This is a genomic window from Methylocapsa palsarum, from assembly GCF_900114285.1.
GTDB classification, from domain to species: Bacteria; Pseudomonadota; Alphaproteobacteria; order Rhizobiales; family Beijerinckiaceae; genus Methylocapsa; species Methylocapsa palsarum.
The window spans coordinates 112,361-169,206 of record NZ_FOSN01000007.1; the positions used below are offsets into that span (position 1 = coordinate 112,361).

Annotated in this window: 53 protein-coding genes, 1 other RNA gene and 1 pseudogene (1 of these 55 cut by a window edge); 25 read left to right on the forward strand and 30 right to left on the reverse strand. The window is 63.7% G+C overall.

The window, feature by feature from the left end; translation table 11 throughout:
• The 10 genes from tsaB to trmB all read left to right on the forward strand — a co-directional run.
• Positions 1-627 carry the 3' portion of a tRNA (adenosine(37)-N6)-threonylcarbamoyltransferase complex dimerization subunit type 1 TsaB gene (tsaB, locus tag BM177_RS09675; RefSeq protein WP_091681587.1) on the forward strand. It extends 378 nt beyond the left edge of the window, so only the last 627 of its 1,005 coding nucleotides appear in the window; the start codon falls outside the window, past its left edge; it ends in the stop codon at positions 625-627.
• A gap of 7 nt (positions 628-634) precedes the next feature.
• Entirely contained in the window at positions 635-1,117 is a 483-nt protein-coding gene (gene rimI / locus BM177_RS09680) for a ribosomal protein S18-alanine N-acetyltransferase (RefSeq protein WP_091681590.1), read from the forward strand.
• A 154-nt stretch (positions 1,118-1,271) separates the two neighbouring features.
• The gene (miaB, locus tag BM177_RS09685; protein WP_091681593.1) at positions 1,272-2,777 is read left to right on the forward strand and encodes a tRNA (N6-isopentenyl adenosine(37)-C2)-methylthiotransferase MiaB; all 1,506 of its coding nucleotides are present in this window, start codon (positions 1,272-1,274) and stop codon (positions 2,775-2,777) included.
• A complete protein-coding gene (locus BM177_RS09690; protein WP_091681595.1) occupies positions 2,774-3,826 on the forward strand; it encodes a PhoH family protein in 1,053 nt (350 codons plus the stop codon). The genes miaB and BM177_RS09690 overlap by 4 nt, the downstream gene beginning before the upstream one ends.
• Positions 3,823-4,380 carry an rRNA maturation RNase YbeY gene (gene ybeY / locus BM177_RS09695; protein WP_091681597.1) on the forward strand — a complete coding sequence of 186 codons (558 nt, stop codon included), beginning with the start codon at positions 3,823-3,825 and terminating at the stop codon, positions 4,378-4,380. Before BM177_RS09690 ends, ybeY begins: the two co-directional genes overlap by 4 nt.
• A gap of 6 nt (positions 4,381-4,386) precedes the next feature.
• The gene (locus BM177_RS09700) at positions 4,387-5,481 is read left to right on the forward strand and encodes a hemolysin family protein (protein ID WP_091681599.1); all 1,095 of its coding nucleotides are present in this window, start codon (positions 4,387-4,389) and stop codon (positions 5,479-5,481) included.
• Positions 5,482-5,766: 285 nt separating this feature from the next.
• The gene (lnt, locus tag BM177_RS09705; RefSeq protein WP_244532240.1) at positions 5,767-7,614 is read left to right on the forward strand and encodes an apolipoprotein N-acyltransferase; all 1,848 of its coding nucleotides are present in this window, start codon (positions 5,767-5,769) and stop codon (positions 7,612-7,614) included.
• 117 nt (positions 7,615-7,731) lie between these two features.
• Positions 7,732-8,223, forward strand: a complete 492-nt coding sequence (locus BM177_RS09710; protein WP_091681601.1) for a helix-turn-helix domain-containing protein — start codon at positions 7,732-7,734, stop codon at positions 8,221-8,223.
• A gap of 149 nt (positions 8,224-8,372) precedes the next feature.
• Positions 8,373-9,569, forward strand: a complete 1,197-nt coding sequence (metK, locus tag BM177_RS09715; RefSeq protein ID WP_091681603.1) for a methionine adenosyltransferase — start codon at positions 8,373-8,375, stop codon at positions 9,567-9,569.
• A 35-nt stretch (positions 9,570-9,604) separates the two neighbouring features.
• Positions 9,605-10,384 (forward strand): tRNA (guanine(46)-N(7))-methyltransferase TrmB, encoded by a 780-nt coding sequence (gene trmB, locus BM177_RS09720; protein WP_091681604.1) that lies wholly within the window; start codon positions 9,605-9,607, stop codon positions 10,382-10,384.
• A gap of 45 nt (positions 10,385-10,429) precedes the next feature.
• Here the strand turns inward: trmB and BM177_RS09725 are convergent, their stop codons facing one another.
• The 7 genes from BM177_RS09725 to dapF all read right to left on the reverse strand — a co-directional run bounded on the left by BM177_RS09725 (position 10,430) and on the right by dapF (position 15,677).
• On the reverse strand, positions 10,430-10,732 hold the full coding sequence (locus BM177_RS09725; protein ID WP_091681606.1) for a hypothetical protein: 303 nt from the start codon (positions 10,730-10,732) through the stop codon (positions 10,430-10,432).
• 115 nt (positions 10,733-10,847) lie between these two features.
• The gene (locus BM177_RS09730; RefSeq protein WP_091681609.1) at positions 10,848-11,789 is read right to left on the reverse strand and encodes a site-specific tyrosine recombinase XerD; all 942 of its coding nucleotides are present in this window, start codon (positions 11,787-11,789) and stop codon (positions 10,848-10,850) included.
• A 5-nt stretch (positions 11,790-11,794) separates the two neighbouring features.
• Positions 11,795-11,938, reverse strand: coding sequence for a histidine kinase (locus BM177_RS09735; protein ID WP_091681810.1), 144 nt, complete (start codon positions 11,936-11,938; stop codon positions 11,795-11,797).
• Positions 11,939-12,208: 270 nt separating this feature from the next.
• On the reverse strand, positions 12,209-12,919 hold the full coding sequence (locus BM177_RS09740; protein ID WP_091681813.1) for a L,D-transpeptidase family protein: 711 nt from the start codon (positions 12,917-12,919) through the stop codon (positions 12,209-12,211).
• A 171-nt stretch (positions 12,920-13,090) separates the two neighbouring features.
• Positions 13,091-13,303, reverse strand: coding sequence for a hypothetical protein (locus tag BM177_RS09745; RefSeq protein WP_091681611.1), 213 nt, complete (start codon positions 13,301-13,303; stop codon positions 13,091-13,093).
• 227 nt (positions 13,304-13,530) lie between these two features.
• A complete protein-coding gene (gene mtaB / locus BM177_RS09750; protein WP_244532241.1) occupies positions 13,531-14,808 on the reverse strand; it encodes a tRNA (N(6)-L-threonylcarbamoyladenosine(37)-C(2))-methylthiotransferase MtaB in 1,278 nt (425 codons plus the stop codon).
• Positions 14,805-15,677, reverse strand: coding sequence for a diaminopimelate epimerase (dapF, locus tag BM177_RS09755; protein ID WP_091681815.1), 873 nt, complete (start codon positions 15,675-15,677; stop codon positions 14,805-14,807). The genes mtaB and dapF overlap by 4 nt, the downstream gene beginning before the upstream one ends.
• A 186-nt stretch (positions 15,678-15,863) precedes the next feature.
• Here dapF and BM177_RS09760 point away from each other — a divergent pair, with 186 nt between their 5' ends.
• Positions 15,864-16,559: a GyrI-like domain-containing protein gene (locus tag BM177_RS09760; protein WP_091681614.1), complete on the forward strand. Its 696-nt coding sequence runs from the start codon at positions 15,864-15,866 to the stop codon at positions 16,557-16,559.
• A 46-nt stretch (positions 16,560-16,605) separates the two neighbouring features.
• On the opposite strand, the gene BM177_RS09765 is transcribed toward BM177_RS09760, so the two are convergent.
• A complete protein-coding gene (locus BM177_RS09765) occupies positions 16,606-17,550 on the reverse strand; it encodes a metallophosphoesterase family protein (RefSeq protein WP_175492556.1) in 945 nt (314 codons plus the stop codon).
• A gap of 157 nt (positions 17,551-17,707) precedes the next feature.
• Here BM177_RS09765 and BM177_RS09770 point away from each other — a divergent pair, with 157 nt between their 5' ends.
• Positions 17,708-18,229: a GNAT family N-acetyltransferase gene (locus tag BM177_RS09770; RefSeq protein ID WP_091681619.1), complete on the forward strand. Its 522-nt coding sequence runs from the start codon at positions 17,708-17,710 to the stop codon at positions 18,227-18,229.
• Between the two features lie 187 nt (positions 18,230-18,416).
• Positions 18,417-19,583 (forward strand): hypothetical protein, encoded by a 1,167-nt coding sequence (locus BM177_RS09775; protein WP_091681622.1) that lies wholly within the window; start codon positions 18,417-18,419, stop codon positions 19,581-19,583.
• 44 nt (positions 19,584-19,627) lie between these two features.
• Here the strand turns inward: BM177_RS09775 and BM177_RS09780 are convergent, their stop codons facing one another.
• The 5 genes from BM177_RS09780 to ssrS form a co-directional block, all read right to left on the reverse strand.
• Complete coding sequence (locus tag BM177_RS09780) at positions 19,628-21,712, reverse strand: hypothetical protein (RefSeq protein WP_091681625.1); 2,085 nt, start codon at positions 21,710-21,712, stop codon at positions 19,628-19,630.
• A 197-nt stretch (positions 21,713-21,909) separates the two neighbouring features.
• The gene (locus tag BM177_RS09785) at positions 21,910-22,722 is read right to left on the reverse strand and encodes a hypothetical protein (RefSeq protein WP_139223580.1); all 813 of its coding nucleotides are present in this window, start codon (positions 22,720-22,722) and stop codon (positions 21,910-21,912) included.
• Between the two features lie 11 nt (positions 22,723-22,733).
• The gene (locus tag BM177_RS09790) at positions 22,734-23,576 is read right to left on the reverse strand and encodes a TIGR00282 family metallophosphoesterase (protein ID WP_091681630.1); all 843 of its coding nucleotides are present in this window, start codon (positions 23,574-23,576) and stop codon (positions 22,734-22,736) included.
• 109 nt (positions 23,577-23,685) lie between these two features.
• Entirely contained in the window at positions 23,686-24,291 is a 606-nt protein-coding gene (locus BM177_RS09795; protein ID WP_091681632.1) for a 5-formyltetrahydrofolate cyclo-ligase, read from the reverse strand.
• Between the two features lie 52 nt (positions 24,292-24,343).
• Positions 24,344-24,498: non-coding RNA, 6S RNA (gene ssrS, locus BM177_RS09800), on the reverse strand.
• A gap of 154 nt (positions 24,499-24,652) precedes the next feature.
• Here ssrS and BM177_RS09805 point away from each other — a divergent pair.
• Both BM177_RS09805 and BM177_RS09810 read left to right on the forward strand, forming a co-directional pair.
• Positions 24,653-26,140 carry an FAD-linked oxidase C-terminal domain-containing protein gene (locus BM177_RS09805; protein WP_091681817.1) on the forward strand — a complete coding sequence of 496 codons (1,488 nt, stop codon included), beginning with the start codon at positions 24,653-24,655 and terminating at the stop codon, positions 26,138-26,140.
• A gap of 85 nt (positions 26,141-26,225) precedes the next feature.
• A complete protein-coding gene (locus BM177_RS09810) occupies positions 26,226-26,450 on the forward strand; it encodes an alkylphosphonate utilization protein (protein ID WP_091681820.1) in 225 nt (74 codons plus the stop codon).
• Positions 26,451-26,643: 193 nt separating this feature from the next.
• On the opposite strand, the gene BM177_RS09815 is transcribed toward BM177_RS09810, so the two are convergent.
• From BM177_RS09815 to dnaE, 7 genes are all read right to left on the reverse strand, one after another.
• The gene (locus tag BM177_RS09815) at positions 26,644-26,868 is read right to left on the reverse strand and encodes a choice-of-anchor tandem repeat GloVer-containing protein (RefSeq protein WP_091681634.1); all 225 of its coding nucleotides are present in this window, start codon (positions 26,866-26,868) and stop codon (positions 26,644-26,646) included.
• Positions 26,869-27,027: 159 nt separating this feature from the next.
• Entirely contained in the window at positions 27,028-27,396 is a 369-nt protein-coding gene (locus BM177_RS09820; protein ID WP_091681637.1) for a hypothetical protein, read from the reverse strand.
• Between the two features lie 198 nt (positions 27,397-27,594).
• The gene (locus BM177_RS09825; protein ID WP_091681639.1) at positions 27,595-27,957 is read right to left on the reverse strand and encodes a phasin family protein; all 363 of its coding nucleotides are present in this window, start codon (positions 27,955-27,957) and stop codon (positions 27,595-27,597) included.
• 385 nt (positions 27,958-28,342) lie between these two features.
• The gene (locus BM177_RS09830) at positions 28,343-29,224 is read right to left on the reverse strand and encodes a polyphosphate kinase 2 family protein (RefSeq protein WP_091681641.1); all 882 of its coding nucleotides are present in this window, start codon (positions 29,222-29,224) and stop codon (positions 28,343-28,345) included.
• A gap of 50 nt (positions 29,225-29,274) precedes the next feature.
• Positions 29,275-29,586, reverse strand: a complete 312-nt coding sequence (locus BM177_RS09835; RefSeq protein WP_139223581.1) for a hypothetical protein — start codon at positions 29,584-29,586, stop codon at positions 29,275-29,277.
• Between the two features lie 193 nt (positions 29,587-29,779).
• Complete coding sequence (locus tag BM177_RS09840; protein ID WP_091681645.1) at positions 29,780-30,382, reverse strand: glutathione S-transferase family protein; 603 nt, start codon at positions 30,380-30,382, stop codon at positions 29,780-29,782.
• Between the two features lie 24 nt (positions 30,383-30,406).
• Positions 30,407-33,886 (reverse strand): DNA polymerase III subunit alpha, encoded by a 3,480-nt coding sequence (dnaE, locus tag BM177_RS09845; protein ID WP_091681647.1) that lies wholly within the window; start codon positions 33,884-33,886, stop codon positions 30,407-30,409.
• Positions 33,887-34,282: 396 nt separating this feature from the next.
• Here dnaE and BM177_RS09850 point away from each other — a divergent pair, with 396 nt between their 5' ends.
• The 6 genes from BM177_RS09850 (at position 34,283) to BM177_RS09875 (ending at position 39,876) form a co-directional block, all read left to right on the forward strand.
• On the forward strand, positions 34,283-34,750 hold the full coding sequence (locus BM177_RS09850) for a TIGR01244 family sulfur transferase (protein WP_091681649.1): 468 nt from the start codon (positions 34,283-34,285) through the stop codon (positions 34,748-34,750).
• Between the two features lie 336 nt (positions 34,751-35,086).
• Positions 35,087-36,460: an ABC1 kinase family protein gene (locus BM177_RS09855; protein WP_091681652.1), complete on the forward strand. Its 1,374-nt coding sequence runs from the start codon at positions 35,087-35,089 to the stop codon at positions 36,458-36,460.
• A gap of 140 nt (positions 36,461-36,600) precedes the next feature.
• Positions 36,601-36,750, forward strand: a complete 150-nt coding sequence (locus BM177_RS09860) for an aa3-type cytochrome c oxidase subunit IV (RefSeq protein WP_139223582.1) — start codon at positions 36,601-36,603, stop codon at positions 36,748-36,750.
• Between the two features lie 105 nt (positions 36,751-36,855).
• Entirely contained in the window at positions 36,856-37,995 is a 1,140-nt protein-coding gene (locus BM177_RS09865) for a Re/Si-specific NAD(P)(+) transhydrogenase subunit alpha (RefSeq protein WP_091681656.1), read from the forward strand.
• Positions 37,996-38,021: 26 nt separating this feature from the next.
• Positions 38,022-38,456 (forward strand): NAD(P) transhydrogenase subunit alpha part 2, encoded by a 435-nt coding sequence (locus BM177_RS09870; RefSeq protein WP_091681658.1) that lies wholly within the window; start codon positions 38,022-38,024, stop codon positions 38,454-38,456.
• A 4-nt stretch (positions 38,457-38,460) separates the two neighbouring features.
• Complete coding sequence (locus BM177_RS09875; protein ID WP_091681660.1) at positions 38,461-39,876, forward strand: NAD(P)(+) transhydrogenase (Re/Si-specific) subunit beta; 1,416 nt, start codon at positions 38,461-38,463, stop codon at positions 39,874-39,876.
• Between the two features lie 104 nt (positions 39,877-39,980).
• On the opposite strand, the gene hisN is transcribed toward BM177_RS09875, so the two are convergent.
• Positions 39,981-40,781, reverse strand: a complete 801-nt coding sequence (gene hisN, locus BM177_RS09880; RefSeq protein WP_091681662.1) for a histidinol-phosphatase — start codon at positions 40,779-40,781, stop codon at positions 39,981-39,983.
• 808 nt (positions 40,782-41,589) lie between these two features.
• Between hisN and BM177_RS09885 the strand changes: the two genes are divergently transcribed.
• Entirely contained in the window at positions 41,590-41,799 is a 210-nt protein-coding gene (locus BM177_RS09885; RefSeq protein ID WP_012590813.1) for a cold-shock protein, read from the forward strand.
• 127 nt (positions 41,800-41,926) lie between these two features.
• Here BM177_RS09885 and deoA read toward each other — a convergent pair whose 3' ends face one another.
• The 7 genes from deoA to tkt all read right to left on the reverse strand — a co-directional run bounded on the left by deoA (position 41,927) and on the right by tkt (position 48,768).
• Positions 41,927-43,252, reverse strand: coding sequence for a thymidine phosphorylase (gene deoA, locus BM177_RS09890; protein WP_210185899.1), 1,326 nt, complete (start codon positions 43,250-43,252; stop codon positions 41,927-41,929).
• A 67-nt stretch (positions 43,253-43,319) separates the two neighbouring features.
• The gene (cdd, locus tag BM177_RS09895; protein WP_091681825.1) at positions 43,320-43,727 is read right to left on the reverse strand and encodes a cytidine deaminase; all 408 of its coding nucleotides are present in this window, start codon (positions 43,725-43,727) and stop codon (positions 43,320-43,322) included.
• Between the two features lie 221 nt (positions 43,728-43,948).
• Positions 43,949-44,242 (reverse strand): con-10 family general stress protein, encoded by a 294-nt coding sequence (locus tag BM177_RS09900; RefSeq protein ID WP_091681828.1) that lies wholly within the window; start codon positions 44,240-44,242, stop codon positions 43,949-43,951.
• A 144-nt stretch (positions 44,243-44,386) separates the two neighbouring features.
• Positions 44,387-44,668, reverse strand: a complete 282-nt coding sequence (locus BM177_RS09905) for a hypothetical protein (RefSeq protein ID WP_091681664.1) — start codon at positions 44,666-44,668, stop codon at positions 44,387-44,389.
• A gap of 239 nt (positions 44,669-44,907) precedes the next feature.
• Positions 44,908-45,633, reverse strand: a complete 726-nt coding sequence (pgl, locus tag BM177_RS09910) for a 6-phosphogluconolactonase (protein ID WP_091681667.1) — start codon at positions 45,631-45,633, stop codon at positions 44,908-44,910.
• Positions 45,634-45,663: 30 nt separating this feature from the next.
• A complete protein-coding gene (gene gnd, locus BM177_RS09915; protein ID WP_091681669.1) occupies positions 45,664-46,647 on the reverse strand; it encodes a phosphogluconate dehydrogenase (NAD(+)-dependent, decarboxylating) in 984 nt (327 codons plus the stop codon).
• 36 nt (positions 46,648-46,683) lie between these two features.
• Positions 46,684-48,768, reverse strand: a complete 2,085-nt coding sequence (gene tkt, locus BM177_RS09920) for a transketolase (RefSeq protein WP_091681672.1) — start codon at positions 48,766-48,768, stop codon at positions 46,684-46,686.
• Positions 48,769-49,209: 441 nt separating this feature from the next.
• Here tkt and BM177_RS09930 point away from each other — a divergent pair.
• From BM177_RS09930 to trmD, 3 genes and pseudogenes are all read left to right on the forward strand, one after another.
• Positions 49,210-50,640 (forward strand): annotated as a pseudogene (locus BM177_RS09930) (sodium:proton antiporter); the annotation flags it as partial.
• Positions 50,641-51,354 (forward strand): OmpA family protein, encoded by a 714-nt coding sequence (locus BM177_RS21130; RefSeq protein ID WP_244532247.1) that lies wholly within the window; start codon positions 50,641-50,643, stop codon positions 51,352-51,354.
• Positions 51,355-51,531: 177 nt separating this feature from the next.
• Positions 51,532-52,227, forward strand: coding sequence for a tRNA (guanosine(37)-N1)-methyltransferase TrmD (trmD, locus tag BM177_RS09935; protein WP_091681830.1), 696 nt, complete (start codon positions 51,532-51,534; stop codon positions 52,225-52,227).
• 9 nt (positions 52,228-52,236) lie between these two features.
• Here the strand turns inward: trmD and pyc are convergent, their stop codons facing one another.
• Positions 52,237-55,680: a pyruvate carboxylase gene (gene pyc / locus BM177_RS09940; protein WP_091681676.1), complete on the reverse strand. Its 3,444-nt coding sequence runs from the start codon at positions 55,678-55,680 to the stop codon at positions 52,237-52,239.
• Positions 55,681-56,224: 544 nt separating this feature from the next.
• Positions 56,225-56,761, reverse strand: coding sequence for a hypothetical protein (locus BM177_RS09945; protein ID WP_139223583.1), 537 nt, complete (start codon positions 56,759-56,761; stop codon positions 56,225-56,227).
• Positions 56,762-56,846 lie beyond the last annotated feature (85 nt).

The following is a 56,846-nucleotide window of genomic DNA, read 5'->3' on the forward strand; positions in this document are numbered from 1 at the left end:
TTCACCGCTTTTGGCCCGGACGGGCGCGCCATTCTTTCGCCCCGGATCGCGCCGGCGCGCGAAGCAGCCCGCTCCCTCGGCGCGGGGCCGGTACGGATCGTTGGCTCTGGCGCGCCGATGCTCGCGGCGGAAGCCGCGGCCGTTGGCACCGACGCGGAAATCGTCGACGGGATCGCCGTCCCGGACATCGTCTTCGTCGCGAAGGTCGGGCTGCTCGCCGATCCCCTTCTCTCGCCGCCGAGGCCCTTGTACCTCAAGGCGCCCGACGCCAAGCCCCAGGAGACGAAAGTCCACGACGTCAAGCCGCCAGTCCCTGCGGGTGAAGACCATGGGCTCGAAGTTCAAGCGGCGGAATCCCTAGCGACCCCGGCGATTGAGGATCAAGCGACCAGGGACTTGCCGACCAGGGACTTGCCAGCCGAGAACTTGCCGGCTGAGAACTTTCCTGCTGAGAACTTGGCGATCGAGGACTTGACCGAGATCTTGGCGATCGAGGACTCGCCGCCGGTGGAAGACTCGCCGGTGGAGGACGTAACGAATGAGAACTTGGCGAATGAGCAAGATTTGGCGTCGAAAGACCGCGTGAACCCACAAGATCCGTCCCCACTGCCTCTGACCGCGCCGTGACGGCCAGATGTTCAGTCCGTTCGCCAAGGCGCCCGCCCCTTTCATTCGCAACATCGGAGTGGAGAGAAGCGCCGAGTGTGCGAAAATTCACGCCGCCAGCTTCGCATATCCGTGGCGGGAAACGGACATCGAACAGCTTCTGTTCGCGCCGGAGGTTTTCGCCAGCGGCGCGATCGACGCGAGGGATCTCGGCCTCGCCGGCTTCATCATGTCCCGGGCGGCGCAGGACGAGGCTGAAATTCTCACCATCGCCGTCGCCAGCGACCGGCGCCGCAGCGGAATCGGCAGGAGCTTGCTCTCGGCTCATCTGGCGACCCTGTCCGCGATCGGGATCAAGAAACTCTTTCTCGAAGTCGACGCGGACAATGCCGCCGCGCTGGCGCTCTATGACACATTCGGCTTTCACGCCGTCGCCGAACGCAAGGCCTATTACCGGACCGCTGACGCCGGAAGAGCGAAGGCGCTCGTCATGCGCCTCGATATGCCATAAAAGGTCTCCGGCGCGACGGACAGGCGGCGTTTACGCCTTTGCGCAAGCGCGGCCGGATAATAAGGTCAGGCGCCGGATTGGCAGACGTCGTATTGTCAGGCGTCGGAGTGTAGGGTCAGGCGAAAGAGGCTGAGCCTCTGAAATCGCGGGGACGATGTCAGGTTTCGATCACAAAGGCGCGGCGGCCAGGGACGCGGTCGGATCCGGGGACGAGCCGGAAGGCCGCAGGCTTTTTGTGCAATCCTTCGGCTGTCAGATGAACGTCTATGACGCGCAGCGGATGGCCGACATCCTCGGGCCCGAGGGCTTTGTCGAAACGTCCCGGGCCGAGGACGCCGATCTCGTAATCCTGAACACTTGCCATATCCGCGAACGCGCCTCCGAAAAGGTGTTTTCCGAACTCGGCAAGCTGCGTGAACAAAAGGCGGAGCGCGCCGCCGCCGGCCGCGAGATGAAAATCGTCGTCGCGGGGTGCGTGGCGCAGGCCGAAGGCGGCGAAATCATCCGCCGGCAGAAGGCGGTCGATATCGTCGTCGGCCCCCAGAGCTATCATCGCCTCCCCGAACTTCTGCGCCGCGCCGGGACGGAACGCGCCCTGATCGAGACTGAGTTTCCGGCCGAGTCCAAATTCGACTTTCTGCCGCCTGCTTCCTCGCAGCAGGTTCGTCTGCGCGGAGTCAGCGCTTTCGTGACGGTGCAGGAAGGCTGCGACAAATTCTGCACCTTCTGCGTTGTTCCTTACACCCGCGGCGCCGAAAGCTCCCGCCCTGTCGCGGACATCGTCCGGGAGGTGACGGCGCTGGCCGAAGCAGGCGTCCGCGAAGTCACCTTGCTGGGGCAGAACGTCAACGCTTACCATGGCGCTACAGGAACGGGCGCTACAGGAACGGGCGCGACCGCGTCGCTGGCGGGGCTCTGCGCGACGATCGCGAAAATCCCGGGAATCGCCCGGGTTCGCTACACCACGAGCCATCCGGCGGACATGTCGGACGATCTCATCGCGGCTCATCGCGACGAGCCCGGTCTGATGCCCTTCCTGCATTTGCCGGTTCAATCGGGCTCGGACCGTATTCTTGCGGCCATGAACCGCAAACATACGGGCGCGGATTATCTTCGCCTCGTCGCCAAAATCAAGGACGCGCGCCCGGACATCGCGCTGTCCTCCGATTTCATCGTCGGCTTTCCCGGCGAAACTGAAGCGGATTTCGCCGCCACCCTGAACCTTATCGAGGCGGTCGGCTTCGCCAGTTCGTTCTCGTTCAAATATTCGCCTCGTCCTGGAACGCCGGGCGCGGAACTCGAGGATCAGGTCGACGATGAGACCAAGTCGAACCGCCTCCGCCTTTTGCAGGACGCCCTTGAGCGGCAAAGGCAGGAGTTCAATCGCAAGATGATCGGGCGCTTCGTCGAGGTCCTGTTCGAAAAACCCGGCCGTCACGCGGGACAGATCGCCGGGAAAACCCCCTGGCTCCAGGCCGTTCAGGTCGAGGGGGACGTCGGCCGGATCGGGAAAGTCCTGCCGGTCGAGATCGTCAGCGCAGGCCCCAACTCACTGTTCGGGCGCCTTGCGCCAGGCGAGGCTCCCCATCCTGCGTCAAACGACGCCGGCAGGACTCATCTTGCTCCCGAGACTCATCTTGCTCCCGAGGGCGCGCTTTGAAACCAACTGATCGTTCCGCTCCCTTCGCGCGATCCGGCCTCAAGCCGCCAGGGGAGGACGTCAAGTCCACGGAGATCAATCTGGCTTTCGACGACAATCGCGACGCTTCGCTGGTTTTTGGCCAATATGATCAAAATCTTGCGAAGCTGGAGCGCAGACTTGGCGTCATCGCCAACGCCAACGGCAATCTGGTGACGATCAAAGGCCCGCCGGAAGCGTGTGAACACGCCCGTCACGTGCTGGAAAATCTCCACGCCCGCGTCAAGCTCGGCCAGAGCATCGGACTTGGCGACGTCGACGGCGCCATCCAGGAAGGGGCGATGCAGGGATCGCTTTTTCCCAAGGAGGCCGAGGCCGGGCGCATCGTCTTCGAGCAGATCGGGACGCGCAGGCGCGGGCCGGTCCGGGCCCGCAACGCGGCGCAGGATCTCTACCTGCGCACATTGAAGCGCCACGAGCTTGTCTTCGCCGAAGGACCGGCCGGGACAGGCAAGACCTGGCTCGCGGTCGGCTACGCGGTGCTCCTTCTGGAACAGGGCGCCGTCGAACGGCTGGTCCTGTCGCGTCCCGCCGTCGAGGCGGGCGAACGGCTCGGATTTCTGCCCGGCGACATGCGCGAGAAGGTCGATCCCTACCTGCGTCCGATCTTCGACGCGCTTGCGGACTTCATGGACCCCCGCATGCTCGAACGCGGGATGCAAACCGGAATGATCGAGGTCGCTCCCCTCGCCTTCATGCGCGGGCGCACCCTCAGCAACGCCTGCGTCCTTCTCGACGAAGCGCAGAACGCGACGACGATGCAGATGAAGATGTTTCTGACCCGGCTCGGCGAAGGCTCGCGCATGATCGTGACGGGCGATCCGTCCCAGACCGATCTTCCGCCCGGGCAGAAATCGGGTCTGAGCGAAGCCATATCGCTGCTGTCCGGGCTCGAGGGCATCGGCCACGTCGTGTTCAAGGAAGGCGACGTCGTCCGCCACGACCTCGTGCGGCGGATCGTCGGCGCCTATGAGGCGGCGCATCGGGAAACGCTGGACAAGCGTAAATGACCGGTTCGCCCCTCGCCCTTTCCGCGCCCGCCGTCGAATGTTCGATCGAAGCCCCCGGCTGGGAGGCCCTCGAGGATCCGCAGGCTCTCGCGGAGACCATTATCGCCGAGGCTGTCGGATTGAGCGGCGCTGAACTTTCCCCCGAAGCCGAGGTCAGCATCGTTTTTTCGGACGACGCGTTCGTCCACGGCCTCAATCGCAAATGGCTCGGCAACGACAAGCCGACCAATGTCCTTTCTTTTCCCGCGGGCGGCGATCTGCGCACGGCGACGATGCTTGGCGACATCGTCATTGCGTTCGAGACCTCTGCCCGCGAAGCGGCCGAGGCGGGCCGGCCCTTGCGCGATCATGCCGCCCATCTTCTGGCGCACGGCTTTTTGCATCTGATCGGATATGATCATGTCGAGAATTCCGACGCCGAGGAGATGGAGACGCTGGAGCGTCGCATTCTTGCAAGGCTCGGGATCGGCGATCCTTACGAAGACGATATCCGCAAGGACGATATCTTCGAAGGCGATATCTGCGAAGGCGCCCCTGATCCGGCCGCCAACTGAGGACCCATGAGCGAACGCGACGTGCTCGCCCCCGGCGAGAGCGCAACCGACAGACCTGCGGCAGGCGCAAGACCTGGACTGTTCGACCGCTTGCGGGCGTTGTTTGGTCTCGCCGGCGCCTCGATCCGCGACGACATCCAGGATGCGCTCGCCGACACCTCGACCGACGTCGACGTGTCGCCGCAGGAACGCGCCATGCTGCGGAACGTGCTCGGGCTGCACGAGGTGCAGGTCGAGGACGTGATGGTGCCGCGCGCGGACATTATCGCGGTGTCGCTCGACTCGAGCATGGCGGAAGTGCTCGAAACCTTCCGGCTCGCCGGCCATTCGCGCCTGCCGGTCCACGGCGATACGCTCGACGACCCGCGCGGCATGGTCCACATCCGGGATTTCCTTGCGTTCCTGACGAATGTCGCGACTTCGCTCTCCGAGACTGCGCCCCCCGAGACTTCGGAGTCCGAATCGAGCCCTGACGGAGATGAAATCCGTTCCGAGGCCGCTCGCGTCGATCCCGCGCGATTCGTCAATCTCGCGCGGCTCGACATGTCCCTCGCCAAGGCTGGAATCATCCGGCCGGTCCTCTTCGTTCCGCCCTCCATGCCGGCGCTCGATCTGCTGGTGAAGATGCAGGCGACGCGCACCCATATGGCCCTCGTCATCGACGAATATGGAGGAACCGACGGCCTCGCCTCGATCGAGGACATCGTCGAGGTCATCGTCGGGGACATCGAGGACGAACATGATCTCGACGAAAGCCCGCGGATCGACTCCGTGTCCGACGGATCCTTCATCGTCGACGCCAGGGCCGGACTCGAGTACGTCTCCTCCGCGACCGGCTGCGGCCTGACCGAGATCAGCGACGCGGAGGAGGTCGATACGCTCGGCGGGCTGATCACGACGCTCGCCGGCCGCGTGCCGGTGCGTGGAGAAATCATCACCGAAGACGGGATCGAGTTCGAGGTGCTCGACGCCGACCCGCGCCGGGTCAAGCGAATCAGGATCCGGGTCAGCGAGGACAGTCCCTTCGCGACGACAAAGGCTGATCCGCCGGAGCGCGCCCGCGAGGCGAAAACGGAGAGTTCGCCGGACAGTCAGGACTGAGAGGTTGCGAACCGGATCGAAACGGCCTCACGCCTCTGGCTTCTCACGCGGTAAATATTTTTCTCCCCAGCATTCCCCGCCCCCATATTCCCCGCGAGACCTGAGCTCCCGTGGCGTCCCGGCTCTTTGGCCGTCCGCGCCTTGCCCGTTGCGGCGCGCCGCGCGAGAAGGGCGTCAGAATCGAGGGCCGGGCGACAGCAGCGAGAACGCTTTGCGAAACCATCTTTTCCACGCCATTTTGTTGCGCGCCTTTTTGCCTGGTCCGTGGGTTGAGGGCGCGAACTGATGCGCTTGCTTTACGCTGCGCTTGTCTCGGCCCGGGGCTGGCGACGCCGCCTGATCGCCTTCGCCGCCGGCGCCGTGGGCGCGCTTGCGATGGCGCCATTCGATTTCATGCCCGCGATGATCGTTTCGATGACCGCCGCCGTCTGGCTCATCGACGCCTGCGTCGAGGCGGCGCCCGCGAAGCAAGAGCATATTCCGATCGGATTGAATCCATCCAATCTACAAGACTATGCTCAAGCTTTTGACTCTGGAGCGATTTCTGATCGATCGCATGACTTCATGCGATCGGAAAGCGCTCTAGCCGCGCGCTTGCGCCTTCCAGCCGGCGCGTGGAGCGCCTTCGGGGCCGGATGGTGGTGGGGTTTTGGCTATTTCGTCGCCGGCCTCTGGTGGCTTGGCGCCGCTTTTCTCGTCGACGCCGATGAATTTCTGTGGGCTCTGCCGCTGGGCGTCGCCGGCCTTCCGGCCTATCTCGCGATTTTTCCCGGGTTTGGCTTCATGCTCGCGCGGCTTCTCTGGTCGCCGGGATCCGGGCGCCTTTTTGCGCTCGCGGCGGGGCTCGGACTGACGGAATGGCTGCGGGGACACGTCCTGACCGGATTTCCCTGGAACAATTTCGGCATGGCGCTGGGCGGAAATCTCGTGACGGCGCAACTCGCCTCCATTGTCGGACTTTACGGATTGACCGTCATTTCCGTGGCGATGTTCTCCGCCCCGGCGGCCGTCTGCAGCCCCCGCGCGAAGCTGACGCCGCGCTCGGCCGCCTCTCCCGTTCTCGCCGCGCTCGCCGCGCTCGCCGCCATCATCGGATTTGGCGAGCTTCGCCTCGGGGAGCCAGATCCCGGCGTCACGCCCGGAATAGCGATCCGCATCATGCAGCCCAATCTCGCGCTCGATGCGAAGTTCCGGCCGGAAAACAAGGTCGCGATCCTTTCACACTACCTGAATTTAGCCGGCCGCCCCGCTGAGGATGCGGCGTTTGAACATGCGACCGCGACCCTTCATGTCTGGCCGGAATCAGCGTTCCCGTTCGTCCTCTCGCGCGACGCCTGGGCGCTGGACAAAATCGGCGCGTTCTTGCCCCCTGATTCTTTTTTGTTCACCGGCGCGGCAAGAGCTCAGGAAGCCGCGCAGGAGGCTGCGGATGAGGCCGCTGAGCAGGCGGCGAGACGGGATGAAGCGGACAATGGCGCGGACGACGAGGATCCGCTGGCGTCGTCGGCGCCGTCCGTGAAATTCTATAACGCCATTCAGGTCGTCTCGGCGGGAGGCCTCATACTCGACAATTACGACAAGGTCCACCTTGTCCCGTTCGGCGAATATCTGCCCCTTGAATCGCTTCTGAGGCGATTGGGCCTTCGTCAATTCATCCATGTGCCGGGGGGATTTTCGCCCGGCTCCGCCAGAGCGAGCCTTTCCGCACCCGGCCTTCCGAAGGCGGCGCCGCTGGTCTGCTACGAGGCGATTTTCCCGGGCGAGGTCGTTCCCGACGACCCCTTAAGCGAGCGGCCGGGCTACCTCCTGAACGTCACCAATGACGGATGGTTCGGACAGACCGCCGGACCCCATCAGCATTTCGCCCAGGTCAGGCTGCGCGCGATCGAGGAGGGATTGCCCGTCGTCCGCGCCGCGAACAGCGGCGTTTCCGCCATCATCGACGCCTACGGGCGTGTTCTCCGCGAACTTCCGCTCGGCGCAACCGGCGTCCTCGACGGTCCTTTGCCGCTGCGAATCGCGCCTCCCCTGTTCGCCCGGTTTCCGCGAGGGGCGACGATTCTGGTCTGGTTCGCCGCGTTGGCCATCGCTTTCGTAAGTCACCACAGAACGTTGACAAAAATGAATAAATGATTTTTATCCATACTGTTCCGTCCTGCATGCAAATCGGTACTTGGACTGCCTAGCTGGTTCTCCGCCGGTTGCGGCTTGAGCCATAAGCTTTTAATTTTCTGCGAAGGGACGGCGCTGATGAGCGAACAAAGTCTGGTGATGGATAAGCCGAAGAAGGTACCTAATCCGATCGACAGGCACGTCGGCAGCCGGGTCCGGATGCGCCGCGTGATTCTCGGCATGAGCCAGGAAAAACTAGGCGAGGCTCTGGGGCTGACCTTCCAGCAAATCCAGAAATACGAGAAGGGCGCCAACAGGATCGGCGCCAGCCGGCTGCAGCAGATCTCGCGGACTCTTGACGTGCCTCCTGCGTTTTTCTTCGAGGGCGCCCCCTCCTTCGAAACCGTTGGCGTCGTGAACAATCTCGCCTTTGCGGAAGAGCCGAACACAAGCTATGTCGCGGACTTCCTGTCGACGTCCGAAGGCTTGCACCTCAATATGGCGTTCGCTCGCATCCACGACCCCAAGATCCGCAAACGCATCGTCGATCTGGTCCTCGCGCTGGCGGGAGACGATTCGCCGTCAGAAACGGCCTCCCACGAAACGAACGGCAGCGGGCGGGCGGATTAGCCAAACCGTTCGATCTAACGAACACAACGGCTCGGATGGCTTGACAAAACGAACGCAATCCGGAATTTAGCCCGGACGTTCCGGTTCGGCTGCACAACCTGCGGTCGGCGCCCTTTATCGCAACCTTTTTTCCCCAATGGAGACGAGCCTTGCCGCGCGCCAATTATCTCTTCACGAGCGAATCAGTGGCCGAGGGCCATCCTGACAAGGTGTGCGACAGGATTTCCGACGAGATCGTGGACCTTTTCTTCCGCGAGGGAGAAAAGGCCGGGATCGACCCTTATCAGATCCGGGTCGCCTGCGAGACGCTGGCGACGACCAATCGCGTCGTGATCGCCGGCGAAGTGCGCGGTCCGACCATCGCTCCCGAAGCGATCGAGGCGGCCGCCCGGGCGGCGATCAAGGACATCGGCTACGAACAGGCCGGTTTTCACTGGAAAACCGCGAAGGTCGAAGTGCTTTTGCACGCGCAGTCCGCGGACATCGCCCAGGGCGTCGACGCGTCCGGCAACAAGGATGAAGGCGCGGGCGACCAGGGCATCATGTTCGGCTACGCCTGCCGCGAAACGCCCGAACTCATGCCTGCGCCGCTTTATTACGCCCACAAGATTCTCGAGGTTCTCGCGAGGGAGCGCAAATCGGGCGTGGGCGAGGCGGCGAAGCTCGGCCCCGACGCCAAGAGCCAGGTGACGGTGCGGTACGAAAACGGAAAGCCGGTGGGCGTGACGCAAATCGTGCTGTCGACGCAGCATCTCGACGAGAACCTGAGTTCTCTTGACGTCCAGAACATCGTCGAACCCTATATCCGCGCGACGCTCCCCGCGAACTGGATCGATAAGGACACCGTCTGGCACGTCAATCCGACTGGAAAGTTCGTCGTCGGCGGCCCTGACGGCGATACCGGCCTGACCGGGCGCAAGATCATCGTCGACACCTATGGCGGCGCGGCGCCCCACGGCGGCGGAGCCTTTTCGGGCAAGGACCCGACCAAGGTCGACCGTTCGGCGGCCTATGCCGCGCGCTATCTGGCGAAAAACGTGGTCGCCGCCGGCCTCGCCGACCGCTGTACGATCCAGCTCGCTTATGCGATCGGAGTCGCAGAACCGCTCTCGATCTATGTCGACACCCATGGCACGGGACAGGTCGCCGAGGACAAGCTTGAAAAGGCGCTCGGCCAGAGCATGCGCCTCTCGCCGCGCGGCATCAGGGAGCACCTGAGGCTCAACCGGCCGATCTATGCGCGAACCTCGGCCTACGGACATTTCGGCCGCAAGCCCGACGCCGAAGGCGGCTTCTCCTGGGAAGGAGTCGATCTCGGAGACAAGATCAAGGCTCATCTGAGCTAGTTTCGCTCCGCTGACGGCGGCCTCAGGCGCGCGCGATGGATCCGAAAGGGCTAATTCCCGAGGATCGCCGGTCCGGCGAAAACGAGCCGTCGGCGGGCGGGCGCTCGCCTGATCCGACGGATGGCGAGGGCAGCGGCGCTCCCGCCCAGCGCCGACTTTATGGCCGACGGCGCGGCAAAAAATTGAGGATGCGCGGATCGGCGCTGATCGGGGCTCATTTGCCGGGCCTTTCGCTCGACGTCTCGCAGCCGATTCTCGATCCGGCCTCCCTCTTCGCCGAACCCTATTCGGCGCTTTGGCTCGAAATCGGCTTTGGCGGCGGCGAACATCTCGCAGCCGAGGCCGCCCGCCATTGCGAACGGGCCTATATCGGCTGCGAACCTTTTCTGAACGGCGTCGCCAAAGCGCTCGGGCTCATCGAAGACATGGCCCTGACGAATGTCCGGCTTTACGAGGGCGACGCGGGCGACGTCATCGGCGCCCTGCCGGCCGGATCGCTCGGGGGCGTCTATCTGCTTTTCCCCGATCCCTGGCCGAAGCGGCGCCACCGCAAGCGCCGGTTCTTGTCCGATGAAGCGCTGCAGCGGCTCGCGCGCGCGATGCGCCCGGGCGCAGAATTGCGTTTTGCGACGGATATCGACGACAATGCCGGCTGGACCCTGGCGAGAGTGCTCCGCTCAGGCGCGTTCGCATGGCCGGCGGAGAGCGCGGCCGACTGGAGAAGCCCCTGGCCGGACTGGAAGGGAACCCGATACGAGGCGAAGGCCCTCGCGGAGGGACGCACCCCCGCCTTTTTCACATTCCGCCGAACGTGACGCGGCGCAGCGCGCCTCAGCCCTTCCCGTTAAGAGATTCCGGGCTCAAATTTTCCGCCGCGGCCGCAGGCCCGCCAACCCGGCAGTGCGACGCGGCGCGAAGGCCCCCTTGAACATTGCTTTTGGAAAATAGACGTGAAGAGCGGCGCCGGAGAGATATCCGATCTGAAGCATCGCGACCAAAGCCGTCGATTGAAGGAAAAGCCCTCGCCACGACCAGCCTGCATCATAGGGATTCAGCAGGATCAGGAGAACCGCCAGCACCGCAACAGGAAAAAGGCTGTAAAATTTGAAAAAATGCGCCAGCAGCGCGCCGATAACAAAACTTCCTGCCGCGAACACCAGCATGAATTCCTCCCGGCATCTATTATTAAGATTCACTTAACATATTTTTAATAAATACATTACAAAAAAAATAGTTCCCTGCCTCCCCGCGTTTTTCGGGCTTTTTCCGAGACGGCGCTCACTCGTCGAGGAGCGGGTGCAGGTCGCGCACCATGGCTTTCATGCGCTCATCGAGAACGTGGGTATAAATCTGCGTGGTCGAAATGTCGGCGTGGCCGAGAAGTTCCTGAACCACCCGCAGATCCGCTCCGTTCTGGAGGAGGTGGCTGGCGAAGGCGTGGCGCAGCACATGCGGACTGATTCGCGATGATGCGATTCCGGCGGCCGCGGCGCAGACCTTGAGTTCTCTCGCGAATGTCTGCCGGGTCAGGTGCCCGCTGTCGCTGTCGGCGGGAAACAGCCACGGCGACGCCGCGGCGCCGGGGCGCTTTTCTTCCAGAAAAGAGCGATAGAGTTTGATCGCCTCGCGCGCCGGCGGCGGCAATGGCGCAAGACGCTCCCGGCCGCCCTTGCCGCGCACCGTCATGAAGGCCTCGCGGACCCGCGCCGCACGGGCGGGGAGCGCGACGAGCTCGGAGACCCGCAGCCCCGTCGCGTAGATCAGCTCCAGCAGGCAGGCGATGCGCAGAGCGCGCAGCCGCTCGCCATCGGGACGCGTCGCGTCGCCCAGCCCCTCCTTCGAGACCGCCAGCAGATGATCGACTTCGGCGACGGAGAGGACCTTGGGCAGCCCCCGGCCTCGCCGGGGGCCTTCGAGGATCGCGGCGGGATCGTCGGCGCGGCGGCCTTCCGCGGCCAGAAACCGATGGAACTGCCGGATCGATGAGAGCTTGCGCCCGCTCGAGGACGGCTTCAGGCCGCGCGCCTCGAGCCGCGACAGATAGGCTCCGATCTCGCCCGAATCCGCGTCGAGCGGAGTCCGGCCCGCCTTTGACAGAGCTTCGAGATAGTCGGTCAGATCGCGACGGTAGGCCTCGATGGTGTTTTTCGCCGCGCCGCGCTCGGCGGCGATCATGTCGAGAAAGGATTCGAGCGTTTGGCGCGCGATCGGGGGCGGCATGAACGCTACTTGTTCAGCCGCGCGGCGGGGATGGCCTGAGTGATCTCGCGCGGCTGCGGCTCGACGAATGCGACGAGCGCGATCATCCCGGCGTAGACGAGGCCGCCAAGGATCGCCAGTCCCAGCAAAAATCGGATGAGCGTCGGCACGCAAATCTCCTGTTGGCCGCCCGGCGGAGGGAGCGTCGGCATTGGCCGATCGACCCGGTTCGGCCAGTCATGACCCTAACCGATCATGCCGCAAAAGTGTGAACGAACCTTGGACGGCGGCGGCGTTTGAAGATCCGCCTGCTCTGACCGACGTCGGGATCGCGCCAGCGCGGGCGGACGGGGGAGACAGGCACCGTCGCCTGGAGCGCTTTCCAGCCGAATGTGTTCATTCGGTCGATCAGAATTGATTCAATCCGATCGGAAAATGCTTTAGGCCGGCAGAAGGATCACCTTGGTCTTGATCGGCGTGCGCTCGTAGAGGTCGAGCATGTCCTGCGTCAGAAGGCCGGTGCAGCCGCTGGTGACGCCCCTGCCGATCGACTCGGGGTCGCTGGTCGAATAGATCGTGCAGACCGTGTATTTGCCATTCTGATAAAGATAGAGCGTGCGGGCGCCGAGCGGATTGTCGAGGCCTCCCGGCATGCCGGCGGCGTATTTGGCCGCCTCGGGCTGACGCACGATCATCTCCTTGGGCGGGGTCCAGGTCGCCCATTCCGCCTTGCGCCCGACGTATGCGTCGCCGTTCCACAGGAAGCCCTTGCGGGGGACATTGGCGCCATAGCGGGTGGCGTTCCCGTCGCCTTCGACGCGGTAAACATAGTAATTGGCAGCATCGATGATGATCGTGCCGGGCGCTTCACGAGTGTCGTAGCGCACGGTCCGACGATAATATTTCGGATCGATCTTGCTGACGTCGACCGCCGGTATCGGAAATTTCTTTTCGGGTACGGGCCCGTAGAGCTTCGCCGCCTCCCTGTGGACGAGGTCGTCGGTTGTCGCGCAACCGGCGAGCCCGAGCGCGCCGAGACTGGCGGCGGAGCCGAACAGAAACGACCGGCGGTTGAGACGTTCCGACCGCAGCCCGAGCAAAGCCGCTTCGTCCATCTCGCCTGCGCCGGCAATCTCACCGTCCCTGATCATGATTTTGGAGTTTCCCATATCCTGTCGACGATCATCCTTGTTGATCTGAGATTGCCGTCACATCGCTCGAGAGGCAAGACCAAGCGTCGCTGGGCGGGGCTCGCCATGTGCAAGAACTCGTCCATGTGGTTTCGCAGTCACACATCGCGCAGACGTCCGCTTCGAATCCGTTCAGTCGATCCTGAAGGTCTCGCGCAACCAGCTCACGAGGCGCGCCTGATCGCTGAGGATATCCATTTCGGGTTCCCTGACACGGCGGAACCCATGTTTTTCAAGCAGATCCGCTATTCGCAATCCGCGGTTAGCCGGGTTGACGACGGCGATGGTCTTCGTGGCGATTTCGACGGCGAGGGTGCGAGACATCGGCTTGGGGGGCTGCGGCATTTGCGAAGGGCCTAATGGTTGAACGCCTCTCACGGCGATCCGATGCTGCGAATTTCACCGGATCAAACTAGCACACGCGAAGGCGTGGGGGCGACGCCAACCGACGTGCCGCGGAGGAAGTTCTATAGCATTGGCCTTTCCGGCCATGACTTCCCGAGGCGATAGGGCGGACTTTTCTGTCCGCTTTTGGGAAACGGCCCAAAGCAGAAACTCATCCCGCCACATGCCTAACCGGCCATCCCCGCGCGCGCCCCGACCAGCGCGCCGCCTTCGGCGCCGGTGATCCTCATCTCGATCATCCGCGAGGGCGGCGCGTCGCCGGTGCGCACGCGGGTGAAATCCTCTGCCTTGCCGATTCCGCCGCGCTCGGTCAGCACCCGCAGCGCCTTGCCGGTCTGGGCCGCGAGGTGGGCGCCGAGCGCCTTCGCCCCCAAAGCGCGAAGCCGCGCCGCGCGCTCCTTCACGGCCTGCGGCGCGACCTGCGGCATCCGGGCCGCCGGCGTTCCAGGGCGCGGCGAAAACGGAAAAACATGCAGGTGCGTCAGCCCGCAGTCCTCGACCAAAGCGAGGCTGTTCTCGAACATCGCCTCCGTCTCGGTCGGGAATCCGGCGATGAGATCGGCCCCGAAAACGATGTCCGGCCGCAGCCGCCGCAGCCTGGCGCAAACCTCGATGGCCTGGGCGCGGCCATGGCGCCGCTTCATGCGCTTCAGGATGAGATCATCGCCCGCCTGCAACGACAGATGCAGATGCGGCATCAGCCGGGGTTCGCTGGCGAAGGCCTCGAACAGGTCTTCGTCCGCCTCGATGCAATCGATCGAGGAGAGCCGCAGCCGGGCGAGTCCGGGCGCGGCGCGCAAAATCGCCTTCGCCAGCGCGCCAAGCCTCGGGGCTCCCGCGAGGTCATGGCCGTAGGAGGTCAGATCGACGCCGGTGAGGACGATTTCCTTGAAGCCCTGAGCGGCGAGGCGGCGCGCGGCCACTTCGATTTCGGCCAGCGGGGCGGAACGCGAGGGGCCGCGCCCGAAGGGTATGACGCAAAAGCTGCAGCGGTGGTCGCAGCCGGTCTGCACCGCAAGGAACGCGCGGGTGTGGTCCTCGACGCCCTCGGCGAGGACACGGGGGGCGCGGCCCGGCGCCATGATGTCAGAGATTGCGTCGCGATCTGGCGCGGCTCCGGACCAGACCGCGGGATCGGCCTTGTCCGAATTGCCGATCACGCGGGACACTTCCGGCATGGCGGCGAAGGCGGCCGGACTGATCTGCGCGGCGCATCCGGTGACGACGATCTCGGCCCCCGGCCGCTCGCGCCTGATGCGGCGGATCGCCTGACGCGCCTGGCGCTCGGCTTCCGCCGTCACCGCGCAGGTGTTGACGATGACGAGGTCATCGCGTCCCCCGCCCCGTGCCGCCCGGCGAATGGCTTCGGAATCGACGAGGTTGAGGCGGCAGCCGAAGGTCAGCACCTCCACCCCGGCGGCGGGCGTGTTTTCAGGCCCGCTCAAGCGGCGCGTTCCTCGAACAGCGCGGGATCGAGGCGGGTCTCGAACTCGAACTCCACCGGGCCGGTCATGACGACCATATCGTCGCCGCCGCGCCATTCGATCTCGAGATCGCCGCCCGGCAGGCTGACGATGGCGCGCCGGTCGCAGCGGCCGTCGCGGACGGCGGCGACGAGCGCGGCGCAGGCGGCCGACCCGCAGGCCCTCGTCAGGCCAGCGCCCCGCTCCCAGACATCGAGCCGTATATGCGTCCGGGACAGGATTTCGGCGCGGGAAATGTTTGCCCGTTCGGGAAACATCGGATGGCGCTCCAGAATGGGGCCGAGCCGAGCCAGATCGAAATCATCCGGGCCGCGGGGAAAGAAGATCGCATGCGGATTGCCCATGCTGACGGCGGAGGCCCGCAGCGTCCGGGAGGCGCCGTCGAGTTCGAAGCAGACCTCGACGTTCCTCGTGTCGGCGACAGGTTCGGCGAGGGGAATTTCGCGCCAGGCGAGGCGCGGGCGCCCCATTTCGACCGCGAAGGCCGATTCGCCGGTCCGTCTGCACCTGAGCTGGCCAGCGATCGTCTCGACGACCAGTTCCTCGTCCGGGGCGCCGCGCATCAAGGTCCAGGCGACGCAGCGGGTGCCGTTGCCGCAGGCGCCGGCTTCCGACCCGTCATTGTTGAAAATCGTGACGAAGGCCGCGGTCCCCGGCGAGCGCGGCTCCTGCAGCGCCATCAGCTGATCGAAGGCGAGCCCCTCGCCCCGCCAGATCGCGCGCGCCTGAGACCCGCTGACGGCCAACCCGCTACCGCGCAGATCGAGAACGACGATCTCATTGCCGAGACCGTTCATCTTGGTTACTAGCCTACCGGCAAGAGAATTCATCGGGGCGCGTTCATTGTTTTGCAGACGCAATCCTATAGAAGAGGCAAGGCGGACAGCCGCTTTCGCCCCGGAAGCGAGTATCGCCAAGCAAACGCTGGGTTTGGCTGGCAAGATCCGGGGCGCGCGGCCGCATTGCGCGGATTCAAGTTTATTCAGCCAGAATAGCTGAGATTTGGGAGCTGGCATATGGGAAACGGCGAAATGAAGCGTTCGGCGAAGATTGCGCTGGCTTGTTGCATGGCTCTCGTCGTGTTGGGGTTTTCTCCGCTCCGCGTTTCCGCGCAGACGCCGCCCGCCGCCCCTGCCGCAGCGCAAAACGCCGCCCCCGCCAAAGCCGCGGGCGATTCGGCGGCGCCGGCCCCGGCGCCCGCCCCTGATTCGGACCAGTCTCAGCCGCCGCCCGGCGTGCCGAGCGACGCCTCCGCCCAGACCCTCGACGTTCCGGCCCGGCCGGTCGCCTATCTCACCGGCGAGGGCGAATGGAGCAAGGGATTCAAGACCATCATGGGCGCCATCGAAAAGGTGAACGCCGCCATGAAGACCGCCGGATTGACGGCGGCCGGCCACCCGTTCACCGTCTTCCTCTCAACCGACGATAACAATTTTCACTTCGAGGCGATGGTGCCGCTGGCGGAGAAGCCCGCCGGCAAGACCGAATTGACCGATTCGGTGAAAATCAAGGACTCGCCCTCCGGGAAGGCGCTGAAGTTCCTGCATCGCGGCGCGTACGACGACATCGACTCGACCTACGATCTCATCACGGCGTTCATGGATGAGAAGGGGCTCGATTCCAAGAACATGTTCATCGAGGAATATCTCACCGACACCAAGGAACCCGAGGATTCCGGCTTCGAAGCCGACATTTACGTGTTCCTCAAGTAGGAGCGGGAGAAAGGGGGAGCGTCCAGGCGCGCCCCCGCTTCCGCGTTCAAAGCCGGATCGGGCCAAGATCTCCAATGGTCGAAGACCCCGGCAAAAGCCCGCGAGCGCGGGCTTCGATCTTGAAATTGCTGGCATTTCCGGTCACCTCATAGAGCAGGTAGCCGGCGCGGTGACGCGGCGCGCCCCGGATCGCAGAGGCGGAGGGCGCGCTGACGACCGGCACCAGCCCGTCCGGTCCTCTCATATGGGCGACGGATCGTCTGTGGCTGTGGCCGTGAATGATCAGCTCGGCGCCGGCGCGGCGGATCAGCGCCTCGAACGCCCGCGCGTCCCTCAGCCCGCGCGCAGCGCCGGCGGCGGCGCTCTGGGGCGGGTGATGGATCATCACGATGCGAACGAGGCCGCGCTGTCGCGCATCGATCAGCAGCGCTTCGCAGGCCTCTATTTGGGGCCGTCCCAAAAGTCCCGAGGCGATGAAGAAAGGGGTCGGCACGCCGGATGACAGGCCGATCAGGGCGACGTTTCCGCGCACTTTCATGTAGGGATAGCCTTCAACAGGCTGCCCGTCGTCCGCTTTAAGCCCCGGCTTCGCCGCCTCCCCTTCGAGGTCAAGCCTCGCCGGCTCTCCCCTTGTCCAGGGCGCGAAGGCGCGGGCGAGGTGGCGCATCGAACCGCGGACATAGGCGTCGTGATTGCCCGGCACGAAGCTGACGTTCTCGCAGGGCCCGAGCGTCTCGAGCCAGCTCCCGGCGAGCTGGAATTCCGCGGGCAGGCCGATGTTCGAAATATCGCCGGTGACCGCGATATGATGGGGGTGATGCGCCTTGACGTCGGCGACGACCTGGCGGAGCGCGTCCATGTCATGAACAAGGCGCCGCCCGCTGGTCCAGTTCAGATAACCGGTGACGCGCTTGCCGATCAGGTCGCGCCGACGCGGCTTCGGCAGCGGCCCGATATGGGGGTCGGTCAGATGGGCGAGGATGAAACTCACTTCTGCAATGTGCGCGGCCGCGAACGCGCGTCAAGACGGTTTGTGCGCCGCGGTCAAGAATAAGAGCGTCATCGCACGGCGATTTGCGGCGCCCCGGCCGCGATGATACGAGGCGAGGCGGTTCTTCGTCCCCTTCCCTGCCTCGCGTTTAATCCAGATGACTGATCTTTCCCTCGTCCTCAGCCCGCTGACGCAAGCCGATCTCGGCGCGATCGAACGTCTCGACGAACGCGCGTTCGGACCTGGACGATTCGCCCGCTCGGCCTATCGTCTGCGCGAAGGCGTCGAACCCGATTATCATCTCTCCTTCGCCGCCCGCGTCGGCACCCTGCTCGTCGGAGCCAACCGGATGACGCCGATCCTCTGCGGCGACAGTCCGGCGCTGCTGCTTGGCCCGCTGACCGTCGATCCGGCGTTCCGCTCGAGCGGCATCGGCGAGGCCCTCGTCGGCAAATCGCTCGAGGCCGCGCGGACGGCGGGCCATGCGCTCGTGCTCCTCGTCGGCGATTTGTCCTACTACAGCAGGATGGGGTTCGTCCCGGCGCCGCCGGACAGGCTCGCCTTTATCGGCCCGGTCGATCCGGACCGCCTGCTGTACCACGAACTGGTTGAGGGCGCTTTTGCGCAGGCGAGGGGCAAGGTGCGCCGGGCCGGGGCTAGGGGCTCTCCGATCGCATGAAGTCATGCGATCGATCAGAAATCTCTCCAGAATCAAAGACTTGGGCATATTCTTCTCGATTGGATTGATTCACTCCGATCGGAATATGCTCAATAGGCTAATCCGGCCAGTTGGCGGCGCCGCAAGTTTGAGTTGAAAGTCGGCGTCGAGGGTGTAGCCTTCCATTGGGCAAACGGGGGAGACCGGCATGAGCGACGGCGATCATCAAGCGCGCGCGTCAGCGGGCGGGAACGCTCCAAAACAGCAAAACGAACGTGAGCGCCTGATCGGCCTCATGGGGAACGAAAAGCATCAGCCGGACCGCGCGGTCTTCACCCGGACGGTTGACGGAACTTTGCTTTCCTATCAGCTCGGCATCGTCGAATTCGACGATCAGGGCGTGTGTCAGGCCCGCTCCCAAATGGACGCCATCGCGGATCAGCTCGCGCGGTTCGGCGACGACGACGCGATCATCATCGTCTTCGTCCACGGCTGGAAACACGACGCGCGCGACGACGACGGCAATCTCGTCGACTTCTCAAAGGTGCTCGAAAAGGCCGTCATACGGGAAGCCGAAGTGGCGCAGAAAAATGCAAGGCTGGCGCGGCCGGTGTTCGGCCTTTTCGTCGGCTGGCGGGGCCTGACGCTCTACAGCCGGCATCTGGTTCTGGAGGAGATCAACCTTTCGCAAGTGACGTTCTGGGACCGGCAGGCGGCGGGGCTTCGAGTCGCCGTCGGCTCGATCCGCGAATTGCTCGGCCGCCTTCGCCAGTACCGCAACCAGAAGCCGCCCGGAAAGCGCCTCCTCGTCATTGTCGGGCACAGCTTCGGCGGCATGATCATCTATTCCGCCGTCGCGCAATCCCTGATCGAGGCGGCCGCGACGCCTCCCGGCGCGATATCCACGAGCTTCGCCGATCTCGTTCTGCTGGTGAATCCCGCGATCGAGGCGGCGCGCTATCTGCCGGTGCACGAATTGGTCAAGCTGCGGGATTTGGCGGCGCGGGCCGAGGACGCGCAGCACCCGGTCTTCATCTGCGTCACCTCCAGCAACGACTGGGCGACCGGCTTCGCTTTCCCTGCCGGAAATCTCTACAGGCTGGCGACGGAGAGATGGAAGAACGTCAAGGAGCGGCAGGCGATGATAAACACGATCGGGCATATTTCATGGATGAAAACCCATGATCTGATCGCCGTTGGAGAGGCCGGCACCGAGCGGCCGGCGCTGACCCCCAGCGCCGATACCCAAGGCGTCGGTCCGTTCTGGGTCGTTCGCGCCTCGCCTGACGTCATCAATGGACACAGCGATATTTTCCGTCCCGTGTTCCTTGAGTTCCTCGCCGAGCGGATCGGCCTGCATGTCGAGAGGGCGTAAGCCGAAGTATTCACTTGGGCTCAGTCTTGGGCTCAGTCTTGGGCTCATCCTTGTTTTCGCCCCTCATAGATCCACGCGGCGGCGACGCCGCCGAGCAGCGCCAGCAGGCCGAGAAACCCGATGGCCAGCGGAAGCACGCCGACGCCCTTGACCTCGCTGGAGCCGGTCCGCTTGATGGCGGCGTAATCCTCGCCGCCATAGGCCGGACTTTCCCGCATGGCGATCAGGCGCGGCAGGGCGACGCCGCCGCCCGCGCCGCTGGCGATCCGTCGCGCCGTGCCGCCCGTCGCCTCGGCCAGCGGCCGGAGTTTTTCCGTGGTCGAGACGACGTCCTGGAATTCGCGCGGATTTTCGGGGCCAACATTCGCCAGCACGGACAGGAGTCCATCGCTCAGCCGGTAGAGCCCGAGTTCCGAGGCCTCGAGCGTCGCCCGCGAAAGGCCCGGCTCGGCGGCGCTCAGCGTGACGCTCGTCGTTTCGCCGGACGGAGCCGTCACATTCACCGGCGGGGTCTCGGGCAAGAGGCTCTGGCGTTCGATCTCGATGGCGCGGCCGCGCACATTGGCGCGCAGCGCCTCCTCTTCGAGTTCAGGCTCCTTCATCAGCCAGTGGGCGAGGCGGCGCAACAGGTCTAGATGGGGGCCGCCTCCCTCGAATCCGCGCGCCCAGAGCCACATCTGATCGGTGAGCAGCAGCGCGACGCGGCCCTTGCCCTCGCGCGAGAGGACGAGCAGCGGCTTCTGGTCCGCGCCGGACAACACGCTCGTGCCGCGCGCCACCTCCGCGTTGACCTGGCGGAACCACTCGCTCCAGGCGGGCGGCGTCTCGCTTCCGCCGGACAGGCCGCGCGTCACCGGATGTTTGGCGCCGTCCTTCGAGATCGCGGCGCGAAACGCGTGCTCGGTCACGCTGCCGTCGGGACGCGCCGGCGCGATCCGGCCGAGCGGCGAATAATAGAGGCCCTCGGGCCGGGCGAAGTCGGGACCGGCGGCGAGCAGCAGGGCGCCGCCTTCGCGGACGTAGCGCACGATATTGTCGAAATAGACCAGCGGCAGCACGCTCTGGTTGGAATAGCGGTCGAACACGATGAGATCGAATTCGCTGATCTTGCGCCCGAACAGATCCGCCGTCGGAAAGGCGATCAGCGACAATTCGTTGATCGGCGTGCCGTCCTGCTTTTCCGGAGGACGCAGAATCGTGAAATGCACGAGATCGACATTGGCGTCGGACTTCAGAAGATTGCGCCACATCCGCTCGCCGGCGTGAGGTTCGCCCGAGACGAGAAGGACCTTAAGCTTGTCGCGGACGCCCTCGATGGTCAGAACGGCCTTGTTGTTGATCGGCGTCAATTCATCGGGCAAAGCGTCGATTTCGAGTTCGACGACATTGGGTCCGCCATGTTCGATCCGCACAGGCACGCGGATGGTCTCGGACGGGGCCGCAAACATCGTGGCGACAGGATTGCCGTCGCGGCGCACCTTGAGCACGGCAGGCTCGCTCCCGCCCCCCGTGTCGAGAACCTTGAGTTCGATGGTCTGGTCCTTGCCCACGATGCCGAACCGGGGCGCCTCGACAAGTTCGATGCGGCGGTCGCGTTCGCCCTCGTGGCCGGTGACGAAAACATGCAAAGGCGCTTTGAAAGAAAGCTGGTCGGCGCTGGCCGGAACGTCGTGCACGAGACCGTCGGTCAGCATGAACACGGCGCCGATCCGGTCCGAGGGAATGTCGCTGAGACCCGCGTTCAACGCTGAAAACAGCCGCGTGCCGTCGGCTTCGCCCTCGGCGCCGTTGCTCTCGATCACCCGGACATCGACATTGCCAAGCGCGGCGAGGCCTTTTTCAAGTTCGGCGCGCGCCTCGAGCGTCTGCTCCTTGCGCTCGCCGATGCTCTGGCTGCCGCTTTGATCGACGACCAGGGCGACGACCTCCCTGAGGCCGGTCCGATTTTCCCGCACAAGGGCCGGATCGCAGAGCGCAAGCAGCAACAATCCAAGGCCGAGCCCCCGCAGCAGCGTCCCGCGGCCCCGCATGTAGAGCCCGAGCGCAACGATCGCGAGGGCGAGCAATCCCAGCCCGGCGATGGCAGGCCAGGGCAAGAGCGGCGTGAACGAAATATTGTACTGATCCATCTCTGCTTCGTGCCTTAGAGCATATTCCGATCGGATTGAATCAATCCGACAAGACTATGCTCAAGCTTTTGACCCTGGAGCGATTTCTGATCGATCGCATGACTTCATGCGATCGGAAAGCGCTCTAACAGCCCCGCGCGTCGAGAAAATGGCCGCCGCCGGTCTTCTGCGCCGCGGCGCAGCTCATTCTCGCCAGATCATCGCGGCGGGGTCGCGCCCGCCATCCACTTCAAAGCCGACCAGAGCGGCCATTTCATCTGGTTCAATTGCGCGATCGTGGTCATCCGCAATTCGCCATCGGAAACGAAAGCCCGCTCCCAGCTGCGTTTCGCCCGCGCAACGGCGTTCGGGCCATAATGAACGACCGCCCATGCGCCGGCTTTCCGATCCGGCTGCAACTCGCTCAATTTTTCCAGCAGGCTTTTGCAGTCGGCGATGATGTTCTCCGTTTCGGAAATGAAATAATCTTCGTCGACGGCGTCGAGGCAAAAATCCGCCTTGGCCCTGTCGAGCAGGGCGTCGGCCCGTTCCGCGATCGTGTCGTGCAGAGCCCTCACGTCGAAAAGTTCGGTTTCGGAATGGGCCGACATGGCGCCGAACGCCAGTTTACGGACGGCGAGCCGCGCCGCATCGAGCTTGTCGAGCTCATCGCGGACGCGGGCGGTCAATGGATCCTTCCTGAACATGAGCGCAAACCGGGAGCCGTAGAGCCACCCTCCGCCAAGGAGCAGTCCAAGACCAAGAAGAATTCCGGGAACCAGATGGCTGCCGCCGAGCTGACGGTCTTCCGTCATTTCGGCCTCGTTGACGATGATCTTCGCCTGCAATGGCAGGGGTCCCGCAAATCTGACAGCGACCGGAACGGCCTCCCCGCCCACGAACGAGGGCGTCGCCGCGGCTTCGATGGCGGACGCGCGGCGCGAATCCGCCGCAAATAGCGCAAGGAACGCGAGAGCGGAAAACACCGGGAGCAAACGGACGGCGATCTTGTTCAGTGCGATCCTTCTCATGATGATCCCTCTCATGACAATTCAGCGACTTTGGCCTTTTCCCAGAAATGCGGGCGCGCCTGCGACAGCCGCCCGCCGATGCGGACCGGCGCAATGTCGATTGCGAGCCCCCTCGCGTCGAGTTCGACGGCGACGCCGCAAAGCGTCGCGGCTCCGCCGGCGGGCTCAAACCTCGCCGCCGGCAGCTTGGTCGTGAACCGGCGCACGGGCTCGTCCTTTTCCATCCCGATCACGGAATTGTAGTCGCCGGTCATGCCGGCGTCGGTCATATAGCCCGTCCCCTGCGGCAGGATCTGATGATCCGCCGTCGGGACATGCGTATGCGTCCCGACGACGAGCGACGCGCGGCCGTCGACGAAATGGGCGAGCGCCTGTTTTTCGCTCGACGCCTCCGCGTGAAAATCGACGAACACTGCGTCGCAGCCCGCGCCCAGCGGACAGGCGCCGAGTTCGCGCTCGACGGCGGCGAACGGATCGTCCATCGCGTCCATGAAGACGCGGCCCATCACGTTGATGACGAGAACGCGGGCGCCGGCGGCGGTCTCGATCAGATTGGCGCCATGGCCGGGCGTCCCGCGCGGGTAATTCAGCGGCCGGATCAGGCGCGGCTCGCGGGCGATGAAAACCAGCGCCTCACGCTGGTCGAACGCGTGATTGCCCAAAGTCACGCAATCCGCCCCCGCATTCAAAAACTCGGCGCAGATCGCCTCGGTGATGCCGAAGCCGCCGGCGGCGTTCTCGCCGTTGACGATCACGAGGTCGAGGCTCCAATCCTCCCTCAGCCGGGGCAATTGGCTCGTCAGCGCGGCGCGTCCCGCCCGGCCAACGACATCGCCAACGAAGAGAAGCCGCATCTTGTTGTCCAGACCAAGCCTGAGTGCACAAAGAGAAATGGAGGCTCGCCTGCTCGGAGGCAATGCTCAGGCCACATGATCCGCGCGATTTTCGCCGGAAAGCCCCTCACTACGCCGGAAAACTCCGGCAGTCGATCAATTCGCGCTCCGTCAGTACGTAATCGAGCGGTTGATCATGCGCCTCGTGCGGAGCCTTGGGAATCTCCTGGCTGGCGAAGGCGACGCCGATCGCGCAGACAGGTTTCATGGCGCGCAATTTTTCGAGGCTGCGATCGTAATAGCCCGCGCCGTAGCCGATCCTCTGGCCGCTGCGGTCGAAGGCGGCGAGCGGGACGAACAGAAAATCGGGATCAACCTCCGGCGCGCTCGCCAGGGGCTCCAGAATTCCCATTTTTCCCGCGACCGTCGGATCGCCATAGCGCCATTTCCGGAACACGAGCGGCGTTCCGCGCGGCCCGGTCACCGGCAGGGCGGTCGCGATCCCGGCCGACGCCAGCGCTTGCATAAGCTGCAGCGGCGAGGCTTCCTCCGCGAGCGCGGAAAAAGCCGAAACCATTGCCGGGCTCCTGTCCTGGACCAGCCGCAGCCCGGCTCCCGCGAGATGCGCGGCGAGGGCGGCGGCGTTGTCCTCGCTCTCGGCGCGGCGGCGCGCCAGGGCCTCGGCGCGAAGAGCGGCCTTGAGGGAGGACGAGGCCTTGAGGGAGGAAGAGGACATCTTGAGGGAGGTTCGGGTTGTGGACGATTTCGAGGGCGGGACGGGACGTAAGCGCGGGGCCGCGATGGCCGTGGGACATCGATCCCGGGAACCTACAACGTAGGTGGGCGCCATGTGGCCGAGCCCACGGGCAAGGCCAGGGACAGCTCCCTTTGAGATCGATAAGGCCCCGGGAATACTGATCCAGCACGAACCCCGCAGCTCCGCCGGGCGAATGTAAGGGGCGCCGCAGCGGAACGCCAGCGTGATTTCGCTTGTTCTTGGCGCAACCCCTTGCGGGCCTGCGGCGGACGGCGCCATTGTGTCCTTCAGCGCGTTTCGTCCCTTGCAGCAATCCCGCGCGCCAAAAAGGCCGCATGCGATGCAAGCCATCGAGATCGATCACGACGTCCTCTCCCGCCGCGCGACGATCGTCGCCGCCCTCAAAAAGATTGTGCCCGGCGAGGGCGTGATCGACGCGGCGATCGGACGGCGCGCCTATGAGTCCGACGCTTTCACAGCGCGCCGCGCGCTTCCCATGGTCGTCGTCCTGCCCGAGACCGTCGACCAGGTCCGCGCCGTTTTGGCCTATTGCCACGAGAACAACGTCAAGGTCGCCCCGCGCGGGGCCGGAACCTCGCTGTCCGGCGGCGCTCTGCCGCTCGAGGACGGGGTACTTCTCTCCATGATGAAGTTCAACCGCATCAAGGAAATCGATTTCGACGACAGGATCGCCGTGGTCGAGCCGGGCGTCACCAATCTCGCCATCACCCGCGCGGTCGAGCATCGCGGCTTCTATTACGCGCCGGACCCTTCCTCGCAGATCGCCTGTTCGATCGGCGGCAATGTCGCGGAAAATTCGGGCGGCGTTCATTGCCTCAAATACGGCCTCACCACCAACAATGTGCTCGGCGTCGAACTCGTGCTCATGACCGGCGAGATCGTGCGGCTTGGCGGACGCTGGCTCGACCAGGACGGCTACGACCTCCTCGGCCTCGTCGTCGGCTCGGAAGGAATGCTGGGCGTCGTCACCGAGGTCATTGTCCGCATCCTGCGCGCGCCGGAGACCGCGCGGGCCTTGATGATCGCCTTCGACTCCAGCGAGGCGGCGGGCGCCTGCGTGGCCGACGTCATCGCCGCCGGAATCATCCCCGGCGGCATGGAGATGATGGACCGGCCGGCCATCGCGGCGGTGGAGGATTTCGTTCACGCCGGCTATCCGCGCGAGGCCGAGGCGCTGCTCATCGTCGAACTCGACGGACCGCCGGTCGAGGTCGACCACCTCGTCGGGCTTGTCGAGGCCATCGCCCTGAAGCGCGGCGCGACGCAATGCCGGATTTCAACCTCAAACGAAGAGCGTCTTCTGTTCTGGGCCGGGCGCAAGGCGGCCTTCCCCGCCGTCGGGCGGCTCTCGCCCGATTATCTCTGCATGGACGGCACCATCCCGCGCAAGCAATTGCCGCGCGTTCTCGCCGGGATGCGCGACCTGTCCGAAAAGCACGGGCTGCGGGTCGCCAACGTGTTTCACGCCGGCGACGGGAACCTGCATCCGCTGATCCTCTACGACGCCAACAAGCCGGGCGAATTGCAGGCCGCCGAGGATTTCGGCGCCGATATCCTGCGTCTCTGCGTCGAGGTCGGCGGGGTGCTGACCGGCGAACACGGCGTCGGCGTCGAGAAGCGCGACCTGATGCCGGTGATGTTCAACGAGGTCGATCTAGATCATCAGATTCGGGTCAAATGCGCCTTTGACGCCAAGCACCTGCTCAACCCCGGCAAGGTGTTTCCGCAGCTGCGCCGCTGCGCCGAGCTTGGAAAGCTGCATGTGCATGCGGGAAACCTGCCCTTTCCGGACCTGCCGAGGTTTTGAGGGCGGGTCCGGATGGATCAATCGCCGCGAATTGCGTAAGCAAATGTCCCAAGGCTCTTACTGCGGCGAATCAGGCGGGTGCAGCGTGACAGACGACATCATTGTGAAAGACAGCAACGGCGCGAAGCTGGCGGACGGCGATTCCGTCACCCTCATCAAGGATCTGAAGGTCAAGGGCACGTCGGAGACGATCAAGCGCGGAACGCTGATCAAGAATATTCAACTGAACGGCAACCCGGGCGAGATCGAGGCCAACACGAAACAGGTCAAGGGCCTCGTGCTGAAGACCGAGTTCGTGAAGAAGGCGTGAGGGGTCTGAGGGCGACCCCGAGTCGGGAAGCGCCTGCTCAATCTGGGCAAGGCGTTTCTTCGGCTGCGCCGAGCTGGGCCTGCGCACCACGCGGGAAGCTCGCCGCTTCCGGACCTTGAGATCCCGGGCCTGGAGATCCCGGACCTCCCGCGGTTTTGAGTCGCGGCGGCCTCCCTCCGATTAAAGGAGGTGACTAAGGCCATTGAATCTTGAAGACCGTGCCGCAGTTGCAAGGGCCGCCGCTGTACGTCGTACCGTAGAGCGCGCCGTTGTAGGAGGTGAGGCTGGCCATCGGGTTCGACCCGTTGGCGCCGTTGAAGCTGTAGGAGGCCTCGGTCCATTGCGTCTTCCCGGCGGCGGGCGGCGTCAGTTTGAAAAACGTCCCATTGTATCCGGCAGGAGAGTCAATACGGATCATTGCTTCCGGAGCTTAGGCTGGCAAGCGCGATTTTCCATCTCTACAAGACGGCATGGAGCATAAGCCGAACGTGCGCCGGCCAATGTAGATTCAGCGCATGCTTCGCCTCTCGATCAACGCCAGGTCATTCGGACGCGACTTTTCGCCAAACCCTCCCCCTCACGTGAAATACTGGACGATATGCGGGAAGGTGAAGGTCCATGTGCCAAGGCTGGTCTCGACCTCGAGCACCGGGTCGGCGCAATTCGCCTGCGCCTGCAACACATCCCCGGCTTTCAGCGTGTAGGGAAGACTGACGGCGGCGGCCGTCAGGACGCAGGTTCCGTGATTTGCCGCAAGGCTCGTGATCGTGACCACGTCGGCGACGCCCTTCACCAGGAGGTTGGTCTGGACGGCCCCCGTGGCGGCTTCGGCCTGCGGCGACATTGTGCGGTCGACGCTCACCGGCATGTCCGGCGTGCAGGCGCCGAGGGCGAGGGACGAGGTGAGCGCGGCGGCCGCCGCGCACAACAATCTAAGATTCTTCATTGCCGATGTTTTCCCTGAAATTGGTTGAATGCAGCGCGTGCAAAGATCCGGCCACCCCGCCGTGTCGCCTGGGCGCGTCTCTTTCACGTCGCGGTCGCGGGTGGATTCTGTCGCGGATTGAAAGCCACGGGCCGGCTGTCGCTCGCGCCAACGTTTGCGCGGGTTCCGCGCGCCGGGCCCGTGCGGTGAACAATGAGGCTAGGTCTTGCCGCTCCCGGCCTTCGCGAGGATCGTTTCGAACGGCTTGCGCGCCTCTTCGCCAAGCCTCGCGTAAAGTTCGGCGACCCTTGCCGCCTGCGTCACGAACGCCTCGCAGGACGCCCGGGCGTAATCCGCCTGCAATTGAAGCGCGCTTTCGAAGGATTTGGCCTGACCGAGCTTTTCGAAATAAGCTGCGCCGTCCTCGAAAGCTGTCTTGGCGTAACTCGCCGTTTCCAACGCGATTGTGTGGATATTCTGAACAAAGGAAGAAGCTGATTGAACAAAGGAAGAAGCTGACGCCGTCGCTCTCTCGAGTTCTTCTCGATCGGAGATTTTGAAATCGTCTCTATTATTCGCCATCCAGGCTTGTCTCTCCAGAATGCAGAGATTAGCGGCTCAGTTCAAGCCGAATGGATTATTTTCTTACAGTTCAACGCCCTCATAATCAAGTCTATAATCATAAAAATGTGATGATTTTAAGCGACGCCCAAGCTTACTAGAGCATATTCCGGTCGGATTGAACCAATCCAATCGACAAAAATATGCTCAAGCTTTTGACTCTGGAGCGATTTCTGATCGATCGCATGACTACATGCGATCTGGAAGCGCTTGAGAGCCAGAATTCTAGCTTAGCTGTAGTATAATATTATTGGCGGCAGTATTATATGTTTTGTATTGAACTCTCTTCCACAGGCGTCGGGCGTTTCGGTCGAGACGAGCGCCCAAGGTGAGAGCGGCTCCTCCGTCATTTCTTCGCAGATTCCGGCGCCGCGACCGCCTTGGGTTTCTTCGTCCCGTTCGCCACCCGCTCCATATCGGCGTCAGACAGGCCCAGCGCACGCCTGGCTTCCTCGAGCAAAGCAGGGTCGATCGGGCGCGGCTCCAGCGGCACATCCTCGCCGAGGACGTCGGCAAGAACTTTAAGCGCCGCCACCCGGCCAAACGGCTTGTTGTTCGCCGGAATAAGGCTCCAGGGCGCATGATCGGTCGAGGTCTCCTCCATCATGTCCTCGATCGCGGCCTCGTAATCCTTCCAGCGGGCGCGGTTGCGGAAATCCTCGTAGGAGAGTTTCCAGCGTTTCGAGGGATTGAGCAGACGGTCGCGAAAACGCCGCATCTGCTCGTCCGCGGTGATGTGAAGGAAAATTTTCACGAGGTGCACGCCGGAATCAACCAGCATGCGTTCGAATTCGCCGATCTCGCGATAGGCGCGCTTCCAGTCCTTCTTCGCGGCGAACCCCTCGACCCGCTCGACGAGGACCCGGCCGTACCACGACCGGTCGAAAACGACGATCTGCCCTTTTGCCGGCAGACGGAGCCAGAATCGCTCGAGATAAAGCTGGCCGCGCTCGATCTCGTTTGGCGCGGCGATCGGATGGACCTTGAAACTGCGCGGATCGAGCGCCCAACCGAGACGGCGAACGAGGCCGCCCTTGCCTGCTGTGTCCCAGCCTTCGAGCACGATGACCGCACGCCGGGGCGTTCCAAGATAGGCCTGCTGGGTCAGTTGAAGCACGCCCTGCAACGTCGCGAGCCGCCGCTCGTAATCGGCGAAATCGAGCTTTGGATGATCGCCGGACTCGGGAAGTTCGGGGCGGCCCTTGACGATGAAGTTCTTCGCTTTCATCGTCAATGAATATACCAGCCGGCGAAAATCTCCAGCCTGGCCGGGCGAATTTACTCCCCGACCAGCCGGTTGGTGGGATTTGAGAGCCGGATGCTCAGCGATTGCGGCGCCGGCTCGATCAACTTGACGTCGAGGCGGGGTTTTTCTCCCTCGAACGCGATGACGAACAGCGGCGCGCCGATTTCTCGCCCCGTCGCCGGATCGCGCGCATGGACCAGCGAGGCGGCGGCGACCATGAAGCGCTCGGTTTCGCCATGACACGACACAGAGAGTTCGAAGAACCGGGCGTTGTGCTTCGAGGGCTGCAGGCGCCAATCGGCGGCAATAGCGCAACGGTCGCAATAACAGGCCATCTTTCGCATCGTTTGATCCTTCCACGCCGAAAGCGAAACGTCGCCACGCCGAAATCAGCGGAACGCCGCCGGGCAGACGCCGTTCCAGCGCCTTCGGCGCGCATTCGCGTCTGACACATGCGGCGAGTTGACATGCGGCGAGCCCTCGCGCCGGATCGCTACGCAGGCGAGCGGCGCGCTCTGGGCCGCGTCCAACGAGGCCTCACCCCTCCGCCGCCTCGATGGCTCTTACGCGGCGCAGGGCCGGGCGGGCGAGGCATCTGTCGACATAGGCCCGCAGGGCCGGGCGTTCGGGAACGAGCTTGAACACATCGATCCCGAAATAGAGATCGAGGCCGATCATGACGTCGGCCGCCGTGAACTGTTCACCGAGTAGCCAGGGGCCAGGCTCTACCGCCGCTTCGAGGACATCGAACACCCGGTCGAAATCGCCAAAGCTCGCCGTCTCGGGCCGCACCGAAACATTGGCCGATTTGGCGAGAAAGGCGGGTTCGACGCAGCCCGGCGAAAAGAACAGCCATTGCAGGTAGCGCCCGCGCGCGGGATCGCCGACCGGCGGCGCGAGGCCGGCGTCCGGGAAGGCTTCCGCGACATAGGCGCAGATCGCTCCGGACTCGGCGATATTCAGCGCCCCGTCCGCGAGCGCCGGAACCTTGGCCATCGGGTTGATCGCCCGGAAGTGCGGAGTCTTTTGCTCGCCGGCGAAGAGATCGAGGCGCACGCGCACGTAAGGCGCGCCGGATTCTTCCAGCACCCACAGAGCGCGCAGCGACCGCGTGCGCGGCGCCCAGTAAAGCGTAGTCATAGAGATCCCCCGGTTCGCTGAAACTCAGACGTGTTCGACCGCCACGATTCCCGGAATGACCTTGAGCGCGCCGGCGACCTGCGGCGTCACGAGATACTTTCCGGGAAGCTTTATTTCGACTTCGCCGCTCGCGGTCTCGAGAACCAGCGCGACCTCGCCGTCGCCGCGCGCGCTCAAGTTTTTTGCGAGCGCCGCCAGGGGATATTCGTCGCGCAGGACGATCCGCAGCCCTTTTTGCACGCGTCCCGCCGCCTTGTCCAAAGGCTCGGCGGACACGATCCGCGCGCGCACGTCCTCACCCTCGACGTTGGCCTGCAGCCCGAGCAGAAGACAAGCGCCTTTCTCGAGAAGATCCCGGTATTCGTTGAGGCCTTCCTGAAACAGGATCGCTTCATATTGTCCGGATTGATCGGAGAGTTGCACGACCCCCATTTTCGATCCCGACTTGGTCCGCCGCTCGGCGCGGTCGAGAACTGTCGCGGCGACGCGCCCCGCGGAGGCGCCGGCTTTGACAGCGCGGGAAAAGTCAGCCCAGCGCTGCACGCGCAAGCGCGCCAGGACGGCGCCGTAAGCGTCAAGCGGATGGCCGGAGAGGAAGAAGCCGACGGCGTCGAACTCCCGCCGCAGCCGCTCGGTCAGCGGCCATGGCTCGGTCTTGGGGAGTGGCAGGCGATCCGTCGAATCTCCGCCAAACAGCGCCGCCTGCCCGGCGCGGCGCTCCTCGTCGCGCCGGCTGGCGGCGGCGAGGATTGATTCCACCGCGCCGAAAATACGGGCGCGGCTTTGCTCCAGTTCGTCGAACGCGCCCGCGCAGGCGAGGCTTTCGAGCATCTTCTTGCCGATCTCGCGCGGGTTCAATCTTGCGGCGAAATCGGCAAGATCCCTGAACGGCGCCTTGTCCCTCGCGGCGCAGAGCGCCAGGGCCTGCCCCTGTCCGACCCCCTTGATGGCGGAGAGCGCGTAACGGATCGCGGGTCCGGAATCATTTCCGGCTGGCTCGAAATCGGCGCTCGAACTTTGCGCCGAGGGCGGCAGAACCGCGATGTTCATCCGCCGCGCCTCGTTGCAGAATTCGGCGAGCTTGTCGGTGTTGGATTTGTCGAGCGTCATCGACGCGGCGAGGAACTCGACCGGATAATTCGCCTTGAACCAGGCGGTCTGGTAGGCGATGAGGGCGTAGGCGGCGGCGTGGCTCTTGTTGAACCCGTAGTCGGCGAACTTGGCGAGCAGATCGAAGATCTCGTCGGCCTTGGCCCTCGTCAGGCCATTGTCCACCGCGCCGGTGACGAACCGGTTGCGCTGCGCGTCCATCTCGGCCTTGATCTTCTTGCCCATCGCGCGGCGCAGGAGGTCCGCCTCGCCCAGCGAATAGCCGGAGAGGATCTGCGCGATCTGCATCACCTGTTCCTGGTAGATGATGACGCCGAAGGTTTCCTTCAGGACGGACTCGATTTTGGGATGGATGTAGTTCGGCTCCTCCTCGCCGAGCTTGACCGCGCAATAGGTCGGGATATTCGCCATCGGCCCGGGCCGATAGAGCGCGACGAGGGCGATGATGTCCTCGATCCGGTCGGCCCGCATCTCGACGAGCGCCTTGCGCATGCCAGCGCTTTCGAGCTGGAACACGCCGACCGTCTCGCCGCGTTTCAGCATGTCGTAGGTTTTCTGGTCGTCGAGCGGCAGCTTGTCGAGTTCGACCGCGACGCCGCGACGGGCGAGCAGCCTCACGCAGACGGCGAGCGTCGTCAGCGTCTTGAGGCCGAGAAAATCGAATTTGACGAGACCCGCGGGCTCCACCCATTTCATGTTGAACTGGGTCGCCGGCATGTCGGACTTCGGGTCGCGGTAGAGCGGCACGAGTTCCTCGAGCGGCCGGTCGCTGATGACGATCCCCGCCGCATGGGTGGAGGCGTTGGAGTAGAGCCCCTCGAGCGTTTGCGCGATTTGCAGCATTTTCGCCACCCGCGGCTCGTTTTCCGCCGCCTCCTTCAATCGCGGCTCGGCCTCGACGGCCTGTTTGAGATTGACCGGCGCGGCCGGATTCTGCGGCACCATCTTCGCCAGCCGGTCAACCTGGCCGAGCGGCATTTCCAGAACGCGTCCGACGTTGCGCATCACCCCGCGCGCCAGAAACGAGCCGAAGGTGATGATCTGCGCCACCTTGTCGGCGCCGTAGCGCGCCCGCACATAGGCGATCACCTCGTCGCGGCGGTCCTGACAGAAGTCGATGTCGAAATCAGGCATCGACACGCGATCGGGATTGAGGAAGCGCTCGAACAGCAGGCCGAAGCGGATCGGGTCGAGATCGGTGATCGTCAGCGCATAGGCGACGAGCGATCCCGCTCCCGAGCCGCGCCCGGGGCCGACCGGGATGTCTTTCGACTTGGCGAATTTGATGAAATCGGCGACGATTAGGAAATAGCCCGGAAAATTCATCTTGACGATGACGGCGAGCTCGAAGTCGAGGCGCTCCTCGTAATCGCTCGCGGAAAATCCCGGGGCCGCCCCATGCGCCGCGAGCCGCGCCGCAAGCCCCGCCTTCGCCTCGGCGCGCAACTGGCCGGCCTCGTCGGCGGCCTCGCCGACGCCAAAACGCGGCAGCAGCGGCTTGCGGGTCAGCGGCCGGTAGGCGCAGCGCTGCGCGATCTCGACGGTGTTGCGCGTCGCCTCCGGCAGATCGCTGAACAAGGCGAGCATTTCCGCGCGGGTCTTGAACCGGTGCTCGGGCGAAAGCTGACGCCTTGCGCCATCCCCGACGACGGTTCCTTCGGCGATGCAGATCAGCGCGTCATGCGCTTCGTAATCGGAGGCGGCGGCGAAATAGACCTCGTTGGCGGCGGCGAGCGGAAGCGAGCGCCGGTAGGCGAGATCGAGCAGGCGCGGCTCGATCGCGCGTTCGCTTGCTAGCCCGTGGCGCTGCAGTTCGATGTAGAGCCGGCCGGGGAACAGATTCTGCAACGCTTGCGAGCGCGACAGCGCGATCTCCGGATGATCGAGGGCGAAGGCGCGGTCGAGGGGGCCGTCCGGACCGCCCGACAGCGCGATCAGCCCTTCCGTGCGTCCCTCGATCAGAGTGACGCCGGCATGCGGCGTATCGCCCGGCGCGGGGTTCAGCCAGACGCGCGAGGCGATATGCATCAGGTTCAGATAGCCCTCGCGGCTTTGCGCCAGAAGCACGATCGCGGCGCGGCCCGCGCCATTCTCGGCCCCGCGCGCGCCAAGCGAGGCGCCGTCGCCGAATTCGAGCGTCGCCTGCAATCCGATGATCGGCTGCACGCCCTCTTTCGCGAGCTTTTCGGAGAATTCCAGCGCGCCGAACAGATTATTGGTGTCGGTGATGGCGAGCGCCGGCATCTTGTCGGCGATCGTGAATTTGGCGAGGGCGCCGATCGGCATCGCGCCTTCGCGCAGCGAAAACGAGCTGTGGACGTGCAAATGCACGAACCCCGCTCCCGCCGGGGTGCGGCCGGCGCCAGCGGCGGACGAGGGATTTTGAGCAGGCATCGACGAAGGATAGCCGGGATCTGTCGGGGAAACCAGTTCGGGAAGCCCGGCGCGGTTTCAGAAGTCGCGCCGTTCGACCGGCCTTGGCCGATACGGGACCGTCCGGTTTTGGCGTGAAGAGGGATCGCCGACATTGGGTTAGAAGCCGACATTCATGTCGGAAGCCGGAGCAAATGTCGGAAGCCGAATCGGCGCAACGGCGACGGTCTCGTCGGCATGCCCTTGGCGGCTTGAGCATACCCCCGGCGGGAGATGATTCCGGGGGCTTGAGCATGTTTCTTGCGAGTGTGACGCCGGTGGTCGATTCACGAATGCAGCATACACTGAACCGCGACATTTACTCGTGCTGAGAGGAGAAGCACCAGTCGTGCCTTTGGTTCGGAAACGGAGGACGACATGGTCAAACAGGTTGGCGACAGGATCTTTATCGCCGTCGCCCCGAAGCGGGGCAATCGCGACATTGAGGAAGTGGCCAAGGGCGGGATGAATTTGATCATCAACAACCGGCCCGACGGCGAATCCGATGACCAGATGTCCTCGGCGGAAATCGAAGCGGCGGCCCGATCCGTGGGCATGGATTATGTCCATATTCCAGTGGTTCCGACCCAAATCTCCGATGAACAGATCGCCGCGATGGCCGAGGCGATCAAACAGGCCGGCGATGGCAATATCCTCGCCACCTGCCGGACAGGCATGCGTTCAATGATCATCTTCGCGCTGGCGCAGGCCAAGATCGGCGTGGACCATGAGGAGCTGCTCAAGCTCGCGAAGACGATGGGCTTCGACTTGATCGATCATCGCGAAAGGATGGTCCAGCTGAACAAGGCCCATGTCGCGGCGCAAAAAGCCAAAGCCGCGGGCTGACGCCCTCCGGCCCGGTCAGGATTTGCGGCCCGGTCAGGATTTGAACGTGCGCCCCGAGCGCAATGGGCGCGAACCGGCCCGCTGGGGCGACGCCGGATTCCTCTTCGCTGAAAGCCGCCCTTTCGCGCGATCCATCCGGCGCCCCTGATCGTCATAAAGGCGCTCCCCCGCCCCGCGACGTCGGGCGCACTGGCGGCGGGGTCTCGTTCGGCCCATATAGGCTGGGTCTCCAGTCCTCTATGCTTGCGCCTTGGCGTCTGAAGCGCGCCCGTGAGAAAGTCTTGGCCTTGAACCATTTAAGCGAGCCTTGGATGAGCGAGACTTGGGCGCGACCGCATGAAGGATAACGAGGCCAACCGGTTTTCAGCGCGGGCGGTGCGTTACGCGCGCGTCGGCGCGAATGTCGGGGGCGTCGCCGCGCGGATCGCCGGGGCCCGCCTGCTTGGCGCGCAGGGGGCGAACGCCTCGAACGCGGCGGCCCTGACGCAGGCGCTGGGGACGCTGAAAGGCCCGATGATGAAGGTCGCGCAGATGATGGCGACCATTCCCGACCTGCTGCCGCCGGAATATGCGGAGGAGCTCCAGAATTTGCAGAGCGCTGCGCCGCCGATGGGCGCGGCGTTCGTCAAGCGCAGGATGCAGGCCGAGCTGGGCCCCGCGTGGCGCGGCCGGTTTTCGACGTTCGAGTCTCATCCCTCGGCGGCGGCCTCGCTCGGCCAGGTGCATCGCGCGGTCGGCGTGGACGGCGAGGCCCTCGCCTGCAAACTTCAATACCCCGACATGAAATCGGCCGTCGAGGTCGATCTGAGGCAGCTCGACGTCCTGTTCGCCGTCCATCGCCGGATGGATCCGGTGATCGACACGCGCGAGATCGCGAAGGAGATCGCAGAAAGGGTCCGGGAAGAACTGGACTATGGCCGCGAAGCCAAACACGCGGCGCTTTACCACGGCATCCTGTCCGGGCTCGGCGATATCCGGGTGCCGCGCGTGCGGCCGGATCTCTCGACCGACCGTCTGCTGACGATGGACTGGCTCGAGGGGGAGAAACTCCTCGATTTCAAGGAGTCGAGCGAAGCCTCGCGCAACCGCATCGCCAGCGCGATGTTCAAGGCGTGGTGGACGCCGTTCAGCCAGTTCGGCGTCATCCATGGCGATCCGCACCTTGGGAATTACACCGTCTTCCGCGATCAAGGCGGCGCTGGCGCCGAGGCGGCGGGGATCAATCTCCTCGATTACGGCTGCATCCGGATCTTCAAGCCGAACTTCGTCGGCGGCGTGACGGATCTATACGAAGGGCTGCTGCATGGCGATTTCGCGCGCACGTTTCACGCCTACGAAAGCTGGGGGTTTCACGGGCTGACCAAGGAGCTCGCCGAAATCCTGAACATCTGGGCGAGGTTCATTTACGGGCCTCTGCTCGACGACCGGGTGCGCACGATCGCCGATGGAATCGCCCCCGGCCAGTACGGCCGCAAGGAGGCGTTCCGCGTGCATCAGGCGCTGAAGCGCAGCGGCCCGGTCAGGGTGCCGCGCGAATTCGTTTTCATGGATCGCGCCGCGATCGGCCTTGGCGGCGCCTTCCTCCATCTCGACGCCCGGCTGAACTTTTACAGGCTGTTCAACGAGACGATCGGGACATATTCTGAAGAGGCTTTGCGCGAACGCCAGGGCAAGGCCCTCGCGGCGGCCGGTCTCGATCCGGCCCGGTAAATTTCCGTTCGGCAAGGCTTTCGCCTCGTCCGCGGCGAATCTGCACAAGAAATCGGCAGTTTTGTTTCGCTTCCCTCTTGCATGGAGCGAAAATCATTGCGAAAGCTACGTTCGGTTTAAACCGCAAAAAGACAGGCGCAATGGCCGAGAACGACGCCCATCCCGCAGCTCACGCGGACATCATCGACGACGAACACGCGCGGACCTATGCGATGTTCATCAAGCTCATGAAATATAGCGCGGCCACATCAGTGGCCATTCTGATTCTGCTCGCTTTCCTTTGGGGCTGAATTCGGTTTGAGCGGACGGCCTTCACCGCCCGCTCTCCAATCGTGCCCGTAACAAGGCGCGCCTCCAATCAAGATGTCATCAGACACGACCGAAGGGAGATTTTCATGCGCATCGCCATTCCCGCCGAGACCGATCCCGCGGAAAGCCGCGTCGCGGCCACTCCCGAAACCGTAAAAAAGTTCATCGGCCTTGGCGCGGAAGTCGCCGTCGAGACCGGCGCTGGCGAACGCTCCGGCGTCGCCGACGCGGCCTATGAGAAGGCCGGAGCCGTCATTGCGCCGGACGCCGCTTCGGCGGTGAGCGGAGCGGACATCGTTTTGCGCGTGCAGCGTCCGACGTCCAGCGAAATCAGGGGCGCGAAACCCGGCGCCGCCGTGATCGCCATCATGGACCCCTATGAATATGTCAGCGAATTGCAGGCGCTCGCGTCGGAAGGCGTTTGCGCCTTCGCCATGGAACTGATGCCGCGCATCACCCGGGCGCAAGTGATGGACGTGCTGTCGAGCCAGGCGAACATCGCGGGCTATCGCGCGATCATCGAGGCCGCGGCCGCCTATGAACGGGTCATCCCGATGATGACCACAGCCGCCGGCTCGGTTCCCCCGGCGAAGATCTTCATCATGGGCGTCGGCGTCGCGGGTCTGCAGGCGATCGCCACCGCCCGCAGGACCGGCGGGGTCGTGACCGCGACCGACGTCCGGCCAGCCACCAAGGAGCAGGTTCTGTCGCTCGGCGCGAAATTCATCGCGGTCGAGGACGAGGAATTCAAGCAGGCTGAAACGGCGGCCGGCTACGCCAAGGAAATGTCGTCCGAATACCAGGAAAAGCAGCGGGCCCTGACCGCCTCGCATATTTCCAAACAGGACATCGTCGTGACGACGGCGCTGATTCCCGGCCGTCCGGCGCCGGTGCTGATCACGGCGGACATGGTGGCCTCGATGCGCCCCGGCTCGATCATCGTCGATCTCGCCGCCGAACGCGGCGGCAATTGCGAACTGACCCAGCCAGGCGAGACCGTCACCAGTGAGAACGGCGTCAAGATCATCGGCAGCGTCAACGGCGCCGGCCGGGCTCCGGCGACCGCCTCGGAGCTCTACGCGAAGAATCTTTTCGCCTTTGCCGAAACGCTGATCGACAAGGAAACGCATACGCTCGCCATCAAATGGGACGATGAACTCGTCAAAGCCACTTTGCTGACCAAGGATGGCGCTCTGCCGCATCCGCGTTTCCAGGCGGCGAGCTAACCGAAATCTGAAGAGGAGGGATCCCGATGGCGTCCGAACTAGACCCCCAAACGCTCGAAAAGCTGAAAGCGGCGGCCGCGGCCGCGCGTCAGGCGGCCGACAGCGCCCAAGCCTATGCCGATCAGTTCGCGGCGGGCGCTCACGGCTTGAGCGGCGGCGCAATCGATCCGTTCATCTTTCGGGTGGCGATCTTCGCGCTGGCGGTCTTCGTCGGCTATTACGTCGTCTGGTCGGTGAAGCCGGCGCTGCATACGCCGCTGATGTCGGTCACCAACGCCATTTCGTCGGTCATCGTCGTCGGAGCCCTGCTTTCGGCCGGCGTCGAGGTGACCAGCGCGGACGACGGCGCGGGCACGGCGCGTTTCTATGGCTTCCTCGCCCTGATCCTCGCATCGGTCAATATTTTTGGCGGCTTCCTCGTGACCGAGCGCATGCTGTCCATGTTCAAGAAAAAGGGCTGAACCGATGAACGCAAGTTTCGCAGCCCTGCTCTATCTCATCTCCGGCATTCTTTTCATTCTCGCCCTGCGCGGACTGGGTTCGCCTGAGACAGCCCGGGAAGGCAATCGCTTCGGCGTCATCGGCATGGCGATCGCCATCATCACGACGCTGCTGTACCAGTTTCCGGCCAGCTTCTTCTCGTTCTTCCTGGTGGTGGTCGGCATCGCGATCGGCGGCGCAATCGGCGTCTGGCGCGCGCGCACGATCAAAATGACGGAAATGCCGCAGCTGGTCGCGTTTTTCCACGCGCTGGTCGGTCTCGCGGCTGTTCTTGTGGCGGCCAGCGCGCTCAACGCGCCAAAAGCTTTCGGCCTTGGGATTCCGGGCGGAATTCATGCCGGAAGCCTGCTTGAAATGGCGCTCGGCGCGGCGATCGGCGCGATCACCTTCACCGGCTCCATTATCGCCTACCTCAAACTCGACGGCAAAATGTCGGGCGCGCCGATCATGCTGCCCAACCGGCACGTGATCAACATCGGCCTCGCCGCGCTGCTGTTCGTCTTCATCTTCGCCTTCATGATGACCGAAGGCCATTTCGTGTTCTGGCTAATCGCCCTGACGGCGTTCGCGCTCGGCGTGCTCGTCATCATTCCGATCGGCGGCGCCGACATGCCGGTCGTCATCTCCATGCTCAATTCCTATTCGGGCTGGGCGGCGGCGGCGGTCGGGTTCACGCTCGGAAACCTCGCCCTGATCATCACCGGCGCGCTCGTCGGCTCGTCCGGCGCGATCCTCTCCTACGTGATGTGTAAGGGAATGAACCGGTCATTCATTTCCGTGATCCTTGGCGGCTTCGGCGGCGAAGTCGCGGCTCCCCCTCCGGGCGAAGCAGGCGAGGCCGGAAAAGAAACCCGTTCGGTTCAGCAGGCCACTCCGGAAGAGGCCGGCAAATTGCTGAAGGCGGCGAAGCGCGTCATCATCGTTCCCGGCTACGGTCTGGCGGTCGCGCAGGCGCAGCACGCGGTCCGCGAAATCGCCGACGTGCTGAAAAAGAACGGCGCCGACGTCAAATACGCGATCCATCCGGTCGCGGGGCGCATGCCCGGGCACATGAACGTCCTCCTCGCCGAGGCCAACGTTCCTTACGACGAAGTGTTCGAACTCGAGGAAATCAACCCCGAGTTCAAGGACGCGGACGTCGCCCTCGTCATCGGCGCGAACGACGTCACCAACCCCGCCGCCAAGACCGACACGGCGTCGCCGATCTACGGAATGCCGATCCTTGATGTCGAACTCGCCAAGGCGGTCCTCTTCGTCAAGCGCGGCATGGGTTCAGGATATGCGGGCGTCGAGAACGAATTGTTCTTCCGGCCCAACACGAAAATGCTCTTCGGCGACGCCAAGAAAGTGGCCGATTCCGTGCTCCGGGCGATGGAATAGGCGGACCCTGATCCGTGACCGCCCGGAATTGCGGGCGGTTGAGCTGAAAGCGCCGGGCGTTCCTCGTCCGGCGCTTTTTCTTTGCCGCGCGCCGACGGGGCCCCTCAGTCTCCGCGCAGCAGGTCCAGCACTTGCCCATGAAGACCCGCGCCGCCGCAGGCGACGATGTCGCCGCCCCCGGTCGCGCTGCCGCCGTCCCAGGTCGTCACAATCCCGCCGGCGCCCTCGATGATCGGGATGAGCGCGGCGATATCATACATTTGAAGGCCCGATTCGACGACGCAATCGGCGTGGCCCGCGGCGAGCATCGCGAAGGCGTAGCAATCGCCGCCATAGCGCGACAGCCGCGCCCTTGCCTCGACCCGGCGGAACGCCTCGAGCTTCTCCGGTTGGAACAGCAGCGGAGAGGTCGTAATAATCGTCGCCTGCCCAAGATCGTCGCAGATCCGCGCCGAAAGCTTGCGCTCCGTCCATTTGTGATCCGGGCCGAACCCGCGCCAGATCGCGCTCTCGCCGTCTCCGATAAAACGCTCCCGCGTGAAAGGCTGAACCATCACGCCATAAGTCGGCCGTCCTCGATGCAGCAGTCCGATCAGAACGCCCCATGTCGGCAGACCGGCGATAAAGCTCTTCGTTCCGTCGATGGGATCGAGCACCCAGACGTAGTCGGCGTCGGCCCGGATCGAACCGAATTCCTCACCGATGATTCCGTGATTTGGAAAGGTGTCCTGGATCACCCGGCGCAACGCCGCCTCGGCGGCGTGATCCGCCTCCGTCACCGGATCGAACATCCCGCCGACGTTTTTGTCTTTTGAGCCAAGAGAAGTGCGGAAAAACGGCAGGATCGTCGCGCTGGCGAGGTCGGCGAGTCGTTCCACGAAGGCGGTGAAGTCCACGGCTGTCATTCAGGGCCTTCTCAGAAGGTCAAAGGCCATGCGCAAGGGCGGCCGTAGCGTTAGCTAAGGCAAAGCGCGATTGATTACAATCGCGCGAAGACGGCGACGAAGGAACTCCCCCAATGGGCTTGGGCCCGCTCGCGCTCTTCGAGAAAAATATAAATCAGAACATTGAGTTAGGCTTTATTGAGGAAAGTTCCCAAAAAAATAGGTCAGCGCCTCTTGCTTTTTGTGCGACGCACGTGCATATTATTGCGGTGCGGCAACGATGTTGTCGCCGATGCCCTCCTTGGGCGTTTCCTCCCTTGACTTGGGCCGCTTGTGGCAACGCAGGCGGCCCCTTTATTTTCAGAGCCTCGCTATTCAAGGCCCTTCTAATCTTCCGGCCCCTGTACACTTCACGGCCTATCATCCGACTTATCGCTTGGTCTTATCGCCAAAAGGGAACGATAGATTTGCGGGAGAGGTCCCAACGAGAGCCGTAGGTAGAGCAGTTCAAGGACGGTTTCGGTTTCTTTTTTGTCTTTTCATACAAGGTTTCCCCGGTAGAGAAAACCCCGACGCAAGAATTATTGGCGAGAGCGGAAGGCCAGCGCGTGTGAAAGCCACGCTTCAGCTTGCCTATCGAATTTGCAAAGTGATCAATACACCCCTTGTTTTGATCCGCTTGTGGTCATATGATGGATGGTGTCGTGTTTTTGCCGACGGCTAGGCCCCGCATTTGTTTGCGTCTGCTGACGACCTCCTCCTTAAAACAACGATGCAACCGGCGTCAGCTTAGTTTGGCGTCTATTTTTTTCGACTCAAGGATAGCCTAATGACTACGGGAACTGTGAAGTGGTTTAATCCGGACAAAGGATACGGCTTCATTCAGCCAGACGATGGCGGCAAGGACGTGTTCGTTCACATCAGCGCGGTGGAGCAATCCGGCCTGCGTCACCTTCAAGAAGGCCAGAAGATCAACTACGAAGTGATCGCTGACAAGCGTACGGGCAAGTCTTCAGCCGGCAACCTTCGCGCGGCTTGAACCTAGACCTTCGCACACTATGGCCCTGGCGGTAATGCCGGGGCTTTTTTGTTTCCGGACCTCTTCAGCTCCGGGCCTCTTCACCTTCCGGACATCCTCGGCCCCTGTTCGCCTTCGGGAACCTGCTTTAAGAAGTGATCCGCGTGATCAGAGGATGCGCGGCAAGGGCTGATGGCTCGTCCGCGACGCGGTAGGCACCGGCGATCATTTCCGCAGCGGCGGCGGCGGCGGCCTCATCGCATGCGTGCGCCATGCAGATCGGCGCGTTTTCGTCCACGAAGGCTCCGATCCGCGCGAGCATGCTGAGCCCCACGCTGGGATCGATGGCCGCGCCGGCGGCGCGCCGGCCGCCGCCAAGATGAACCACGCAAAGACCGAGCGCGCGAACGTCGATTGCAACGACATGCCCCCGCCGGCGGGGATAAACCGGGCGGATCACCGCTGCGGGTGTAAGATGCGCGCGCGGCCGCTCCATAAGGTCGGAAGGCGCGCCCAGCGCCGACGCCATTTTTCCGAAACGCTCCGCCGCGGCGCCGCTGGCGATCGCTTTTTGCAGAGAGCGTGCGGCTTCATCGGCCCCAAGGGTCTTGTCCGCGAGCCGCAGCATCTCGACGCCCAGTTGAAGCACGACCTCCTGGAGACGCGGGTCCGTCCTGGTTCCGGTCAGGAAATCGATCGCCGCCATGACTTCAAGCGCATTTCCCGCGGAGGATGCGAGCGGTTCGTTCATATCGGTGACCAGAACCCTGACCGGGAGCCCCAGCCGCGCGCCGACCTCAAGGAGCGAACCGACCAGCTCGCGCGCGTCATCAGGGGACGGCAAAAAGGCCCCGGAGCCCGTCTTGACGTCGAGGACGAGGCCTTCCAGACCAGCGGCGAGTTTTTTTGACAGAATGGACGCGGTGATGAGCGGGATCGACTCGACCGTGGCGGTGACGTCACGGATTGCGTAAAGCTTCCGGTCCGCGGGCGCCAGATCCGCCGTCTGGCCGATGATGGCGCAGCCGCAGCGGCGTACGACATCGATGAAACGTTCCTTTCCGGGCTGCGTCGTGTAGCCCGGAATTGACTCCAGTTTGTCGATGGTGCCGCCGGTGTGGCCGAGGCCGCGGCCCGCGATCATGGGCACGTAAAGGCCGCAAGCCGCCGCCGCAGGGGCTAGGATGAGGCTCACAAGGTCGCCGACTCCGCCGGTCGAATGCTTGTCTATGGCGGGGCCCGGCAATTTCGCTGCACGCCAGTCGAGCAGCGTTCCAGACCGCGCCATCGCGAGCGTCAGGGCGGCGCATTCGTCGCGATCCATCCCATTGAAGAAGATCGCCATCGCCAGAGCGGACGCCTGGGCGTCGCTGACCGATCCATTGGTCAGACCGCGAACGAAGGCTTCGATCTCTTCCGCGCGCAGAGGTGCGCCGCCGCGTTTGCGGCGAATGATCTCCTGCGGCAAGATCATTTACGAAAGATTCTCACGACGCCAACCCAAAAGTGTTTTGTGCATGAACTGGCTGAAGCCAACTGCCTCATGGCGAGACTTTTCCGACGCTTGGTCCAAAGGCATAGGGCAGGAGTTGGTCGAGCGTGAAACTCGCGCGTAATCCGTCGAGGCCGGCGACATGAATTTTGGCATCCGCAGCGGCGAACTCGCGGATTCTCTGGCGGCAAGCGCCGCAGGGCGTCACCAGCGCCTCGCCGTCGGCGACAATGAGGATTTCAAAAATGAGCCGTTCCCCGGCGAGCGCCATGGCGGAAATCGCGCTGGCCTCCGCGCAGGTTCCCACAGGATAGGAGGCATTCTCAACGTTAGCGCCAGAAAAAACCGCGCCAGACCGTGTGCGAAGCGAGGCGCCCACGGCAAAACCCGAATAGGGCGCGTATGCGTTGGCCCGCGCCGCCATCGCGGCGGAAAAAAGCTGATCCAAGCTGTTCATCGTGATTTCACGGCCGCCGCTCAAGGGCTTCCAGCGCAACCCTCACGGTCCTAAACGGCCCGCACGATGAGTGTCAATCAATCACAAAGACCGCCGCAGTTCTTCGCGGCCGTAGTTGAGCGAGAATATCTGCGCGACGAGAGGGAGAGAGCGGCGCGGACAAAGCCGCTTGCCGCCGCTCCACGACTCCCGATCCTCAAACAGCGCCAAGGGCGTTGAGGTCAGGCTTCGCTCGTCGCCTTGCGAGGACCACCGTGCGAAGCATGACCGCCTTTGCGGCCGGCCTCGGAGGCGAGCGTGTGATTGCGGGAAAAGCTGCGCTTGTTCGGGTTGACGCTCTGCCCGCCCTTGCGGCCGGCTTCCGCGGCCAAGCCGGGATTTTGCGAGAAACTCCGCTTTTCGTGCGGAACGCTCTCGCCGCCCTTGCGCGCGATGGCTCTCTGCTTTTCCGGATCCATTGACGCAAAGCCGCGAGTAGAGGTCGAGGACTTTTTGGTCTCTGTTGCAGCGCTCATGATCATCTTTCTCATGACAAGTTATCACATGCGCTGATAATGATTTGCCCCGGTAAAGGTTGCAGGATTTTCTTCAAGTTCCCGTGAGCGAATGTTTGATTTTTTGCCGGGACAACGTTTCCAAAAGAATACTTGTTAGAATGATTAAAAGCCGACGCCGAGAAGAATGAAGCCGGGACAGGCCAACGAACTGCATTCGGGGCGTCCGGGAGAGAGCTGCATCGACCGCGAAGGCGTTTGGATACGCGCCGCGCGCCAGCGCAAATGAGTAGGCGGACCCGACCGCGGCAATCTCTGTAAACCTGAGTGAAACCAATAGCTTATCTGCTGATCGACGTCGGCTCGCTCGCCTCCGGTTTCGGCGCGGCACAGCGGCGCCGAAAGTGTCAGGATCGCCGCCAGCATCACTTTCTTCGCCGTTCTCATTGTCAATTCAAATCACCTTCTCACAAATGCGCCGACGGGCGCTGGTCCGCGCTTTTTCTTTCGTATCCCCCAAATGGGGGTTCTCATTATTTTCCGGTAAAGAATTTTTGTTTTGCGATGCAGAATTAAACTTGTGCAGCGCCGCATAAGCTTTGCCGCCACCGCGCCTGATGAACTAGCCAAAAATTCAGCGGATTTTATGGCGTCACATCATACGCGCCGACACCGGGAGAACGGCGTCAGCCGGCGCTGATCGCCGCCTTGTCCGCGAAGATGCGGATCGCGCCTGCCGTCTCGATGCGGGCGGCGGGAAGAGAAAGATCGCCGCCGAGCACGCACGAGAGAATTTCTCTTTTCCCTGCGCCCGCGACGAGGAACAGGATATTTCTGCTCGAGCCCAGAACGGGATAAGTCTGCGTAATGCGCGGCTCCGGCTTCACCCCGACGACAGAGACGACCCAGGCGCGCCGCTCCTCGAGCGCGGACGAGCCGGGAAACAGCGACGCCGTATGTCCGTCATCGCCCAGACCAAGCAGGGTCACGTCGAACAGCGGCCGTTCGGGATCAATGGATCGGCTTCCATAATAGTCTTGAAGAGCCGCGGCATAAAGATCCGCCGCCTCTTGCGGCGAATCTGCATCGGTTCGGATCGCATGGACCTGCGCCGCCGGAATCGGCACATGCGCGATCATCGCGTCAAAAGCCATCTTGTAATTGCTGTCCGGATTCGAATGCGGAACGAACCGCTCGTCGCCCCAGAAGAGATGCGCTTTGCGCCAATCGATCCGGCCGCGCAATTCGGCGCCGCCCAAAAGCTCATAGACCCGCTTCGGGGTCGATCCGCCGGACAGGTTGAGGCTCCACCGCTCGCCCGCCAGCGCAGCTTGCGTCGTCAGCCAGATCGCGGCCCGTTCGGCCATTTCCTCGGCGTTCTCGGCGACGTCGACGAACGGGCCGGGAATCATGGCGCTAAAATCCCGCGCACGAAATCTTCGCTAACCGGAAGCCGGCGGTTCGACATGGCCGCCGAACTTGAAGCGCATCGCCGACAACAGCTTGTCTGCGAATGTATGGTCCTGGCGCGAGCGGAATCGCGCGAAAAGCGACGCGGCGAGCACGTTGACGGGCGTCGATTCCTCGATCGCCGCCTCCACCGTCCACCGCCCCTCGCCCGAATCTTCCACCGCGCCAGTGAAATTCGAGAGATTGGCGTCCTCGGCCAGCGCCATCGCGCTGAGATCGAGCAGCCAGGAGGACACGACGCTGCCGCGCCGCCAGACTTCCGCGATGTCGGCGAGATCGAGCGTAAACCGCTCCGCTTCGGGCAGTTTGGGGCTGGACTTGCCGCGCAGAATGTCGAACCCCTCGGCATAGGCCTGCATCAGGCCGTATTCGATGCCGTTGTGGATCATTTTGACGAAATGCCCCGCCCCGGCTGGCCCGGCGTGAATATATCCCTGCTCCGCGCGCGGATCGCGGTTCGCGCGGCCTGGAGTCGCCTCGATGGCTCCTCGGCCAGGCGCAAGCGCCTTGAAAATGGGGTCGAGCCGATCGACCGCCGTCTTTTCGCCGCCGATCATCAGGCAATAGCCGCGCTCGAAGCCCCATATGCCGCCGGAGGTTCCGACATCGATATAGGCCAGCCCCTTATCCCGGCAGACTTGGGCGCGGCGGATGTCGTCCTTGTAGAACGTATTGCCGCCGTCGATGACGCAATCGCCCTCAACGAGCAATTCCTGCAATTGCGCGACCGTCGACTCGGTGATCTCGCCGGCGGGAAGCATGACCCAGACCGCCCGCGGGGGCGTCAATTTGGCGACAAGATCGGACAGGCCGGACGCGCCGGTCATCCCCTCGCGGACGAATTCGGCGATCGTCTCCTGGCTGCGGGTGTAAACGACGCACTCATGCCCGGCGCGATAGATGCGCTTCGCCATATTGCCGCCCATCCGGCCAAGGCCGACCATCCCTATTTGCATCGCAGGACCTCGTTCGGCGTCGGAATTCGCGGCGCGTCAGGACAATTTGTGCTTTGCGACCTGCTCCCGCGCGGCGTCCGCCACCTTGTCCGGCATGAAACCGAATTTGCCGAGCAGGTCTTTCAGGGGAGCGGACGAGCCGAAGCTGTGCATTCCTATGATCGTACCAGACGCGCCGGCGTAACGGTCCCAGCCAAGCGTCGACGCCTGTTCGACGCAGACGCGGGCCTTGACCTCGGGCGGCAACACCTTCGCGCGGTAGGCTTCGTCCTGCCTCTCGAACAGCTCCCAGGAGGGCATACTCACGACCCGGGCGCGAATTCCTTCTTTCTTCAGGGCCTCATAGGCGCCGACGCAGAGCCGCACCTCGCTGCCGGTTCCGATCAGGATGACTTCGGGATGCTGATCAGGCGAATCTGCCATGATATAGGCTCCGCGCGCCACGCCTTCGGCGGAGGCGTAGACCGTGCGGTCGAAGGTCGGCAGCGCCTGCCGGCTCAAAATCAGCGCCGCGGGGTTTTTCTGCATCTTCATGATGACGCGATAGGCTTCAACGGTCTCATTGGCGTCGGCCGGCCGCAGGGTCACGAGGCCAGGAATCGCGCGCAGGCCGGCGAGATGCTCGACGGGCTGATGCGTCGGCCCGTCCTCTCCAACGCCGAACGAATCATGCGTGAATACGAAAAGCGCGGGCAGGTCCATCAAGGCGGCGAGCCTGACCGGAGGGCGCATGTAATCGCAGAAGACGAGGAACGTCGCCCCGTAGGCGCGCAGGTCCGACAGGACCATGCCGTTGACGGCCGAGCCCATGGCGTGTTCGCGCACGCCGAAATGCAGGTTGCGCCCGCCAGGTTCGCGCTCCTGGAGAGAGCCGGCGCCCTCGAACGTCAGCAATGTCTTGGTCGACGGAGCGAGATCGGCGGAACCGCCGACGATCCAGGGACAATGTCTTGCAATCGCGTTCAGCGCCTTGCCGGAGGCCTCCCGCGTCGCGATCCCCTTTTCGTCCGCCGGGAAAACCGGAAGGTCGCGATCCCATCCCTCCGGCATCTCGCGGGCGAGCATCACGCTGATCTCCTTCGCGGAGGCGGGTTCGGCGCGGGCGTAGGCGTCGTAGGTCGCAAGCCATTTCGCCCGCAGCTCGCGCCCGCGCCGGCCAAAGCCCTCCGCGAAATGGGCGTAAACGCCGTCCGGGACCAGGAATTCTGCGTCCTCCGGCCAACCATAGGCGCGTTTCGTCAGCCGGACTTCCTCCGCCCCGAGCGGTTCCGAATGGGCGGACGCGGTGCTTTGCTTGTGCGGAGAGCCATAGCCGATGATGGACGTGACGATGATGAGCGTCGGCCGGTCCTGCGTCGCCTTGAAGGCGTCCAGCGCCTCGACGAGCGCCGCCGAATCATTGGCGTCCGCGACCCTCAGCACGCGCCATTGATAGGCCTCGAACCGTGCGCCGACATCCTCGCTGAAGGCGAGGTCGGTGCGGCCTTCGATAGTGATATGATTGCTGTCGTAGATCCAGCACAGATTAGAAAGTCCAAGGTGGCCAGCGAGCGAGGCCGCCTCGCTCGCGACGCCCTCCATCAGGTCGCCGTCGCTGCAAAGCGCGTACACGTCATAATCGAAGAGAACCGCATCGGGCCGGTTGTAGCGCGCGCCCAGCCAGCGCGAGGCGATGGCCATGCCGACGCTGTTGCCGCAGCCCTGGCCGAGCGGCCCCGTGGTCGTCTCGACCCCCGCCGTGAAGCCATATTCGGGATGTCCCGGGGTGCGGAAACCCAGCTGGCGGAAATGCCGGATGTCGTCGAGCGACACGGCGGGCAGCCCCTTGGCGTCCTTGACGCCGGCAAGATGCAGCAGCGAATAAAGCAGCATCGAGGCGTGGCCGCAGGAAAGCACGAACCGGTCCCGGTTAGGCCACAGGCAATCGTCCGGGTCGGAGCGCACAAACCTCTGCCAAAGCGTATAGGCGACGGCCGCGAGCCCCATCGGCGCGCCGGCATGGCCGGAATTCGCCTTTTCGACGGCGTCGATCGACAAGGTCCGGATCGTGTTGATCGAGAGGCGATCAAGGTCCGCGGTCCCGGCGGCGGCTTTGTCGGCAAGCGGTTCAGCACTGGTCATTTGTCGCTCGATCGTCTGGGGCGCTGGTCAAACCGCTCCGGCTCTTCAACGCGTGAAGCGGAGGGATGGTTCGTCAATATCTTGCGAGGCTGAAGATTGGAAGCGGCGGTGCGAAACAAACTTATGCGCAGCCATGATCAAGCTGAAAAATCGCGGCCGACAATTCGCCGCGCCCGCTGATTTGCCGCTGGCTCGCTCCTCGCGCCGTCCGGCTTCGAACAAAAGCGCCGACAAAACTAAAATCTGGAGCGCTGTCCGGCCGAATGTAATCATTCAGTCGATCAGAAATCGCATCGGATTCAAAAGCTTGAGCATAGTCTTGTCGTTTGGATGGGTTCACTCCAATCGGACTATGCTCTATGCGGCGCGACCTCGCCCTTGCCGCATTGCGACGCCAATCGTAAAGGTTCCTTGAGCTTCGCCATGGCGGGAAAGGATGTCATGCGATTTGCCTTTGTCCGGTCCGCTGGCGCGGCCCTGGCGGCTTTCCTTGCGGCCGCCGGACCCGCGGCCGCCTCAGCCGCAGGGCTGGACGGCGCGCATCTGCCCTGGCCGCTGGCCCTTCCCTTCGCAGGGATTCTTCTCTCCATCGCCTTCGGCCCGCTCCTCGTCAAGGAATGGTGGCATATCCATTACGCCAAGGCGGCGGCCTTCTGGGCCGGCGTGACGCTGGCCGGCCTCGCCGCGGTCGCCGGCGTCCACGAGGCGGCGACGGCTGTCGTCCATGATATAGCCCTCGAATATATCCCCTTTATCCTGATGCTGTTCGCGCTGTTCACGGCGGCTGGCGGGATCAATATCTCGGGCAAATTGAGAGGTGGTCCCGTCGTCAACAGCGCGATCCTCGCCCTTGGCGCCTCGATCGCCAGCCTGATCGGGACCACCGGCGCCTCGATGGTGCTTCTGCGCCCGCTCATCCGCGCCAACGAATCCCGGCGCATGAACGCCCATGTCGTCGTTTTCTTTATCTTCCTCGTCTCGAACATCGGCGGCGCATTGACCCCGCTCGGGGACCCTCCGCTGTTTCTCGGCTTCCTCGAGGGCGTCGACTTCTTCTGGACGATGAAAAATCTCTGGCCCGCGACCCTGTTCGCCTGCCTGACGCTTTTGGCGATCTTCTTTCTGATGGATCGGTATTTTCTCCGCCGCGAGCGAACCCCGGAGGAGGCCCGCCCGGCGCTGGCGGCCGCCGCGGACCTCAAGACCTTGCGCATCGGCGGCTCGGTCAATATCGCGCTGATCGGCGTCGCGATCGCCGCCATCGTGGCGAGCGGACTGTGGCGGCCGGGAACCGGCTTCGATATTCTCGGCGTCCGGCTCGAACTTCAAAACATCGTCCGCGAGGGCGTGATGATCTGCGTCGGCCTTGCCTCGCTCGCGCTTACGAACAAAGCCGACCGGGAGGCGAACGGCTTCGAATGGGAGCCGATCCGCGAGGTCGCTTATCTGTTCGCGGGGATTTTCGTCTGTATCGTTCCGGTGATGGCGATGCTCCACGCGGGAGCGCAAGGGCCGTTCGCGAGACTCATTGAACTCCTGTCGCGCCCCGACGGGACGCCGAACAATCCGGTGTTTTTCTGGACGACCGGCGTCCTCTCCTCTTTTCTCGACAATGCGCCGACCTATCTTGTTTTTTTCCAGCTTGCAGGCGGCGATCCGGCGACGCTCATGGGGCCGCTCGCCCCGACCCTGGCGGCGATCTCGCTCGGGGCGGTTTTTATGGGAGCCAACACCTATATTGGCAACGCGCCAAACTTCATGGTCTACGCGATCGCCCGCCGGGCCGGGGTCAGGATGCCGGGGTTTTTTCCTTATATGCTTTGGTCCGGCGCGATCCTGCTGCCGCTTTTCTTGGCCGTGACATGGCTGTTCATGCCAAACCCGCCGCTCAGGCCGAAAGAGCCGGCGCCGGCAATTGCCGCCGCAGCCGCGCCGTCGGCGGATCCGACCGAGACGGCAGACGCCCGGACGCAGGAAATCGAGGAATTGCGGCGCCAGCTCCGCGCCCTGCAGGATGAGGCCGCGGCGGCGGAGAGCCGCAATCGCGAACTCGAGGGCAAGCTCACCGCCGCGGAGACGCGCCAGGACAAGGGGCCGCCAAAAACAACGGCCGGTCTCGCCCGCGCCCGCGCGGACTTCTTCGCCAAGCTGACGGAAGCTCTTGGCGATCGAACCGGCGTCGGGGCCCGCGGCGGCCGCTTCGTGCTGGCCTCAAGGCTTTTGTTCGACGCCCGCCCCGCGACGCTCGACGCCAGCGGCCGCGCCGTCCTCGATGCGGTCGCGGCCGCGGTTCTGAGCCTCGAACAGACCATGCCGCGGGACGTCCCCTGGATCGTGCGCGTCGACGGCCATGCGGACTCGACGCCGGTGCGCTCAAAACAATTCGCCTCGAACTGGGCGCTGTCCTTCGAACGGGCGAACGCCGTCGTTCAATATCTGATCGCGAGGGGGGTTTCGCCGCAGCGGCTCGTGGCGGGGGCGTTCGGGGAATTCCAGCCGCCTCGCGCGCAGGCTAGGGACGGATCCAAGGAGCCGGAGCCGGATTTCGACGCCCGCAGGATCGAATTGACGCTGACGGAGCGTTGAGCGTTTTCACAATCAAACTATGAATCTAAATATGAAAATTTGCACGGTGATGGCCCATCATCGCCTCCAAAGAACGTCTTTGCGTCCGCATGTGGGCTTTCAAATTTCGATAGAACTTTAATCGGACGAGGTCTTTTTGTTTAGCTCAAACGCACAACAATGCTCGGAACAGGTTTGATGTGGCGAGCCAGTGTCTTCACCCTCTATCCCGACATGTTTCCGGGGCCGGTCGGGCGCTCTCTCGCCGGAGACGCTCTGGCGCGCGGCGTCTGGGCGCTCGACGTCCATGACATCCGCGCGCATGGACTCGGGCGCCACCGCGCCGTCGACGACACTCCGGCCGGAGGCGGACCCGGCATGGTCATCCGCGCCGACGTGCTCTGCGCCAGCCTCGACGCGGGGCTCGACGCGAACGATTCGCGCCCTCGCCTGCTGCTCAGTCCGCGCGGGGCGCGCTTGACCCAGGCGCGCGCGCGCGATTTCGCCGCCACCGGCGGAATCGTTCTGGTCTGCGGCCGGTTCGAGGGCGTGGACGAACGGTCGATCGCCGCGCGGGGGCTCGAGGAAATCTCGATCGGCGATTATGTGCTTTCGGGCGGCGAGATCGCCGCGCTCGTCGTGCTCGACGCCTGCGTCCGGCTGCTGCCGGGCGTCATGGGCAAGCAAGCGTCCGGAGAAGACGAAAGCTTCGAGGCCGGTCTGCTTGAATATCCGCACTACACCCGTCCGCGCGAATGGGAAGGGCGTCCGATCCCCGATATTCTGCTCTCGGGCGACCATGCGAAGATCGCGGCCTGGCGGCGCGCGGAGGCTTTGCGGATCACGCAGGAGCGGCGGCCGGATCTGCTTGAAACCGGCAAGCCGGGGAAATAGGGGTTCGCCCTACCCCAGCACCATCAATAGGTCCCGCGCGTCGATCTGCTGACCCGGCGACACGAGTATCTCGATGACCTTGCCGTCGCGCGACGCGTGCAGCACGGTCTCCATCTTCATCGCCTCGAGCGTCGCGACAATGTCTCCGGCCTTGACCTCCTGCCCGACGCGCACGGCGATGGTCGACACCGACCCCGGCATCGGCGCGGCGACATGGGACTCGTTGCCCTCCTCCGCCTTGCGCCGCGCGACGACCTGCACCGCCGCCGAGCGGTTTGGCGCCTTGATGATGCGCGGCTGGCCGTTCAATTCGAAGAAGACCTTGACCTGGCCCTCCTCGTCGGTCTCGCCAATGGTCAGCAACAGCAACACCAGCGTCTTGCCCGGCTCGATCTCGATCGAAATCTCGTCGCCGGGCTGCATGCCGTAGAAGAACACGGGCGTCGGCAGGACGGACACCGGTCCGTAGCGGCCGATGGTGCGCGAAAATTCGGCGAACACCTTCGGATACATCAGATAGGAAGCGAGTTCGTCGTCGCTGATATGACGTCCGCAGATCTTTTCGGCCTCGACGCGCGCGGCGACAAGATCAGCCGGCGGCAACAGCGAGCCGGGCCGAACCTCGATCGCTTTCTCGCCTTTCAGCGCCTTGGCCTGCAAGTTCTTCGGCCAGCCTCCGGGGGGCTGGCCAAGATCGCCTTTCAGCATCTCGACGACCGAGCCCGGGAAGGCGACGTCGTGACGCGGATCGGCGACGTCTGCAGGGGTCAGGTCCTGCGCGACCATCATCAAGGCCATGTCGCCGACGACCTTCGACGAAGGCGTCACCTTGACGATGTCGCCGAACAGATCGTTCGCCGCCCGGTAGGCCCGGGCGACGTCGTGCCAGCGCTGGTCGAGGCCGAGGCTGCGCGCCTGTTCGCGCAGGTTGGTGAACTGACCGCCGGGCATTTCATGCAGATAGACCTCGGAGGCGCCCGCCTTGAGATCGCTCTCGAACGCCGCATATTGCTGGCGAACGGCTTCCCAGTAGAAACTGAGGGCGCGCACCGCCTCAAGATCGAGGCCGGTGTCGCGATCGGTATGGCGCAACGCGGCCGCGATCGAGCCGAGGCACGGCTGGGAGGTCATGCAGGACATCGAATCGATCGCGGCGTCGATCGCGTCGACGCCGGCGTCCACGGCCGCGAGCACGGTCGCCGCCGAAATGCCCGACGTGTCATGGGTATGGAGATGCAGCGGCAGCCCGACCTCCTCGCGCAGCGCCTTGACGAGCACGCGCGCGGCGGCGGGCTTCAACAACCCGGCCATATCCTTGATCGCCAGGATGTGGCATCCGGCGCTTTCAAGCTCCTTCGCCACTCCAATGTAGTAGTTGAGCGAATATTTCGCGCGGTCGGGATCGAGAATATCGCCGGTGTAGCAGATCGCGCCCTCGGCCAGTTTGCCGGTCACGCAGATGGCGTCGATCGCGACGCGCATGTTCTCCACCCAGTTGAGGCAATCGAACACGCGGAAAAGATCCACTCCCAAAGCCGCCCGGCGAACAAAATACTGCACGACATTGTCGGGATAATTGGTGTAGCCGACCCCGTTCGCCCCGCGCAGCAACATTTGCGTCAGCAGATTTGGCGCCCGCGCCCGCACGAGCTCCAGGCGCTCCCACGGATCCTCCGATAAAAACCGCATCGCGACGTCAAAGGTCGCGCCGCCCCAGCATTCCAGCGACAGCAGCTGCGGCAGCGTTTTGGCGTAGGCTTCCGCCGCCGCGACGATGTCGCGGGTGCGCATCCGCGTCGCGAGCAAGGACTGGTGCGCGTCGCGCATCGTCGTGTCGGTGACGAGAACCCGCTGCTCCTGCCGCATCCATTGCGCGAACCGCTCCGCGCCGAGGGACTCGAAACGCTGGCGGGCGCCGACAGGAACGGCTTCGTTGAAAAACTGTGGCGCGACCGGCGCCCGCGCCGTGGCGGGCGGGCGGGCGCGGCCGCGCGTTTCAGGGTGGCCGTTGACGGTGACGTCCACGATCCAGGTCAGAAGCTTCGTCGCGCGGTCCTTGCGCTTCTTGAAGTCGAACAGCGACGGCGTCTCGTCGATGAACTTCGTGGTGTATTCGTTGGCGATGAAACGGGGATGGTTGATGATGTTGTGGAGAAAGGCGAGGTTCGTCGCGACGCCCCTGATCCGGTATTCGAGCAAGGCGCGGTCCATGCGCCGGATCGCTTCTTCCGGGCTCGCCGCCCAGGCCGTCACTTTTTCGAGCAGCGGATCGTAGAATCTTGTCACCACCGCGCCCGAATAGGCGGTGCCGCCGTCGACGCGGATGCCAAAACCCATCGCGCCCCGATAGGCGGTGATGCGCCCGTAATCGGGGATGAAATTGTTTTCCGGATTTTCCGTCGTGATCCGGCATTGAAGCGCATGGCCCGAGAGGCGGATGTCGGCCTGCTCGGGGATGCCGGTGTCCTCGATGCGGCCGATCCGCTTGCCTTCGGCGATGCGGATCTGCGCTTTCACGATATCTAATCCCGTGACGACTTCGGTCACGGTGTGTTCGACCTGGATACGCGGATTGACCTCGATGAAATAGAAAGCGCCGGTATCGGCGTCCATCAGGAATTCGACGGTGCCCGCCCCCTCGTAATGGGTGGCGTGGCCGATTTTCAGCGCGGCGTCACAGAGGAGAACGCGGGTTTTCTGGTCAAGATAAGGCGCAGGGGCGCGCTCGACAACTTTTTGATTTCTTCGCTGAACCGAACAATCCCGCTCGAACAGATGAACGAGATTGCCGTGACTGTCGCCGAGGATCTGAACCTCGACGTGGCGGGCCCGGCGCACCAGCTTTTCGAGATAGACTTCGTCCTTGCCGAACGCGTTCTTCGCTTCGCGCCTGGCGCTGGAGATCGCGTCGAGAAGCTTGCTTTCGTCCTCGATCGGCCGCATCCCGCGCCCGCCGCCGCCCCATGAGGCTTTAAGCATGACTGGAAAGCCGACCTCCCGCGCCAGGCGCTTCACTTCGTCCGGATCGTCGGGAAGCGGCGGGGTGGCGGGCATCACAGGCACGCCGCAAGACATGGCGAGGTTGCGCGCGGCGACCTTATTGCCGAGCTGGCGCATCGTTTCGGGCTTGGGACCGATGAAGATGATCCCCGCCTGCGCGCACGCTTCGGCAAATTCCGGGCTCTCGGAAAGAAAGCCGTATCCTGGGTGAATCGCGTCGACCTTGGCTTCTCTCGCGACCCGGATCACTTCCTCGATCGAAAGATAAGCTTCGAGCGGCCCTTTTCCGAGCCCGATCAGGTAGGCTTCGTCAGCCTTGAAGCGATGCAGCGAGAGTTTGTCTTCTTCGGCGTAGATCGCCACCGTCCGGATGCCCAGTTCGGAGGCGGCGCGGAAGATCCTGATGGTTATTTCGGACCGATTGGCCACCAGCAAACGGCGAATTCGGGCCATGGGCGCTCGCTAACTTGAATGTGCCGCGCGCCGCGCCGGTTTCTCAACCTGGCGGGCGAGGTGACGCCTATTAAGACGTAAGCGTCGGCCAATGTCATCGCATTTCGGGAAGCGGCGACGCGATATTTCCGTCGCCCGCGCTTCATTGGAGGGCGACGGGTATGTACGGGGCGCAATCCCGCTTGATTGCGCCAGAGTCTTGCCGCCTGGAGCATAGTCCGATCGGATTGAATCAATCCAATCGACAAGACTATGCTCTAGCTTTTGATTCTGGAGCGATTTCTGATCGATCGCATGATTTCATGCGATCGGAAAGCGCTCGAGCATATTCCGATTGGAGTGAATCAATCCAATCGACAAGACTATGCTCAAGTTTTTGACTCTGGAGCGATTTCTGATCGATCGCATGATTTCATGCAATCGGAAAGCGCTCGAGCATATTCCGATTGGAGTGAATCAATCCAATCGAGAAGACTATGCTCAAGCCTTTGACTCTGGAGTGATTTCTGATCGATCGCATGATTTCATGCGATCGGAAAGCGCTCTAGACCTTCAAGAGCAGGGGGATCCAGAACACGATCGCGAGGGTCAGCGCAAACGACATCGCAAATGACAAAATCATTCCCGCGGAAAGCCCCCGCCGGAAAATCGAAACGTAAACAAGCACATTCCAGAGAAACAGCGGGAACACGAGAAAATTCACAATGCTGTCGACCGGCAGAATATCCATGTCCATTTCGTGGAAGGCGAACTTCAGCAGGAGCCGGACCACCAGATTGACGATTGCGACGGCGGCTCCCCCCGCCGCCATGGCCGTCAAGATCTGCGGCAATCGGTCGGCCCGCCTGAATAAACGGGAGCAGGCGAAAGCAATCGCCGCAAGAACGATTACGCCGATAAGTCCGATTCCGGCGGCGCGCAAAGGCGGATGAGTGAAAAGTTTCGTTAAAAATTGCGCGACTGCAAAAAACGTCAGGCTCGCGACAAGCAGGGGAACGGACCGGGGCAAGACTTCAGGCCCTTCCTCGGCCCGCAAGATGCCAAGGAATTTATTTACCGTGGGAGGCAATTGTACCTTCATGTCCCTGCTCGATTTAATAAGAGGAGATGGATGCTTGTGACGGAAGCATATTCCTGCCCGCGGAGTCGGAGCCGGACAAAAATAT

Bases quoted from the DNA above. Each gene is read 5' to 3' on its own strand.
- rimI (WP_091681590.1), top strand. From the start codon at position 635: ATGTTCAGTCCGTTCGCCAAGGCGCCCGCCCCTTTCATTCGCAACATC.
- miaB (WP_091681593.1), top strand. From the start codon at position 1,272: ATGTCAGGTTTCGATCACAAAGGCGCGGCGGCCAGGGACGCGGTCGGA.
- ybeY (WP_091681597.1), top strand. From the start codon at position 3,823: ATGACCGGTTCGCCCCTCGCCCTTTCCGCGCCCGCCGTCGAATGTTCG.
- BM177_RS09700 (WP_091681599.1), top strand. From the start codon at position 4,387: ATGAGCGAACGCGACGTGCTCGCCCCCGGCGAGAGCGCAACCGACAGA.
- lnt (WP_244532240.1), top strand. From the start codon at position 5,767: ATGCGCTTGCTTTACGCTGCGCTTGTCTCGGCCCGGGGCTGGCGACGC.
- BM177_RS09710 (WP_091681601.1), top strand. From the start codon at position 7,732: ATGAGCGAACAAAGTCTGGTGATGGATAAGCCGAAGAAGGTACCTAAT.
- trmB (WP_091681604.1), top strand. From the start codon at position 9,605: ATGGATCCGAAAGGGCTAATTCCCGAGGATCGCCGGTCCGGCGAAAAC.
- BM177_RS09725 (WP_091681606.1), bottom strand. From the start codon at position 10,732: ATGCTGGTGTTCGCGGCAGGAAGTTTTGTTATCGGCGCGCTGCTGGCG.
- BM177_RS09730 (WP_091681609.1), bottom strand. From the start codon at position 11,789: ATGCCGCCCCCGATCGCGCGCCAAACGCTCGAATCCTTTCTCGACATG.
- BM177_RS09740 (WP_091681813.1), bottom strand. From the start codon at position 12,919: ATGATCAGGGACGGTGAGATTGCCGGCGCAGGCGAGATGGACGAAGCG.
- BM177_RS09745 (WP_091681611.1), bottom strand. From the start codon at position 13,303: ATGCCGCAGCCCCCCAAGCCGATGTCTCGCACCCTCGCCGTCGAAATC.
- dapF (WP_091681815.1), bottom strand. From the start codon at position 15,677: ATGAATTCTCTTGCCGGTAGGCTAGTAACCAAGATGAACGGTCTCGGC.
- BM177_RS09760 (WP_091681614.1), top strand. From the start codon at position 15,864: ATGGGAAACGGCGAAATGAAGCGTTCGGCGAAGATTGCGCTGGCTTGT.
- BM177_RS09770 (WP_091681619.1), top strand. From the start codon at position 17,708: ATGACTGATCTTTCCCTCGTCCTCAGCCCGCTGACGCAAGCCGATCTC.
- BM177_RS09775 (WP_091681622.1), top strand. From the start codon at position 18,417: ATGAGCGACGGCGATCATCAAGCGCGCGCGTCAGCGGGCGGGAACGCT.
- BM177_RS09780 (WP_091681625.1), bottom strand. From the start codon at position 21,712: ATGGATCAGTACAATATTTCGTTCACGCCGCTCTTGCCCTGGCCTGCC.
- BM177_RS09785 (WP_139223580.1), bottom strand. From the start codon at position 22,722: ATGAGAAGGATCGCACTGAACAAGATCGCCGTCCGTTTGCTCCCGGTG.
- BM177_RS09790 (WP_091681630.1), bottom strand. From the start codon at position 23,576: ATGCGGCTTCTCTTCGTTGGCGATGTCGTTGGCCGGGCGGGACGCGCC.
- BM177_RS09795 (WP_091681632.1), bottom strand. From the start codon at position 24,291: ATGTCCTCTTCCTCCCTCAAGGCCTCGTCCTCCCTCAAGGCCGCTCTT.
- BM177_RS09805 (WP_091681817.1), top strand. From the start codon at position 24,653: ATGCAAGCCATCGAGATCGATCACGACGTCCTCTCCCGCCGCGCGACG.
- BM177_RS09815 (WP_091681634.1), bottom strand. From the start codon at position 26,868: ATGATCCGTATTGACTCTCCTGCCGGATACAATGGGACGTTTTTCAAA.
- BM177_RS09820 (WP_091681637.1), bottom strand. From the start codon at position 27,396: ATGAAGAATCTTAGATTGTTGTGCGCGGCGGCCGCCGCGCTCACCTCG.
- BM177_RS09825 (WP_091681639.1), bottom strand. From the start codon at position 27,957: ATGGCGAATAATAGAGACGATTTCAAAATCTCCGATCGAGAAGAACTC.
- BM177_RS09830 (WP_091681641.1), bottom strand. From the start codon at position 29,224: ATGAAAGCGAAGAACTTCATCGTCAAGGGCCGCCCCGAACTTCCCGAG.
- BM177_RS09835 (WP_139223581.1), bottom strand. From the start codon at position 29,586: ATGCGAAAGATGGCCTGTTATTGCGACCGTTGCGCTATTGCCGCCGAT.
- BM177_RS09840 (WP_091681645.1), bottom strand. From the start codon at position 30,382: ATGACTACGCTTTACTGGGCGCCGCGCACGCGGTCGCTGCGCGCTCTG.
- dnaE (WP_091681647.1), bottom strand. From the start codon at position 33,886: ATGCCTGCTCAAAATCCCTCGTCCGCCGCTGGCGCCGGCCGCACCCCG.
- BM177_RS09850 (WP_091681649.1), top strand. From the start codon at position 34,283: ATGGTCAAACAGGTTGGCGACAGGATCTTTATCGCCGTCGCCCCGAAG.
- BM177_RS09855 (WP_091681652.1), top strand. From the start codon at position 35,087: ATGAAGGATAACGAGGCCAACCGGTTTTCAGCGCGGGCGGTGCGTTAC.
- BM177_RS09860 (WP_139223582.1), top strand. From the start codon at position 36,601: ATGGCCGAGAACGACGCCCATCCCGCAGCTCACGCGGACATCATCGAC.
- BM177_RS09865 (WP_091681656.1), top strand. From the start codon at position 36,856: ATGCGCATCGCCATTCCCGCCGAGACCGATCCCGCGGAAAGCCGCGTC.
- BM177_RS09870 (WP_091681658.1), top strand. From the start codon at position 38,022: ATGGCGTCCGAACTAGACCCCCAAACGCTCGAAAAGCTGAAAGCGGCG.
- BM177_RS09875 (WP_091681660.1), top strand. From the start codon at position 38,461: ATGAACGCAAGTTTCGCAGCCCTGCTCTATCTCATCTCCGGCATTCTT.
- hisN (WP_091681662.1), bottom strand. From the start codon at position 40,781: ATGACAGCCGTGGACTTCACCGCCTTCGTGGAACGACTCGCCGACCTC.
- BM177_RS09885 (WP_012590813.1), top strand. From the start codon at position 41,590: ATGACTACGGGAACTGTGAAGTGGTTTAATCCGGACAAAGGATACGGC.
- deoA (WP_210185899.1), bottom strand. From the start codon at position 43,252: ATGATCTTGCCGCAGGAGATCATTCGCCGCAAACGCGGCGGCGCACCT.
- cdd (WP_091681825.1), bottom strand. From the start codon at position 43,727: ATGAACAGCTTGGATCAGCTTTTTTCCGCCGCGATGGCGGCGCGGGCC.
- BM177_RS09900 (WP_091681828.1), bottom strand. From the start codon at position 44,242: ATGAGCGCTGCAACAGAGACCAAAAAGTCCTCGACCTCTACTCGCGGC.
- BM177_RS09905 (WP_091681664.1), bottom strand. From the start codon at position 44,668: ATGAGAACGGCGAAGAAAGTGATGCTGGCGGCGATCCTGACACTTTCG.
- pgl (WP_091681667.1), bottom strand. From the start codon at position 45,633: ATGATTCCCGGCCCGTTCGTCGACGTCGCCGAGAACGCCGAGGAAATG.
- gnd (WP_091681669.1), bottom strand. From the start codon at position 46,647: ATGCAAATAGGGATGGTCGGCCTTGGCCGGATGGGCGGCAATATGGCG.
- tkt (WP_091681672.1), bottom strand. From the start codon at position 48,768: ATGACCAGTGCTGAACCGCTTGCCGACAAAGCCGCCGCCGGGACCGCG.
- BM177_RS21130 (WP_244532247.1), top strand. From the start codon at position 50,641: ATGCCAAACCCGCCGCTCAGGCCGAAAGAGCCGGCGCCGGCAATTGCC.
- trmD (WP_091681830.1), top strand. From the start codon at position 51,532: ATGTGGCGAGCCAGTGTCTTCACCCTCTATCCCGACATGTTTCCGGGG.
- pyc (WP_091681676.1), bottom strand. From the start codon at position 55,680: ATGGCCCGAATTCGCCGTTTGCTGGTGGCCAATCGGTCCGAAATAACC.
- BM177_RS09945 (WP_139223583.1), bottom strand. From the start codon at position 56,761: ATGAAGGTACAATTGCCTCCCACGGTAAATAAATTCCTTGGCATCTTG.